The sequence below is a fragment of the Arthrobacter sp. NyZ413 genome, from assembly GCF_049390645.1.
Lineage (GTDB): Bacteria > Actinomycetota > Actinomycetes > Actinomycetales > Micrococcaceae > Arthrobacter.
Window position 1 is genome coordinate 168,987 of record NZ_CP155435.1, and the last position, 57,671, is coordinate 226,657.

Here is a 57,671-nt window from a genome sequence, read left to right on the forward strand (position 1 = left end):
CCGCGGATGCGCGGCGGAGACAAGCGCGTCGAGTGGGCCGACTTTGGAACGATCGACCACGGCGACCAGGACGGCGAACTGAAGGCGTTCACCTTCGACCTGCAGATGGACCGCGAGGCATTCAATCGTGAGTTCTGTGCGTGGATGCTTCAGAATCCCGATAAGCAGAGCGTCGAGTTCTTCGCGCAGATCTCCAGCCAAACGCCAGACCTCGTTGCAGTGCAACTGATCATGAGTCTCTTCTTCGTAGATAACACGGAAATTGCCGAAAAGCTTGACGGCAATGTCCCCGTGATGTATTACGTGCGGGAGGACTGGCGTGATGTCGCAATGACGTGGATACAGGAGCACGCGCCCCATGCCGTAGTGGAATCGCACGGACACCATGCGATGTTCTGGGAAGCGCCGGGCGTCTTTAACGCGGCACTCGACGCCTTTCTGGAGCGCGTCGGGACACACGAGGATTCCCGCCGCCTCGGCGCGGAAACCGGAAACCAAGCATGAAGGCCCCTGCTTTCGTGCTGAGACAAATCTATCGAACGTGCGATCTAAAAAGACTGCACTGGCTGGTCCGCCTCAACGGCATGATCACAATAGGAGAAAAGGAATGACCCGTTTGGATGAAACACGTGCAGAGTCGGCCACTCTGCGCGGGGGGGCATTAAGTCTGTCGGCTGCAACACTGGTCGGACTCGGCTACTGCGCGATTGCTGTGTCCGCCTATGCGATCCTCCCGTACGCTGTGGCTGAAGCGGGTGGCGGGGGCGCTTTCTGGGGAGTAATCCTGACAACACTGGCGCTGGTGCCGACCGCCGTATGCATCTACCTGATGTCATCTCGCCGACCGAGCGCGGGAGGCTCATTCACCTGGATCTCAGAAGGGTTGGGACGATGGACCGGCGGCACAGTCGGATTTGTGATCGTCGGGTTCGTGGGTCCACTCACGGCGCTACTACAGCCCGCTGTGGGAGGGCAAACGATTAACGCGCTACTGGACTTGCTGGGAATACATACGTCGTTTTGGACAGGTTTCATCGGCGCGGTCGTGACAGTCGTCATATGCCTGTTGCTCGTAGTCAACAACGTTACGTTGTCGACCAAGGCCGTCGCATGGCTTTTCGGCAGCGAGGCCGTATTCATGGTGCTCTTCTTCGCCTTCGTGATCATCAAACAGTCGATTGCCGGCGTGTGGCTGAACCCGTTCTCGCCATCCGCGTTCACCAGCGGCACGGGGTTCACGAGCGCGCTGGTCTTCGTCGTTTTTGCAGTCGCGGTTGTTGATGTTCCGGTGTCGATGGCTGAGGAAACCAATGAACCGCACAAAAACATTCCAAAGATGACGGCGCTGATTCTTGGTCTCGTCGGACTGATTTCCCTCTTCTCGACGTACGCACTCAGTGTGGCGGCATCACCCGAGGTCATGGAAAAAGACATTGCGAACGCCAACGAAGTCGGGCCGGTGTACTTGATCGCCGACCAATTCATCGGATGGGGCAAGATTGGGGTCATCATCACCACCTATACCTCCGTGATGGCGCTGTTCGTGGCTACGATTCTCTTTGCCGGTCGGTTCACGCATGCAATGGCTCGGGAGGGCATGGCGCCGCGGTGGCTTGGCAAAATCCACCCGAAGACGGGCACCCCGCGAAACGCCCAGGTAATCTTCACCGTGCTCGGCCCGGTAGTCGTGCTCCTGGTTGGAATCTGGCAAGGAAATAGTTTGGCCAACGCATACGCATGGGGCGGCGGTATCTTCTCCGGACTAGTCCTCTTCACCTACACGTTGATCAACATCGGCGCGATTGGCTTCTTCCTTCGTCGCCGTGCGCTGGGTGAGAAGTACAAGGTTTCGCTGCACCTTGTCGTGCCACTCATCGGCGCTGCGGTCTCTTTCTGGTTCCTTTGGAACTCCTTCATCGTGAATTACCTGAAGACCGGGAGCGATTTCGCGACCTCCGGAAGCATTGTGCTGGCAGTAGGCATCTGGCTCGCGATCGGTGCCGTCTACGCCGGCATGAACTTGGCCAAGCGGCCAAAGCCAGCGAGCCGTTCCTCTGACTCGAGTTCCCGAGCCTCCTGAGAATGCGGGTCCCGCGGAAACTCCGCGGGACCCGCACCTATTGTACGCCCAGTACGGGCATCCGCTTGGAGGTGAAAGTCCTCTGAAGGAGATGGTGGTTTAACTTCTAGCCAATGGCAACTGCGTCATCGTGAGGTGGGGTGGGAAGGAAGCCGGAGGCAAATCCCTGCACCGAGGGACACGAACCGCATAGAAGGCATGCCGGTCGGAGCAGGCCAGCCACGAATGGTGAAACCCGTCCCACCGAAACGGCCAGTGTGTAAATGCGGCGGCGGCAGGGGGAAAGCAAATGCTCTTATCTGGGGAGATCTGTCCCGGTGCGTCATCCGGTTTACCGGGTGGAGCGGTGCGGCTCTAAGGGCCGTTGCTGATGGGGCAGAAGTCAGCCGAGGCCGTAAAGTACCCGCGGGAAATCGTGTGGTTTGCCGGAAAGAGCTGAACGCTGGGTATTGATGGTTTGAAGCGGTGCTTCTCGTGTGTTCCACAGGAATCGCAGCCAACCCACGGGAGTGGTGGGACAGATAGTGAAGGAGCGAACGGTGAATCCGGGAGACCTGCTGTCTGTGCGTAGTGAGGACCCGGCGGGTATCGGGGAGAACATCAGGGATACATCGGATCTGTGGGAGGCAATCTTCTCCCGGCAGAATCTGATGATCGCGCTGAAGCGTGTTGAACGTAACCGGGGTGCTGCCGGTGCTGACGGGCTGCGCACGGAGGAACTCCGTGCGTGGTGTTTCGTAGTACTTTGTTAGGTTCTTCGGCCCAGGGTTTTAATTGCCGGTCTGAGCTGTTAATTTCGTTGTGTGGGCTGAACGAAATACTCCTCCATCATGGCAACTTCCTTTCTCATCAGAGAGATTGAAGTAACCACGATCGCCCCAGCCCGGCGTTATGTGCCATAAACGAAAAATACGCACCACCACAGCACGGCCAGCGCATCAGGCCACAGAAGACGGACACCGAGAAAACCGTCACCACCGCCCACGTCGCCGGGGTGCCGGTGCGGTACCAGCAGACCCTGGACTCGCCCGCCACTACGGGGTCAGCGTGCTGACCTGCCAGCCCGCGGACCCCGCCCCGAAAGGCGGCGTCGAAGCGTCCGTGAAGCTGGCCAAGGCCGATCTCGTGCCCACGGATACCAACCTGCGGCCCGAATACAGTTCTTTCGCCGAGCTCGAGGCCGCCTGCGGGGCCTTCATGGACGAGGTCAACAACCGGGAGCACCGGGCGATCCGGCGCAAACCGGCGGCCGTGCTGGCCGAGGAGCAGCTTCGGTTGCACCGGATCCCGGAGACCGCGCACACGGTCGCGTTCGGACTGGCCCGCACGGTCCCGGAGTACACGCCGATGGTCACCTTCGAAAACGCCAAGTACTCCGTGCCCGCACACCTGCTCGGGACCCGGGTATTCGTCCGCGCCCACGGCACCGGACCCGACGAACAAGTCATTATCGTCCACCACGGCCCGTCCGGTCCGGTCGAGGTCGCCCGCCATCACCGGGCCAGGCCCGGCAACCCCGCCATCATTGATGAGCACTTCCCCGGGGCCAGGACCAGGATCCCGGGCGACTACGCCGTGACGGCACGGAACGCCGGCGAGGCCGAGTTCCTGGCCATCGGCGCGGGCGCCAGGACCTGGCTCGTGGAAGCCGCGGGGACCGGGACAGCCAGGATGAACGTGAAGATGGCCGAGGCCGTGACCATGGCCAAAATCGCCGGCACCCAGGCGGTGCGTAACCGCGCTGGGTGAACCACGCCCGATAACCCCAATGCCGTTCGGTTAGTGGCCGGGGGCGGGTGTCAAGGCGGTGTGGCATCGGCGTGTCACCGGGGTGAGTGGGTGTGGCTCCTGTTTGAGTAGTTCGGTCCTCCAAGACTGATCTACCCCTACAGGAGCCACGATGTCCGATTCTGCTATTCATCATGCTCCGGGGGTATTCGCGCCAGGACACTTGGGCGAGCTGACCCGGGTGGTTCCGTTCGACATGGTTGACGCCGCTCTCGAGACGGCCAGCGGCAAGGAGCGCCGGCTCAGGCGGCTGCCCTCACGGGTGGTGGTCTACCTGTTGCTGGCCGGGGTCTTGTTCGCCGATCAGGGATGGAAGCAGGTCTTCTCGCGCCTGGTGACGGGCCTGCCGGTACCGGTGAAGAGTCCCTCGGCCTCGGCGTTGAGCGAAGCGATGCGCCGCGTAGGAACGGCCCCGTTGCGCGAGTTGTTCTCCCTGGTGAAGGGGCCGGCGGTGACCGGGGCGCGGCAGATGAACCGGTTTGCCGGCCGTTTGGTCGTTGCGATCGATGGGACGCAGCTTGCCGTGGCCGACACCGAGGTGAACCGGGTGAGGTTTCCCAAGCCGCGTGGGGGTCCCAACGGGGAAGCCGGGTATCCGATGCTCAGATTGGTCGCGATCCTCACGGCCGGAACCCGTTCGGTCATAGAGGTGGCCTTCGACACCGATGCGGTGGGCGGGCTGACCTACGCCCGCCAAGTCATTTCCTGCCTGCAACCGGGCATGGTGCTGCTCGGGGACCGGAACTTCGCCACCTGCCGCTTCTGCCGTAAGGTGGCCCAAACGGGCGCGGATTTCCTCTTCCGCGCCAAGACCAGCGCCAACGCGATGAAACTGCCGGTCCTTCAGGTTCTTCCCGATGGTTCCTATCTCTCCAACACCGCGGGCCAACGCGTCAGGGTCATTGATGCGGCACTGACCACCACGACCGAGGCCAAGATCCTGACCACCGAATACCGGCGGGTCACCACGCTGCTGGACCCCTCCAAGCTCCCGCGCTGGGACTGGTGAGTCTCTACCATGAGGGATGGGAGATCGAAACGGCGTACTGCGAACTGAAGTCACGGATCCTGGGCGGCCGGGTGCTGCGCGGGCGGCACCCGGCCGCGGTCATCCAGGAGGTCTGGGGAAAAACGCCGAGCAACTCCGGGGAAAATCCCTGAGCGCCATCAACAGGATGCCGTCGCCCTCGTCGACGCACCGTACGGGAGCCGTCAAGGGGGACTCAGCTGGCCCCCCAGTTCGGCGCTGCAGACCTCGTCCGAGACACCGCCCGTACACGGGTCAAATCGTGTCGATCATCGTTTCGGAACATGACAGCCAGGCTCCGGTTCTCGGGACTGATGAGCAGGTGATGGCCTGGAAGATGTTGGCCGTAGCGCTACGGATTTCATCAAACAAACGCCCGCCGCAGATCACTGCGAACAGAGCGTCGTCGCGGTGTGGGGCGGGCGATGACGGCGTGGTTCTGTCGTTTGCCCGGGGCTCGGGTGGTACCGGCCGAAGCGCCGGGTTAAATTTTCAAACCGGTCCGCTTCCTCAGACGGCTGGGGTCGACTCCGGCATGCCCATTTTTCTCGGGTCAAGGGCAAACGCTGAGATCCATTGCTAGATAGGGGCCTCAGCGCGTTCTACCGCCCAGTCCTGATTGAGAGCACCACGAGATCGAACCTTCACGCCTTCGATGAAGATCTGACGGTAGAACGCCGAAACCTCATCCAACTTGAGGCGGCCGCCGGGTTTGAACCAGGTCGCGACGTCGGTGAGTGAGACAAGCATGGCTCGCACCGCGATTCGAATGTCGACAGGGGCGAAGTCGCCGGTCGCTTGCCCTGCTCGCAGGATGGAGGCGAAGATTTCTTCGTATTCGTCGCGAACCTCGATGACGGATTTGAGCTTGTCCGGCTCGAGATAGCGCAGTTCTGTTTCGGCGACGTGGGCTTCTTTTGGCTGGCGCGCGTGAAACTCGATGTGGGCTGTAACGGCGCTCTCCAACTGTGAAATCGGGTCGGTCTCCGTTGAGATCGACGCGCGCACCATGTCAGCGAGTGCGTTCGTCACGCGCGTCATGATGTAGTACAGGAGAGCCTGCTTGCTCTCGTAGTAGTAGTAGAGCGTTGACATTTGGATGCCGACCTCTTTGGCAACGTCTCGCATTGAGGTGCCATGGAAACCGCGGTCATGCATAAGCTCGACTGAGGCCTCATAGATCAGTTCGCCCGTTGCGCGACCGTTTTGTTCGGCTTTCTTCGGCCTTGGCATTGTCACACTCCCTTCTAGGTAGGCGCGGGATCCCGTTGATCCCGCGGAGGCACTACGCTGTTGTGTCGTGGAGCACGCCCTCCGTTGTATCTTAGCAAGAATCGCTCACCGAACGTTCGATTGAGGCGTGGTTCGTGAGCCTGTCGGAGCGCGGTAGTGGCGGGTCTTTCCGCGCTCCGACAGAAGCCGTGACAGGAGCTAGTTGGCGAGCTCCACCAGTGTGCGGCCCTCAGCGGATCCCGAGGCGATTCGCTGCAAGGCATCGTCGACGCCGTCCAGGTTGACGACTTCGCCGGCGAGCAGGTCATAGTGGCGCTCATCGAGGGTTGCGGCAATCCAGTCCCATGTGTCCTGTCGGACCGACATCGGGCACTGGACGGAGTCGATGCCAACCAGGCTCACCGCCCTTAGGATGAACGGGAAGACGGTCGTGTCCAGTTTCATCCCGCCGGTGTTCCCGCTGGCGGCGACGATGCCGCCGTACCGCACTCCGGCAAGTGCGGCGTGCAGTGTTGTCCCGCCCACGCTGTCGACCGCGGCCGCCCAAGTCTCTCGGCCAAGCGGTTTGGCATCGGAGGGAAGACGGTCAATGACCTCGCTGGCGCCGAGCTGGGTCAGCCAATCGGCGCGTTCCACGCGCCCGGTGCTGGCGACAACGGTGTAGCCGAGTTGGGAAAGCAGGGCGATGGCCACACTTCCGACTCCGCCGGTTGCACCCGTGACCAACACCGGACCTGCCGAGGGTTTGATGCCGGCATCGAGGATTGCCTGCACTGAAAGGCCTGCGGTGAAACCTGCCGTGCCGATCGTGACGGCTCGCCGAGCGGTCATGGTCTTGGGCAGCCGTACGAGCCACTCACTCGGCACGATTGCTTCTTCGGCGAACCCTCCGTCGCGGGAGACACCGATGTCGTAACCGTGCGCCAGGACGACGTCGCCGCTCGACCACTCGGAAGCCTTGCTTTGGATGATCTCGCCCGCAAAATCGATTCCGGGAATGATCGGGTCGATGCGTGCCACGCGGCCGTTCTCGGATGCTGCGAGGTGGTCCTTGTAGTTCACGTCCGAGTAGGCGACTCGAACCCGGACGCTCCCCTCTGGTAGGTCCGCCTGCGCGACCTCACGGACGCCGCGGACATATGCACCCTTGTCGGTTCCGGCGACAAACGCCCGGTAGTTATTCGACATGTAATCCTCCTTGTTTGCTTAGCTGCGTTGATGGGTGCGCGCCAATTTGCACGCATCAGAGCGGGCGCCGGGCCACGGCACACGGTCAGCGAACGGTGAATGAGCGCTATCGGACGCGCTCGTCGCGCCAGCGGCGGACTTTGTATTCGCTGCGGGCTACTGTCCCGACCTGAACCTGGAAGTTAATTCCGAGCTTGCCATGGATTGATTTGGCTGCCGAGGAGACCAGGGCCTCACGGCGGTCCTCGGGGACACCGTTCTTGAGCATGAGCGTAATCGTGGCGACGTCTGTTGCGTCCGTCTTGGAGGTCAATAGGACCTCGTACTCGTCGACCTCGGGAAGTGCGAGTACGACGTCATCAAGGGCCTGCGGGTAGACGTTCACTCCCTTGATCTTCTTGACGTCGTCGATGCGCGAGATGCTGCCTTGTTCGACGCCGGAGAAGGGCCGCCCACACGGGCAGTAGGCGCCCTCTCGATACAAGGCGCCGTCGCGAAGCCGGCATCGGATGAGCGGGGTCTCGGTGTTGTAAAGACTGGTCACGACCATCTCGCCGTATTCACCGTCCTCCACGTGCTCGCCGGTTTCCGGGTTGATGACCTCAAGCCACACATTCGGAGAGATGTTGTGCAAAAGACCGGGACGGTCGTCCGTTCCAACACCGTGTTCACAGTTGAACATGAAATCTGTTCGCATCTGTGCGCAGCCGAAACGGTCATAGGCCGTGGCGTTCCAGTCATCCTCCAGACGGTGGATGTAGGAGAGGCTTGCGCCTTCAAGTCCGGTCAGCAGCGTGCTTACACCGAGTGAACTCGGATCGTTATGCAAAGACGCGAGGTGCGCAAAGTAGCTTGTGGAACCCATCAGCGCCTTGGGGCGGAACTGTTCGATGACCGTCAGTTTGCGGTGTGCGTCGTAGTTGCCGATCGGGAGGACCGACAGTCCGTGCCCCTCGGCGCCCTGCATCTCACAGCGGCCGCCGGCAAACATGGTGATCGGGATGGTCAGAGCAACAGTGTCGCCGCGCGTCAAACCGCTCCAGGTCAGCCCGTATCGGTAGGAGTCGACCATGGAAGCGAGTTCGCTGCGCGTTTGCGCATGGATTTCTGTTCCCTGCCCGCTCGTGCCGCTTGTGGTGTAGAAGTCCAGTGGCTCCTTCTGACGCAAAGCAGGCTCGATGCGTTTGCCGAAGGGTGGTGCCTCCAGCTGGTCTCGAACGAAGTCCTTTTTCTCGATAAGTGGGATTGCCTTCTGGACATCGTCAAGCGAGTTCAGGGACTCCACATCAACGCCGGCCTCGGCCCACCGGGTGCGGAAGAATTCGTTGGTGGCCCACACGCGGCGGACCAGGTCGAGGACTTTCTTCTCCTGGTACTGGCGAATCGCCGCGGGATCGGCCTGCTCGAACTCAGGCCGATAGAAACGCTGTTCCGTCACGCGGTCGCCACGACGATCAATGGACATTTCATATTCCTTCTAGAGGGCTTCATTAAGATAGCTGCACGATTCAAATGGTGGCCGTCTGCGGGAAATCCCCATCAGGCGGTGTTCAAAACTAACTGCGCAGGACCCCACCCGGATGGAGATCCAATGGAGAACCGGATGGGGCTCTGCGGGACCTTAAAGCTTGGCGCCGTAGCGGGCGTCGCGCCATTTCAAGGCCGCTCCCAGGCCTTCTGCCTGCACGATGCGGAAGAACTCCGCGCCTTCCTCTGTGATGGCCTTGTTGAGGATCGCCGAAAGATCCAGGTTTGCCTGTACTCCCTGCCGCAGACCCATCGATTCATAGGCCCGCAAGAGGCCGAGCTTGGTGAATTTCAAGATGGGGAGCGGAGTTGGCTTTACCTTGTCGGCCAGCGCCTGCACGGAGGATTCCAGCGCGTCGTCGGGAACGACCCGATTCACCAGGCCGAGCTGCAGTGCCCGCTCAGCCGGGAAGCTGTCCCCGGTGAAGAAGATTTCGTTCGACAGCTTATGACCCAACATGTAGGGAAGAAGGAGCGTAACCGGCCCGGAACCGTAGCGGATCTCCGGCATGCCGAACTGGGCACGCTCTGTCGCCACGACCATGTCACACGCCAGGACGGTATCAAAACCTCCGGCAAGGCACCATCCGTCAACGGCGGCGATGGTTGGCTTGTTCAGAGCCCACAACTTCATGGTGAGCGCGGCCTCGGCGGATAGGAACCTATGCGCCTGAGCGCTGTCCTCGGAGGCTACGACCGAACTGTTGGCGATATCGTAGCCCGCCGAGAAGTTCTTTCCGGCCCCGGTGATGACGACGACCCGGACATCGTCGTCGGCCTCAACCCGGTCGAGCGCCTCGGACATCGCCGAGATCACGGCGCCGTTGATGGCGTTCAGCTTACGCGGCCGATTTATTGTGATGGTCGCGACTTGATCGTCGATCGTTGTCCGGACTGCTTCATCCGTAACTGGGAGGTCTGTTTCCACTGTAAATTCCCTTCAATCAGCTCTGACGACGGTACGGCGAGTAGTCGACTGTCCGCTTATCGCTGAAGGCCCGGACACCCTCAGTCGCCTCCTCGGTGTCCTGATAGAGCTCGAGCGCGGCGAAGGCGACCGCTCCCATACCACCGGCGCTGGCCGTGTCCGAGTTGAAGGAATGCTTGAGAAACCGGAGCGCCGTCGGGCTCTTTTCCAGAAGTTCTGTCGCCCATTCCCGAGCGACCGTCATGAGTTCGGCAGCCGGAACGACCTTGTTCACCAGGCCCATCTGGAATGCTTCCTCCGCGGTGTAGCGGCGCGTGAAGTACCAGATCTCCCGGGCCCGCTTTTCGCCAACGACACGGGCGAGGTAGATCGTTCCGTAGCCAGCGTCAAAACTTCCGACCTTAGGTCCGACTTGACCGAAGGTCGCGGTGTCTGCCGCCAAAGTGATGTCACAGATCACGTGGAGAACATGGCCACCGCCGATGGCGTAACCGTTGACTGCGGCGATGACCGGTTTGCCGGTGCCGCGGATGGCAGCGTGCAGATCCTGATCCCTTGCGAGCTCCCCTGTCTCAACGTCGCGCTCGTGTCCCGTGTGTGAGCGTTCCTTCTGGTCGCCGCCTGCGGAGAAAGCACGATCCCCTGCTCCCGTGAAGATGATCGCACCGACGGATGGGTCTGCGTCCGCGCGGCGGAAGGCCAGGATTAACTCATTGACGGTCTTAACCCGGAAGGCATTGAGCACTTCAGGACGGTTGATGGTAATGGTGGCGATTCCGTCCGTGACATCGTACAGAATGTCGTCGAAATTCCCTGACATCTTTCCTCCTTGCTCGTAGTGGAGCGGCACCTTTCGCCGCTTATCTCTCGATCGTTCGATATATAGCCTGAATCACAATGTGAGCCATGTCAACCGCAGAACGCCAGGCTCTTGCCCACGGTTAATAGAACAGCTCCTCCTGCGTGACGGAGCCGATCAGGGCACCCCCCGAATCGAAGATCCGCCCGTCGTAAAAGGTGCGGCCGCGGGCAGTCAGCACGTGCGTGAGGTCGACCAGGAGCCAGTCGTTGAGGTTGATGGGCCCGTGGAACCACACGGCGTGGTCAAGGCTCGCTCGAGGTGTCGATGTTCCGTCCGGCGCTGACGGTGAGCCAGGAGCGACGTCGGACACGTACAGCAGCCCGCTCGCATGTATGAGGGGGGCGTCGGACAGGGTGTCTGAGGCCCGGACCCAGAACCGTGCCGGACGCTCCATTCTCGGATTCGCCGGACCTGGAACCCGGCCCTCAAATGAGATGAGCTTGCCTAAGGTAGTTGGACCCATCGCTGTGGGCGATTCGACGGGCGGCGCTTCGACGGCCTGCTCGAACCAGGCTCGTCCGCGATCGGCGACAAAGCCGGCCGAGACCGTGCATAGGGGCCTTCCCCCTTGCGAGGCGGTGACGCGACGGGAAGAGAAGCTGTTTCCGTCGTGGTCCCGGAGGATATCAAAGCGGATCGGCAACGCGGGGTCGCCCGGCGATGTGAATCGGCAATGCACGGCGTGGGGGTGACGGCTCAAGGAGTCAACCGTGCGCCCGGCGGCGACCAAGCACTGTGCCGCGATCTGTCCGCCATAGATGGAGGGACGTTCAGAGCCCTCAGTCGGTCCACTGAGGGTGGACTCGAAAGCGTCGCTGCCAACCGACTTCAGTTGCATCAACTCGGTGAAGTTGGCCGCCGCGTCGAGACAGCGGGAATCGTTCATTTCGCTACCAGTTCAACTCTCATTTGTGTCGGTAGAAGCCAGGGGATTTGACCCCGTGATGTGGACACGCCCGAGAACCCAGGTTCAGCCCGAGGAAGGTCGTGCCAGCCACCCGGCGTGTCCACTTTCACGAGTCAAGCTGTCGCGCGGGACAGCTGGCGGCGGCGACGGCTTTTCTCAACCCACCATGGTGAGGCCGCCGGAGACGCTCACGACCTGCCCGGTCATGTAGCTCGCGGCGTCGCTGGCGAGGAACGCGACCACGCCGGCGGGGTCGGACGGATCTGCCACGCGTCGCATAGGGATCGCGCGCACCAGCTTCTCGATGAGCTTCGGCGACGACTCCATCTCGGCCTGCAAAAGCGGCGTCATCATGGGGCCGGGGCAAACGCAGTTCGTGGTAACGCCGGAGGGGGCGAGCTCGCGGGCGAGCGACTTCGTGAGGGCCATGACGCCACCCTTGGCAGCTGCATAGACGGTTTCACCCTTGCTGCCGACGCGGCCGGCATCGGAGGCGACATTCACGATCGTCCCGAAGCCCTGTTCCCTCAAGATCGGAACGGTTGCGCGGCACATGTAGAGAGTTCCCCACAGGTTGATCGCGACGATCTTTTCCCAGAAGTCGAGCGACTGCTCCCAGAAGGGGCTGGGTTCGTCCCATCCGGCAACGTTGCATACCGCATCGAGTCCACCAAGGGCCTCAACACTGGTGGCGACGGCGCTCTCGACGGACTCCCACTGGGTCAGGTCGGTCACCGCCGTGGTGACCTTCTCAGGGGGAAAGTTGTTTGCGGTCTCCTTTAGACCTGTCTCGTTGATGTCGAGCAGTGCCACAGAGGCCCCTTGCTCGACGGCCAGTTCAGCCAGGGCACGTCCCATACCTGAAGCAGCGCCTGTGATGATCACTCGCTTTCCGCGAAGAGTCGGCTCACGCATTAGATCCCAGATCCTTTCGTTGGGGGGATTGTGTGACCAGAGTAACCCATCTGTCGATCGTTCGCTAGATTATTCTGATGCGAACTGACTCCACCTGAGAAGCGGGTCATGCAGGCGCAGGGAGACGATCAGACCGGAGTGCGATACGGCTCCTGTCCCAGGGATCGCCCAGGCCGTGCAGTCATTTCGAACGGCCGCCATTTCCCGACGCGCCCTGCGTTTAATGCGCAGGACTCGCCGAAATAGCGCGAATCGAAGTCCGCGGCGAGGGTGGAGATACTGGGCGATCTGATCACACACGTCAGCGGAGGGCGGATGATATTCCTTTTAGGAACATGAGGAGAAGCCGGCGACGCCACGTAGATCAAGCGGTGAGGCTGGGCGCACCTAGCACTCATCAGGGTCGGCCTACCTCGCTGGTCGAGTCTGCGTGCCGGGCGGTGCACGGAATTAGGGCGCTACTTTGGGGACGACGCACGCCGCGCAGGTGATGATCAAGGGCTGCGCCTGGTCTGCTGACGTCGGCTGTTTATCCCACGGCGTTCGCACGAGGAATCCCGGTGTCTTCAAGTTGGCCGGTCACTCGATGTCATGACTGACCGCTTGCTTGCTTTGGGGGAAATTTTGCCTGCAGCGTTGCAACGACATCAGGCCTTCGCAGCCCCAGAACGTTCGCCTCAATCTCGAAGGCGACGGAGGCCGCGAGCGGCCCCTCTTCGGCCTGACGCAAGGCCTGCTTGGTGGAGGCGAGGGCGTGGCCTGCGAATTGCGATGCAGAACGAGCAAGCTGCAGCGCTGTTCCGAGGGCGTCCTCCTGAGCACTGAGCACGTCACACAGTCCGAGTTGGACCGAGGTGGCCCCATCAAGGACCGCGTTAGTGAACAGCATCCACGAGGCACGGCCGGGACCGATCAGCCGGGGCAGTCTCCAGGTCAGGCCACCTGAGGGTATGAGGCCGATCGCGATATCAGCGGCGCAGAGTTTTGCGTCGATATCGACGACCCGAAAGTCGGCGACGCAGGCCAGTTCGAGCCCACCTCCATAGACGGCGCCGTGCAGTGCGGCAATGACGGGGAACGGTGCCGCCGCGATCGCGTCGCCGACGCGGGCGTAGCACCGCAGGTAGTCCTCGCGTTCAGCATCGGTGGACATCGCCTGGATTGCCCGCACATCTCCCCCGGCACTGAAGGCTCGTCCGCAGCCATGCAGAACGATAGCTCGGGCACCCAGTTTGGTCAGCTCGTCGAGTGCGACAACGATCGACTCCAACAGGTCTTTGGTGAGGGCGTTAACTTTCGCGGGCCGGTTCAAGCCCACGGTCCACACGCTTCCCTCATGTGATTCGAGGACAAGGTCTGGGGCGGCAGAAATGCCTTCGATCATGTCACACCCGTTCGACTCCGTAGTCGCTCGCGAAGGAAAGCATCGTCTCCGTCAGCCGCTCGGCCAGGCTGGCGCTGGCACCGTCCGCAACGGCGCCGCTTAGGAGCATTTGTTTTACGATTCCGATCACGGATGGCTCGACGTGCTGGAGAACAACCGAGAGCAGGTCGCGGGCGACAGAGACAGTCGACCCATCCTCCGCGATAGCAGTCACCAGGCCAAGCGCGTGGGCAGTGCCAGCATCGAGACGGCGCCCGCCCAGGATTACGGCTCGCGCAGGGTTGAGGCCGATGGCACGAGAGAGTCTGTACGTCCCGCCCCAGGCTGGAACCATTCCCTTCGAGAGTTCGGGCAGGCCGAACGTGGCGGAGGATCCGGCAACGATGAGATCGCAGGCAAGCGCCAGCTCGAAGCCGCCGCCTAATGCGAAGCCCTCGACCGCGGCGACCGTGATCAACGAACTCGTTTCGATCGCGTCCATGAGCAGCTGCCCCATGCGGGTGTGCCGGGCTGCCTCGCTGCGGTTCAGGCCCGCTAGCGCCTTGAGGTCCGAGCCGGCGCAGAAGGCCCGGTCACCCGCACCTGTGATGATGAGGCCAGCGACGTCGCCACCGGCTTCGGCCTCCTTGATCGTGCCCATCAAGGAGTCGATTGTGTGGTCGTCGAGCGCATTTCGCCGCTCGGGGCGGCTGATCGTGACCGTCCAAACCTTGGAGTTCCGCGTGACACTAACCGCGTCGTTGCCTGCCATCTTCATACCAACCGATCGTTGTTGGGAACTCGTTCCTTTTATGTAACGAGCAATAATGTCTTGCTGAATCTGCGAGGTTCCGTCAAGGATTTGGAACGCCTTCGCGGGCCGCGACGGACCAGTGACGAGAACCCCCTGCACCCGAGCGCCATGTCCTTCACGTTGAGTCATGCCTCTCTGCATGGGGGGCCTCGTCACAACAGCATACCGAATCTTTCGATCGTTCGGTAGATAGTGTGTAGCCGGACCGACCACCACGTGGCCCGCCCAGGTTTGGGTCACGTGCTCATGAACATGGGCGCTGTCCTACACCTGCCCGCCCGGCACGCATCCCTCCCGGTGGGGTCTGCTCCGAAGATTCGAGGGGCATGCTCATCGTGGCCAAGGTGCAGCGGGTGCGCGAGGGCATTGCCCACCGCGGGCTAAGGCAACCGCGCTTCCACGGCCAGGCCGGGGCCTGGGCCGGATTAGCCTGGCTCCGGCGATGTCACGCCCCCCCGGGGATCCCACGGGGCCACTCGCTTCCAGGAGGATGCCTGTCCTGCTGAGGCCGGCATCAGGCTGCCGCGGACGAAGAACGTCGGGTCCTTCACTGCCGCATCGGGTTCGGCCGCCCACCAGCCTGTGGACGGGCAGTGTTCACCCGTCCTAGCGGACGTTTCGGCACGAGTCTTGACTTCCAGGGTGCGGGGGTACAGGTCTCGCCGCTTCATCTCTTCTCCTTGGGTTTGGGCATGCGTCGCTGAATGCCATCCTCAAGGTACGGCCGGCCGACCCCGATAACCCCATATACATATGTCAAGTGAAATTGCGGCGATAGGACGAATGTCTACTCTGTCTGCCGAACGATTCCTCGTACGGTGGGAAAACGCACTTCGTACCACCGGAAAAGAGAACCTTGTGACTGAAACCCAGGACCTGCCCGTCGTCCCCCACTGGATCGGCGGGAAGGAATACCCATCCGCAGGCGAGCGGACCGCCCCCGTATTCGACCCGGCCCTCGGCGTGGAGACGAAGCTGGTCTCCCTCGCCTCGGCCCAGGACATCGAGTCCGCAATCTCGTCGGCGCAGAAGGCCTTCCCGGCCTGGCGCGATCTGTCGATAACCAAACGCCAGCAGATCCTCTTCCGCGTCCGCGAACTGCTTAACGAGCGCAAGGGAGAGCTGGCAGAGATCATCACCTCCGAGCACGGCAAGGTCGTCTCCGACGCCGCCGGAGAGATTTCCCGGGGCCTCGAGGTCGTGGAGCTGGCCACCGGCTTCCCGCACCTGATCAAAGGCGAGCATTCAGAGAACGTCTCCACCGGCGTCGACGTCTACTCCACCAAGGCTCCCCTGGGCGTCGTCGGCATCATCAGCCCGTTCAACTTCCCTGCCATGGTCCCGCTGTGGTTCCTCCCGATCGCTATCGCCGCCGGCAACACCGTCGTCCTCAAACCCAGCGAAAAGGACCCTTCGGCGGCGAACTGGCTCGCCGCCCTCTTCACCGAAGCCGGCCTTCCCGACGGGGTCTTCAACGTCCTGCACGGCGACAAGGAAGCTGTCGACGGGCTCCTCGAGCATCCCGAGGTCAAGGCGATCTCCTTTGTCGGATCCACACCGATCGCCCGCTACATCTACGAAACCGCCGCCCGCAATGGCAAGCGCGTCCAGGCCCTCGGCGGCGCCAAGAACCACATGCTGGTCCTGCCCGACGCGGACCTGGACCTCACCGCCGACGCCGCGGTCAACGCCGGCTTCGGCTCCGCGGGCGAGCGGTGCATGGCCATCAGCGTGATCGTCGCCGTCGAACCCGTCGCCGACGCCCTGATCGGGAAGATTCAGGAGCGCGTCGCCACCCTGAAGATCGGTGACGGCCGCCGCAACTGCGACATGGGCCCGCTCGTTACCGCCCAGCACCGCGACAAAGTAGCCTCCTACATCGACACCGCCGAGGCCGACGGCGCCAGGGTCGTCATCGACGGCCGCAGCATCGTCGCCGATGGCGCAGCGGAGGGCTTCTGGCTCGGTCCAACGCTCATCGACGAGGTCCCGGTGACCTCGAAGGTGTACCAGGACGAGATTTTTGGTCCGGTCCTGTCGGTGGTGCGCGTGCGCAGCTACGAGGAGGGCCTGGAGCTGATCAACTCGAGCGCCTACGGCAACGGCACCGCGATCTTCACCAACGACGGCGGAGCGGCCCGCCGCTTCCAGACCGAGGTTGAGGTTGGCATGATCGGCGTCAACGTCCCAATCCCCGTCCCTGTCGCCTACCACTCCTTCGGCGGCTTCAAGGACTCCATCTTCGGCGACACTAAAGCCTACGGCGCCCAAGGCTTCCACTTCTATACCCGCGAGAAGGCCATCACTTCCCGCTGGCTCGACCCCAGCCATGGCGGCATCAACCTCGGCTTCCCGCAGAACTGACGGATTGCTGAAGGCCAGCATCCTGCCGGCCTACCGGCCTCCCCCACCCAACTGACGGGTCCCGGGCGCTCAGGCGTCCCGGGGCCCGTCCTGCGTCTCAGGAACTAGACGCCGGCCCCCAGCTCGAGGCGCGCTGCGCCGGATTCTGGCCGCTCGGCCAGGCCCTCCGCGTTGACCCGGTTCCGCGAGGGTGTGCCGCTGGGCCGCACCCTCGGTGTCCGCCCTCCCCCAGTCAGTAGTAGTACGGGAAGCCCGACCAGTCGGGGGCGCGTTTCTCCAAGAACGCATCACGGCCTTCGACTGCCTCGTCCGTCATGTATGCGAGGCGAGTGGCTTCGCCTGCGAAGACCTGCTGGCCTGCGAGGCCGTCGTCGGCGAGGTTGAATGCCAACTTGAGCATTCGGACGGCCTGGGGGGACTGGCGTGCGATGTCCTCTGCGTACTCGAGCGCAAGCTCCTCCAAGCGTGCATGAGTGACGGCCTCGTTGACCGCGCCCATTGCGACCATCTCCTCGGCAGAGTACTCGCGGGCCAGAAAGAAGATCCCCCGCGCGCTCTTCTGCCCGATCTGGCGGGCCAGGAGCGCCGAGCCGTATCCGGCGTCGAACGAGCCCACGGTCGCGTCCGTCTGCTTGAACCTACCGTGCTCGCGGGACGCGATCGTCAAGTCCGCGACCACGTGGAGCGAGTGCCCACCCCCCGCCGCCCAGCCGTTGACGACGGCGATGACCACCTTGGGCATGGTCCGGATGAGACGCTGGACCTCGAGAATGTGGAGCCGGCCGGCGCGGGCGGGATCGATCGTCTCGGCAGTGTCCCCGGATGCGTACTTGCAGCCCTCCCGTCCACGGATCCGCTGGTCGCCGCCCGAGCAGAATGCGTGACCGCTGTCCTTGGGGGACGGGCCGTTGCCAGTGAGCAGCACGGCCGCGACGTCAGGCGTCATGCGGGCGTGGTCCATAGCGCGGTAGAGCTCGTCCACGGTGCCAGGGCGGAATGCGTTGCGCACTTCAGGCCGGTTGAACGCGATCCGGACGGTGGGCAGGTCGCGCACGATCCTGCCGTCGGCTGCCCGGTCAACCTGCCGGTGGTAGGTGAGGTCAGCGAAGTCGAAGCCCTCTACGACGCGCCAGCGGGTGGGGTCGAAGACATCGGAAACTTTCGCGGGCAACGTGGGCAGGTCAGTGGGTGTCACGCCCGAAAACCTCGACGGTCGTTGGGCGTGGGGCCGAGCGCAGGGCAGATCGAGCCCCTCCAGTGGGTGTTGAGGCCGCCGGTTCATGATGGCAAGAGCGTGGGGGCGTGGGTGACTGTGGTCCGGGGGATCTTGCCCTCCCACTTCTCGACCTCAACAAGTGTGTGCTGGGCTGAGGCTGCCTGAGAGAGACTTGAAGCTGGCCTGTCTGCAGTCAGCACATTCGGATTGCCGTGGCGGCAGAATGATGCGTCGTCAGGCGAGGGGTCGTACCAGGCCCCCGTGGAGAGCTGTGCCACGCCGCGCCTGAGCGACGGCGACACGACTAGGCCGGCGAGGCAGCTCCCGCGGTCGTTGTAGACCCTTACCACGTCGCCCTCCGATAAATTGCGCGCTGCTGCGTCCTCGGGGTGCATGCGAAGCGGCTCCCGGCGCTTGATCTTTGAATTCTGGCTGGTTGTCCCGATGTCCAGCTGGCTGTGGAGGCGGGTCTTCGGCTGGTTGGCGATCAGCTGGAGCGGGTATGCCCCCGGGTTTCCCAGCCACTCCTCAGGCTCGATCCATACGGGGTGGCCTGGGCAATCCGAATAGCCGAAGCCGCGATGGTCGAGGAATAGATTTCGATCTTCCCACTTGGCGTTTTGAGTGGATTGATTTCGGGGTCTTGTCGGAATCTGAGAGAAGGGCCTGGTTCTGGTCGATGATCGGGATCTCCATCTTCTCGCTGTTCCAGAACGTGTCGAAGTCCACGATTTTGAATCCCTTGTCTCTGAGTCGCGCTTGCCATCCTTCGTAGAGGTAGCGGAGCCATTCCAGAGTGCTTCGACCTTCTGTGAACTCTTCCGCTTGGCCCAGGTACTCGGCCAACGCTGCGAAGATGGCGTAGTCGTCGCGGGCCTCTCCTGCAGGCCGGGTGAGCGCGTGCATCGGGAAGAAGGTTGGGTCGTTGCGGCCGGCCGCGTAGTCGTCGCGTTCGAAGGACATGGTTGCCGGCAGCACGACATCAGCGTGCCGTGCGCTGCTCGTCCAGAACTGCTCGTGGACGATGACGCTGGAGGGACGAGTAAATGCCCGACGCAGCCGGGCAAGATCCTGACGTGATGGAAAGGGTTTTCCCCGGCCCAGTAGACGAGGTCGATCTTGGGCAGGGTGATCCGACGTCCGTCGAAATCAATCTCGTTGCCCGGATGTAGGAGCATGTCGGAGATCCTCGCAACAGGAATGCCGCTCATTTCGAGGTTTCGTCCTTGGGGCAGCGAGGGCGGGCCTGCGACCCGGAGCGGCAGTCCCACATCGGCGGACGAGCCGTATCCGTGCTGGAACCCTCCTCCTGGCAGTCCGATCTGTCCGAGCATCGCGGCCAGTGTCACTCCGAGCCAGATGGGCTGTTCCCCGTGGTGCTGGCGCTGCATCGACGAGCTGAGGTTGATCAGCGTTCGGCTGCTGGCCATCTCCCGGGCGAGCCGGGCGATCCTCCCGGCCGGAACGGACGTGAGGCGCTCGGCCCAGCCGGGGCTCTTCGGCACTCCGTCCGCTTCGCCGCGGACATAGCTCAGGAATACCTCGGTTCCAACGCAGTAGCGGGAGAGGAAGTCGTGATCGGCGAGGCCTTCGGCGTCGAGCACGAAAGCGATCGCCAGCATCAAGGCAGAGTCACTTCCGGGGATCGGGGCCAGCCATTCCGCCTTCGCCTCCGCGTAAGTGTCGTCGGAGATCGGCGTGATGTCGATGAAGCGGCATCCGCGGGCTACGGCCTTCTCGATTGCAGCGCGTGCGACGTGCCTTCCGACGCCGCCGGGCCCTATGCCGCTGTTCTTCTCCGACAGACCCCCGAACGCGATGAAGAGGTCCGTCGTTTCGCTGAGCACTTCCCATGACGTTGCTTTCGCCATGACCTCGTCCGGGCTGGTCCCTATGACATGCGGCAGCAGGATGCCGGATGCACCGTAGCTGTAGTTGCTGACCCCGGCCACGTAGCCGCCCAATGTGTTGAGGAATCGGTGGACCTGGCTCTGGGCATGGTGGAACCTGCCTGCGCTGGCCCAGCCGTATGTGCCGCCGTAAACCGCCGACGGACCATGGTCCCTGTAGACGCGCCCGAGCTCATCGCCCACGAGTTGGATGGCTTTGTCCCAGGAAACCTCTACGAATGGCTCACTTCCGCGCGCTTCGCTCGCTCCGGGTCCGTTGTCCAGCCACCCTTTCCGGATTGCCGGGCGCAGGACCCTCGTCGGATGGTGCTGCGCCGAGGCCGTGTTTGCGTAAATATCCCGGGGGTCAGGATCGCCCGACCACGGCCTGACGGAGGACAGGGACCGCCCGTCGCTTTCGGCTTCGAAGGCTCCCCAGTGCGTCAGATGAGTTGGCATGTCTTCCCGCTCCTGGCCCGCGTTCCGACGCAAGATTTGCCGGACGACGCTGATAGGCGCTCGTGATGGGTGGTCGGATAATAGGCCGTAACGAGGCCACTGGAGATTGGAGAAGAGCCGAAGATCCGCGGATTCCCTGGGCTGAGTTCCAATGCCCTGGCCAGGAGGGAGACCGATCCTTATCAGAGCCGGTTGCTCGGCCATGCTCAGCAATGGCCCAATGGCGGAGGCTTCCCCAGCAGAAGAGCCTCCCGGGCACCTGCCACCCGGCTCTCCCGCACCGCGATCGTCGGCGAAGTTTGTTCCCTTCTTCGCCGACGATCGCGCACACTGCCACTACTGAGAATGGGCCCGACACCCACCTGGGCCACCTTCACCTGGAAGATTTGCGGGCAGAACGGCCTCGACGTGGTGATCAATCGCTGGACGACCCGACACTGAAGTCCCTATGGCGGCTCTCTTGTCAAAGTAGGCCCGCCTAGTGGACGACCCGAAGGTCCAGCTTAGGTGGGATCAGAAGATCGCGTAGACCTTGCGAATCGTCTCGTGGACCTCCCAGGCGCCGGACCATCCCTTCGGGAAGATCGCAACGTCACCGGCCGACATCTCGATCGGCTCGCCGCCGTCCTGAGTCACCGTCATGCGGCCGGCAACGATCGCAATGACCTCGTGGGCGGCCAGGACCCAGCGCGAAGGTCCTGCGGTGCACTCCCACACTCCGGCAGAGGCATCCCCGTCTCGCCACAAGCTGACGCCGGCGGTCTGCATCTCGTGGCCGGTCGCCTCTTCAAGCGGGCCCCAGTCCTCCAGAACCGCATCGGTCGCGCCTGCAAGATATGGGGTGAGAATGGATACGGACATCAGAGTCTCCTTATAAATGAGGTTGATTTGAACAGACGGGACGGTTCCGCCCCGAATAATCTATCGATCACTCGATTGATTTACAATGGTGTGTCGCACTAATTTCATCCGGGGGCCCGCCGAACGGGCGACCCCCGCTGGCAAACAGGACCACATTGCTGCGCCTGGATGCACTCCTGGCTAGGCATCGGAAAGGGCCTCACGAGGCCCGTTCGTGTTACCGGCTGACCTTCCCGAACAGCGACGCAACGGGGGCGATGACAAGTGGTCGGGCGGCGATCCAGCCTACGGCCATGATGACGATCGACCCGAAGAAGATCCAGAACCCGGTCCAGTTGACCGCATCTTGGCCGCCGTACATGTGGTTAAGGTTGCGCAGGGCTCCGGTGGACAGTACGAGGGCTACATGGATGAAAATAAACCCACAGAAGTAGAGCATCACCGGGAAGTGGATCGCGCGGGCCGCTTCGACAGGGTAGAGGCGGCTCAGACGTTTGGCGGACGCGGGCCACAGGCCGGACATCCGCACTCCGGTCACTACGGCGAGCGGGGCGGCGAGGAACACCGTGGAGAAGTAGGCGAGCTGCTGCAGGCTGTTGTAGTTGACCCAGCCATCCTCTGTCGGCCAGTCGAGCGAAAGGTACTGGAGGAGCGCTGACAGCGCGTTCGGGAAAACTTCCCAGCTCGTGGGCACGACCCGCATCCACTGCCCAGTGCCGAAAAGGAGTGCGATGAACACGAAACCGTTCACGATCCAAAGCAGGTCGAGCGCCTGGTGGAACCAGGCGGTAAGGCTGATTCTGTTTCCCGGGTTCCTTCTCGACGTCCAATAGGCCGCCGGACGCTTCTCAGTACGGATGGTCAGGCCGGTGCGGATGATCAGGATCATCAGGAATACGTTGAAGAAGTGTGCCCAGCTCAACCAGGCAGGGATGCCGACGGGGGCCGACTCGGGGAGCGGGTACTCGCCAGGGTGGTCATGGAGGAAGACCTGCAGCGGTGCGGTCTCGATCATCCAGCGCGCCCCGAACACGACCACCGCAGCCAGCACCAGAAGGGATATGAGGCCTCGCATTGCCGGACCGACCCACTCACTGACCGTGCGGCCGCGGAAGCGTCTCGGCTCAGAGGACTTCGCGCGCGCGGCTCCTCGGTTGACGCTGACTTCCTGTGATCGGGCAGGGCTCCGGTCATTCGGAGGCGCTTCCTGTAATTCGCCGATTGAACGCGCGGCCGGCTCAGCCGGCGCTTCGAGCGCACATGTTGGAATATCACGGTCTGCGGGCCACGGGTCTCCCCCTGGTACCCGCGGCAGTCCACGCCTCTGGCGGGCGCCGGCGGCGGTCGGGGCACTTAGCTTGACAGGTGACACCGGATCGCTGATCGTCGCGCCCGGCGAACCCGCCGGCGGGACCAGGGGATCGGTGCCTGTCACCTCGGACGGTGTCGGCGCTGCGGCCCGCGGTAGCGGAGCATCGCCCGGAGGCCATGCGGGGCCCCCTGCGATGCGTGGAAGCCCGCGACGGATCTGTTGGATGCTCATTGCTTCCGGGCCTCGATTGCATCGATGAGCTGCGGGATGACGCTGAACAGGTCGCCGACGATGCCGAAGTCTGCGATATCGAAGATGGGTGCGTCCGTATCCTTGTTGATCGCGACGATCGTCTTTGAGGTCTGCATGCCAGCTCGATGCTGGATGGCTCCCGAGATGCCGATTGCGAGGTACAGCTGAGGCGAAACCGAGACGCCGGTCTGCCCCACCTGGTGGGGATGGGGGATGAAGCCGGCGTCGACCGCGGCCCTCGAGGCCCCAACCGCAGCCCCCAGGACATCGGCGAGCTGCTCGACGAGCCCGAAGCTTTGTCGTGAACCGAACCCTCGGCCACCGGCGACCACTCGTGCGGCTCCCTTGAGCTCAGGTCGCGCCGAATCGCTTGCGAGAGGGACGAACTCTTCGACAGAGGCCGCGGGTTTTCCGGAGTTCTTGACCTCAAGCACCTCGGAGACGAGCGGACGCGCAGCCGCCCGTGCATCAATCGCGCCCTGCCGAAGGGTGACGATCAATGGCCCGAACGTGGCCGCGGAGGCGGCGTCATACGTGCCGCCGAAGACCGAGTGGCGGGCGACGACGCCCTCCTCGTCCCGGTCGACGCCGACGGCATCCGCTGCCAGCGGGAATCGGGTCCGCGCTGCAAGGCGCCCTGCGACGTCGCGTCCGTCGACCGAGTTGGGGATGAGGATCGCCGCCGGCCGGTACGCGGCAACCGCAGCCTCGAGGGCGTCGACCACGGGCACGCTGAGAGCGCGTTCGTCGATCGACGCGACGAGCACCCGCGAGGCACCGAGTGAGGCGGCCTGCTCGGCGAGTGCGGCGGAAGTCACGACCGCGATCGGCGTGCCGATCGAATCGGCTGCGCCAAGGAGGCCGGCGGCAGTTTTCGCGATCGAGCCGTCTGCTGCGGTTTCGATGAGCACCAGGATTGCGTCGCTCATGCCTGCACCAGCCCGTTCTCCACCAGGAAGTCGGCCAGCCGTTCGGCCGCGGTCCCGTCGTCGACGATCTTGACTCCAGCAGCCCTCGGGGGCCGTACGGCGACCGAGACCAGGATGGAACGGGGCACGTCAGGTGCGTCCGCGATGATGCCCAGCTCGTCGAGCGAGAGGGTTTCGAGCGGCTTCTTCTTCGCCGCCATAATGCCCTTGAAGTTCGGCAACCGGGCGTCGGGCAGCGCCTCGGTTACCGACACCACAGCGGGGAGTTGCGCCATCACGGTCACGGTGCCTTCGTCGGCGGCCCGGGAGCCTCGAACGACGGAGTCGGCCAGTTCGACTGAGGACAGGGCGGCGAGCTGTGGAACCTCGAGCAGCTCGGCGACCGCCGCGGCGATCACGCCGGCTGATCCGTCGGTGGACAGGTTTCCCGCAATCACGAGATCGAAGCCGATCCTCCGAAGCGCCGCGGCGATGACCTCCGCGGTCATGACGATATCGGCACCGTGCATTCCTTCATCCACGACGTGCACGGCCCGGTGGGCGCCTATCGCCAGCGCCTTGCGGAGGGAGTCCGCCGCGCTGTCGGGACCGACCGACAGCGCGACGATCTCGGTGTCCGGATTCGCCTCGACCAGGGTGAGGGCCAGCTCGAGTGAGCGTTCCCCGATTTCATCGAGTACTCGCTCGCTCCGGTCCCGGGCGGCCAGCCCGGTCTCAATATCGAGGTGGCGATCACCGTAGGTGTCGGGCACATCCTTTATGAGCACGACGATCTTCATCGATCAGCTCCTTGTCCTAGGTACGCATGCGTGCCGCCGCATAGAAGCGGCGAAAAGGGGCATTAGGGCCTGCCCGCGACCGGCGCGGACGCCCGGTTCGAGCGCAGAACCTCCAGTGGAAGCGGTTCACCAAATCGGTAAGCGGAGGGGTCCGCGAGCTGCCGTTCACGGATGTAGGGCAGCGGAACGTTGGGGTCCGGGCTGTCGAACTCACGGGCGAGCCGGTGACCCTGGAAGATGGCCTGGGCAATCATGCCCGGCGCGTAGGCGTCTCCGATGAGGTAAATACCCTTCACATCGGAGTCCTCTTTGTTCCACAGGCGGAGGGCTTCCTGATAGACGGAGTCATCGGAGAGCCGCTGCGTCACGGGCACGACCATGGAGGCCGTAATCCGCTCCTCCACGCCATTCCAGTTGTGCTTTGCGTTCACCGCGTCCTGCTCGAGGGAGACCAGCGTTGTCTGGGTCAGGATCCGAACGCCCAGCGCAACGAGCTGCTGATACATCCGCTGTTCTTCGAGCGTCTTGCGCATGTAAGGGGCCATCGTGTCTTGCGGCGTGATGTAGGTGACCCGGATACCTTGCTTCGCCAACGATTCAGCGACTGAGGCGCCCATGTAGTAGCCGTCGGTGTCGTAGACCACGGCGTCGGTTCCGACGGGCTGCATCTGGTCCTTAATCAGGTCCTCGGGTGTCATGATGTTCGCCTGGTCCCAACCAGGCAATGGAGCCTGCGTCTGACCGTTCAGGCCCTCACGCGACCAACTCGATCCAGTTGCGAACACCACGTAGTCGGCGCCGTAGTCCAGTGCCTCCTGTGCGGACATCATCCGGTTCGGGATGAACTCAACGTTGTCGAGCTTGTCGATCTGAATCTGCCGGTAGTCCGTGACACGCCCCCACTGGGCAAGTCCGGGGAGCTGAGAGACCCAGCTTAGGTGCCCTCCCAGACGTGGCGCCGCGTCCACGACGTGGACGCCTGCCATGCCGCGCTTGCCGAGAACGGTCGCGCATTCCATACCGGCCGGTCCGGCGCCGATAACCAGGACCAGGCTGTCGGCATTGCTGGCGATTTCGAATCGTTCCGGGTGCCAGCCGCGGCGGTATTCCTCGCCCGCGGTCGCGTTTTGCGTACACCAGATGGGCGCGGGGCCGATTTCCCAACGCGAGATGCAGACATTGCAGCCGATGCATTCACGGATCTCGTCAACACGACCCGCCTCAATCTTCGCCGGAATGAACGGATCGGCGATCGCAGGGCGGGCGCCACCGATGAAGTCGCACTGGCCGGAGGTGATCGCTGCAACCATCACGTTGGGGTCAGTGAGGCGACCGACATTGACGACCGGCTTCTTGGCGACAGTCTTCGCAATGCGGGTGTACTCAGCCTCGTAGTTCGTGTCCTTGAAGCGTGAAGAGGCAGCGTCCTCGCCCCAGTTCACGCTTCCAATGTTGATGTCCCAGTAGTCGACATCCGCATCCAGCGCCTCAATGACACGGATACCCTCATCGGCGGCGCGGATACCCTGGTCACCATACCCGTACGGGGCGTCGAGGGTGTCGATGGCAAAGCGCAAACCAACACCGCACTCGGGCACTGCCGCCTTGATGTCGTTGACGACCTCCCGCAGCAGTCGGATCCGGTTTTCAAACGATCCGCCGTACTCGTCAGTCCGCTTGTTGTAGAACGGGTATATGAAGTACGCGGGAAGCGACGCAACGCCGGCGTAAATGCTGATCAGATCGAAACCCGCGCGCTGGGCGCGCAGCGCGGCCGCCACAAAGTCGGCTCGAAGCTGCTGAATATCCTCGATCGACATCTCGTGCGGCACGGACATCGGGCGCAGGTCGTTCTGGATCTGACTCACGCCTCGCGCCGGCAAACGGGACTCGGCGTTCTGAGCAAGTGAACCACCGTGCTTGAGTTCGACACCTGCCAGTGCCGAGTACAGGTGAACGCGCTCCGTCATCAGACTGAGGTTACGTACGTCATCTTCGTCCCATAGGCGGGCAGTCACACCGGCCGGCTGCTGATCGGCGTCCGGTGTGATGGCACACGACTCCGTGAAGATGACGCCCCATCCGCCGTCAGCCTTCACTTCGCGGTGCGCCGCCTGCATTCCCGGCTTGTCCGATCCCGCGCCGTTGCACTGGGGGACCTGCCAAAAGCGGTTCTTCGCCACCTTGGGACCAACGGCAATGGGCTCAAAGAGCACATCATAACGAGGGTCGCGTGCCATGGGCTTCCTCCAACTCAAATCTCCACTGAAGCGTCATTCGAACGCTCGATAGATATCGTAAATCATGACCCAGATCACGTCAATAAGTTCCAGGCCGGTCCGCAGGGGCTGCTCAGTTGCCGAGCCAGGGCGAGTGGGACACTCCCGCACCAGCTGCGAATGCTCTGCCGCCCCAAGGGGCAGCGGCTCCCGGTGTATACATTAAGAACAGTTCTTGCTCTTTCTATGGTCCAATCAGCCATCTGTGTATACATTGGAATTATGCGAGCAAGCGAACGGGCTTACGCAGCGTTGCGTGAGGACATCATCGAATGGCGGTTGGCCCCTGGTACCGTCTTAGCGGAAGTAGAGCAATCGGAACGGTTGGGCGTCTCCCGCACTCCCGTCCGTGAAGCGCTGGGACGCCTCAGCGCCGAGGGACTCACAACCACTACAGGTGGGCGTGGAGTCGTCGTCACGGACATATCGCTTGATGACATCAACGAGCTTTTCGATCTCAGGGAGACATTGGAGTGTCGAGCGGCGGCTCTTGCAGCGCAACGCGGAAACCCAAGAATTTTTGAACACCTTCACGCCAGGTTTCTTACGGCTCCGGAGTTGCTCAGTCCTCAAGACTCCGCCCGCCACGCTTACTACGCGCTGGCAGGAGAGTTGGATGACGCAATTGACGCGGCCGTTTCGAATTCCTACCTGATCCACGCCATGCGCGGCCTGCGCGTCCATCTGGTCCGCATTCGGCGCCTGGCGGCCGACGATTCGGCCCGGCTCGAAGCCGCGGCCGCAGAGCATGCGGCCATTGCCGCAGCCATAGCAGCGGGGAACAGCCGTTTGGCAGCGGCTGCCACCACCGTTCACTTGCACCGCAGCCTCACCCATATCAGAGCGACCCACCGAGAAGAGCATCATGGTTAAGAACAATCACGTCCGCGTGTACAGGTCCGAAGAGAACCTGCCTCGTGAGGAGCAGTTGGCGCACAAGATCGCTGTGATCGCCGCCGATCCCGTGGAGGTCACAACAGAGGTGACGGACATGGTCATCAACAGGATCATTGACAATGCCTCCGTGGCGATTGCCTCGTTGAACCGGGCACCGATTATCGCGGCCCGGGCACAGGCCCTCACGCACAGCCCGTCCAGCGGCGGCAAAGGCGCCAAGGTCTTCGGCATCGAAGAGCGCGTCTCCCCGGAATGGGCGACTTGGGCAAATGGTGTGGCGGTCCGGGAACTGGACTACCACGACACCTTCCTGGCCGCCGAATATTCCCACCCCGGTGACAATATTCCGCCGATCCTGGCCGTTGCCCAGCACGTGGGCTCCAGCGGCGCGGACCTGATCCGGGGCATCGCCACCGGCTATGAAATCCAGGTAAACCTGGTGAAGGCGATCTGCCTGCACAAGCACAAGATCGACCACGTGGCCCATCTTGGCCCCTCCGCAGCTGCCGGCATCGGTACGCTTCTGGGGCTCGACGTCGAAACGATCTTCCAGTCCGTCGGCCAGGCCCTGCACACCACCACCGCCACGCGGCAGTCCCGCAAGGGCGAAATCTCCACCTGGAAAGCCCACGCCCCCGCCTTCGCCGGGAAAATGGCCGTGGAAGCAGTGGACCGCTCCATGCGCGGGCAGACTTCCCCCGTTCCGATCTACGAAGGCGAAGACGGCGTGATCGCCTGGCTGCTGGACGGCCCGGACGCCTCGTACCAGGTTCCGCTGCCCGAAGACGGTGAAGCCAAGCGGGCCATCCTTGACACTTACACCAAGGAACACTCCGCCGAGTACCAGGCCCAGGCCTGGATCGACCTCGCCCGCAAACTGCATAACGAGTATCCGGAGTTGAAGAACGCTGACAATGTCGTCTCAGTGGTTATTCGCACGAGCAATCACACCCACGTAGTGATTGGGTCCGGTGCGAATGACCCGCAGAAGTACGATCCGACGGCCAGCCGGGAAACCTTGGACCACTCCATCCCGTACATCTTCACCGTGGCGCTGCAAGACGGGGCCTGGCACCATGTGGATTCCTACTCCCCCGGGCGTGCCGCCCGCCCCGACACTGTGGAGCTGTGGCAGAAGGTGTCCACGGTGGAGGATCCCGAGTGGACCCGCCGCTACCATTCCCTGGACATCTCCGAGAAGGCTTTCGGCGGTTCCGTGGAGATCACGCTCACGGACGGCACCGTCATCGGGGACGAGATCGCCGTGGCGGACGCCCACCCGCTCGGCGCCCGGCCGTTCACCCGCGAGCAGTACGTGAACAAGTTCCGCACGCTGGCCAAGGGCCACGTGGAGGAGGCGGAGATCGAAAGGTTCCTCACCGCCGTCGAACGCCTCCCGGAACTGGCCGCCGGTGAACTGGACCAGCTCAACATCACCGCCGCACCCGGCGTCATCGACCTGCGCAACGCTCCCAAGGGACTCTTTTGATGCTGTACTCCAAAGTCACCTCCGAACAGAAACGCCGCAAGCTCCGTGAACTGCTGAATTCAGGAACGGTTCAGCAGTTCCCCGGCGCGTTCAACCCGCTCTCCGCGCGACTGATCGAGGAGAAGGGCTTCGCCGGGGTGTACATCTCCGGAGCCGTCCTGGCCAATGACCTTGGCTTGCCGGACATCGGCCTCACCACCCTCACCGAAGTCGCCACCAGGGCCGGGCAGATCGCGCGCATGACCGACCTGCCGGCACTCGTGGATGCCGATACCGGCTTTGGCGAACCCATGAACGTCGCCCGGACTGTCCAGGAACTCGAAAACGCCGGCCTCGCCGGCTGCCACATCGAAGACCAGTTCAACCCCAAGCGCTGCGGGCACCTCGACGGCAAAAACGTCGTGGACCTCGACACCGCCACCAAGCGGATCAGGGCAGCAGCGGACGCCCGCCGGGATGAGAACTTCCTGATCATGGCCCGCACCGACATCCGCGCAGTAGAAGGAGTTGCCGCAGCCAAGGACCGCGCCAAGGCCTTGGTGGATGCGGGGGCAGACGCGATCTTCCCCGAAGCCATGCGCGACCTTCACGAGTTCCGGGCCATCCGCGACGCCGTCGACGTGCCGATCCTGGCCAACATGACCGAGTTCGGCAAGAGCGACCTCTTCACCGTCGACCAGCTCCAGCGGGTCGGCGTGAATATGGTCATCTACCCCGTCACGCTGCTGCGCATGGCGATGGGCGCTGCTGAACAGGTCCTGGAAACTTTGGGGAGCCTGGGAAGCCAGGAGGTGCGCGTTCCGCAGATGCTGACCCGTTCACGCCTTTACGACCTGCTCGATTACGAGGCGTACAACAAATTCGACTCCGGCGTATTCAACTTCCAGATACCTGGTCTTCGCTAAATGAAATTCGTTTCCCTTCCTCAGACAAGGACGTGTAGTGAAATCTGCAACCACTGAAATCAACAAGGGCCTCGCCGGTGTAGTGGTCGATTACACCGCCGTTTCCAAGGTCAATCCGGACACCAACTCGCTCCTCTATCGCGGCTATCCGGTCCAGGAGTTGGCTGCCAAATGCAGCTTCGAGGAAGTCGCTTACCTTCTCTGGAACGGCGAACTTCCCGACGAATGGCAACTTACAGCATTCAGCGCCCGAGAACGGGCTGGGCGAGCACTTAGCCCAGTTGTGAAGGCGGCCATCGACATGCTTCCGCTGACGGCTCACCCAATGGATGTTTGTCGGACGGCCACATCTATTATGGGTGCCTGCCACCCCTTGGCAGACGACTCCTCAGCGGAAGCGAATCTGGCCAAGTCGATGGATCTCTTCGCTGCCTTGCCGGCTGTGGTGGCGTACGACCAACGGCGCCGCCGCGGCCAGGGGGTCGTGGAACCACGTGACGATCTCGGTTACGCCGCAAACTTTTTGTGGATGACCTTCGGCGAAGAGCCTGCAGAGGACGTGGCCGAGGCATTCAACGTCTCGATGATCCTCTACGCCGAGCACTCCTTCAACGCTTCGACCTTTACGGCCCGCGTGGTCACCTCCACGCTGTCCGATCTGCACTCCGCCGTAACCGCTGCGATCGGCGCGTTGAAGGGGCCGTTGCACGGCGGCGCGAACGAAGCCGTCATGCACACCTTCGACGAAATCGGCATCCGTCCCGAGGAATCCCTGGAGGAAGCAGCGGTCCGGGCCAAAACATGGATGGAAGACGCACTGGCCCAGAAGAAGAAAGTCATGGGCTTCGGACACCGCGTCTACAAGCACGGCGACTCCCGCGTCCCCACCATGAAGGCCGCTCTGGACAGGATGATCGCGCATTACGGACGTCCTGAACTCCTGGGACTCTACAACGGGCTCGAACAAGCCATGGATGAGGCCAAAGCCATCAAGCCCAACCTCGACTATCCGACCGGCCCCGCCTACCACCTCATGGGCTTTGACACACCGACGTTTACGCCAATCTTCGTTGCCAGCCGGATCACCGGCTGGACTGCACACATCATGGAACAACTGGCCTCCAACTCACTCATCCGACCGCTGAGTGCTTATAACGGTGTAGACGAACGCTCCGTCTGAAATCCACCGTTCATCCCCTGAACTGGTGGCGGGGGCGCCGGATGGTCACCCGGATCATCACTTATCGCAACGCTTCGGCGCCCCGCCACCTCTCTTTGAGCAGCCAGCCTCTAAAGAAAGGAAAGCACCAATTGGACCTGCACCTGCAACCCGACTGGGAACGACTCGTGGGCCAGCACGTAGAGATCCGGCAGTGTGGCCGGCTAGTGCGCCGCGGCGTCGTGGAGGCTGTCATGCCCGACAATTCCATTCTCTGGCTATCGGCCGAATGGCCTTGGCCGCGGGAAATGGTTGAAAGATCACGGGGCCAGGAAGTTTTTGCCCGCTATGAGTGGGACCTGCCGAAACCACGTCAGATTGACCGCCCGTCAAGTACAAAGGATCGAACATGAGATTGTTGATTGTTGGCGCACCCGGATCGGGAAAAGGCACACAGGCCGCACGCGTATCGGAGCAGCTTGGCATCCCGGCCATCTCAACCGGCGATATATTCCGCGACAATGTCAAGAACCTGACCCCGTTGGGACAGGAAGCGAAGGCCTACATGGACAACGGTGACTTTGTCCCTGACGCCATCACGAACGAGATGGTCCGGGCACGCCTGCTGGCAGATGATGTCGAATCAGGATTCCTCCTGGACGGGTACCCTCGGACAAAGGCTCAGGTCAGTTATCTTGATGGCATTCTCAGCCCCATGGGGCAGCAAATTGATGCTGCCTTGCTGTTGGTAGTTCCCGATCACGAGCTCATTGCCCGACTTCTGTCCCGGGCGGCAGAATCCGGCCGAACCGACGACACCGCCACCGTCATAAAACACCGGCTCGACCTCTACCACCAACAAACCAAACTCATGCTGTCCGAATATGCAGAACGTACACGTTTGGTGGAAGTGGATGGCACCGGCACCATCGATGAGGTCACCCTTCGCGTCCTCGAAGGCATCGAAACGGCCCGGTCAGGCCTTCCTTTGAGGGCCTGATCCTTCACCGTCCGTCCCGCTTACACATAAGGGCCGGAACCCGCTTTGACGGGTTTCGGCCCTTATTGCGATGCCCGCGTTCCGGAACCTTCCTGCCGGACGAGGAACGAGAGCACGAGGATTATGCCGAGTACCTAATCCAGATTGGCCAGGAGCTTAACGGAGGCCTCACCCTGGAGCGCCGGGGATACCAGCCCCGACCCGAGGACCAAGGCACTGTTGAACGGCCGTGGAGGTGGAAGATCTGGAATGTCCTTGAACACTCGTGTGGCTTGCCAGCCGAGTCGGCGATGACAATCTAGTTGGTGAGCCGGGAATCGTGACCCAAACAGCACCTGCCAGGGCCTTGCCGGTCTGCGCGGCGGGTGTGGGCGACACTGCCCCCTGCACGCGCCCGTCTAGGCAGATAAGAGGGATTCCCGCGTAGCCAAGGGAGTTGGCCAAAACTGGAAGCTCTGCTCCGCATCAGCAGGGCACTTCCTGGAGCCAGCTGCTGCACAAATCTTCTTCTACTGGAGCGGCAGTAGGACTGTCCCCGCCACCGCAGCTGACAATGAATGGGGCGCCAAGCGTTGTCGCGTTAGGGTCTGCAATTTGAGGGGTGCTTTCTGCAGTAAGCTGTGGCTCTCTTTCAGCGTTTGCCGACTTTGTAAGTGCCGGCGTGCCATATTCCGAACTTCCGTTCTCCCTTGCAGAGAAAACCATCGGTTGGGCTCCTATAGGTAGCTGTCTCAGCTGATTGGCAGGTACTGCCCGTCCAGCGCGTTTGTTTGGTGGCCGCACACAAGAGTGGATACGGCGTATTGGGCGGAGTACATACGAACGCTCCGCGTCCCGCTTGCCAAAGCGGGACGCGGAGCGAAACTCCGACCTCGTTGCCAGAGTCGCGGTCAGCCCATATTGTCGGCTTCGGAGAGTCTCTCCTGGTGCGACGTATGGTTACGGTCTGACCGACGCTCTCCTAAGCCATTGACAGTTCCTCCACCGTTGCCCTTTCCCGGGTCTCCGTGAGGTATCGGGCATAGGCGGGAAGGGTGAGGAAGGAAGGGAAGTCTTGGCTCAGGGTGACTTCTTCGAAGATGTCGCGGGCGTCTTCGAAGCGGTCCCCGTCGAAGCGTTCGTGCTGGGCAAACTCCTCGTCCAGCATTTTCCTCCCACCCATTCCCGGCTGATGATCCCGCCGTGGTCGGTGATGGCCCGGGAGTAGATCCACTGCCAGAGTTGCGAGCGGGAGATCTCCGCGGTGGCGGCGTCCTCCATCAGGTTGTGGATGGCCACCGCAACGTTGCCGCGGAGCCAGGACTCGATGTAGCGGATGCCTACTTTCGATGTTGTTCCGGGTGCCCTGCTCGGTGATGGTGCCCTGCGTCGCGGCGACGTTGATCAGCGCGCGGTCGTCCCGGGTGACGTCTTCCCGCAGCCGGTCCAGCTGGTTCGGCTTATCACCCAGGACAGAATCGAACACTTCGCGGCAGACCGGCACCAGGTCCGGGTGCGCCACCCAGGAGCCGTCGAAGCCATCGTTCGCTTCGCGGGTCTTGTCGGCACGGACCTTCTCGAAGGCGTTGGCGTTGGCAGCCTCATCCTTACGGTTGGGAACCGCGGCAGCCATGCCCCCAACAGCCATGGCGCCACGCTTGTGGCACGCGCGCACCAGCTGTTCGGTGTAGGCCCGCATGAACGGGGCCGTCATGGTGACCTGGGCCCGATCCGGCAGGACGAACCGCGGGCCGCGGGTGCGGAAGTTCTTGATGAGCGAGAAGATATAGTCCCAGCGGCCGGCGTCCTGACGGACCTGCGCCACAACCGCGTGATCGCGAAACGCTGGGGCCCAACCTCAGGCCTCTCTTCGCCTAGTAGACGACGGGCGCGTGTCGGGTTGCGGCTCGGTGGCCGAAATTCGAACTAGGCGTTTACGCGGGCATGATGAATCTTGCGTCTCTCGCCTGTCATTGCCTTCATACAGTCGGTGGCTGGCCAAGGTCTCTAAGGAGGCTGCCAGAGAAAAGGCCTGCATCCTCTTGCGGTCAAACCCGCCCAGTGTCGGTGCGTCTCTTGACGTGGTTCTGGCGGCTGGATGGCTAGGGACGTGAAGCGTGCAGCCTTTAGTGGTGAAGCTGCATGCGTTGGAGAACGGTGGCGGAGATTTCTTCGACGGACATGGTGGCGGAATTGACGTAGGGGATGTTGTTGGCCCGGTACATGTCCTCGGCGTTTCGCAGTTCGTAGGCGCATTGGGCCAGGGAGGCGTAGCTGCTGTCGGGGCGGCGTTCCTGGCGGATCTGGCTGAGCCTGACGGGCTGAGACGTGAGGCCGAAGCACTTGCTTGCAAACGGCCGCAGGGGTGTGGGCAGGGCCAGGGTGGTGAAGTCTTCTTCGATGAGGGGGAAGTTGGCGGCGAGGACGCCGTGCTGGAGGGCCAGGTACATGGTGGTCGGTGTTTTGCCGCAGCGTGACGGGGCGATGAGGATCAGTTCGGCCCGTTCCAACGCTCGGAGGGATTGGCCGTCGTCGTGCTCTATCGCGTATTCAACGGCCGCCATCCTTGACTGGTAGCGCACTTGGTCTCCGAGGCCGTGGGCCTGGCCGGGGATGCCGTTGGCCGCGGTTCCAAGGGCGTGTTCGAGCTGTCCAAGGTGGGCACCGAACAGGTCGAAGAAATGCCCGGCGCTTCGGGCCAGCACGGCACGCACGTCCGGGCTGACGGTGGTGGAGAAAATGACCGGCCGCGGCCCGGCCGCGGCAACTTGGTCAATGAGGGCAACAACGGATTGTGCGTGCTCGACCGTGGTGATGAACGGGATGGTCCGCCGTTCCAGCCGGTGGGCCGGGAACTGGGTCAGCAGGGTGTTGCCGAGGGTTTCGGCGGTGATGCCGGTGCTGTCGGAGAGGAAGAACACCACGGGGGCGGACACACCGCCCGCCCCCGTCGTGCTCGGGTGGGGGTCCGTCACTAGACCGCGGTGCCGGTGCGGGCCAGGCGCAGCCAGGTCTCGGTCACGGCGTCCGGGTTCAGCGAGATCGAACTGATGCCCTTCGCCAGGAGCCATTCGGCGAAGTCCGGGTGGTCGCTGGGGCCTTGGCCGCAGATGCCCACGTACCGGCCCTTGGCCCGGCACGCGTCGATCGCCATCTCCAGCAACCGGGTGACCGCGGGGTTGCGTTCATCGAACCCGCCGGCGACCAGGGCCGAGTCGCGGTCCAGGCCGAGGGTGAGCTGGGTCAGGTCGTTGGAGCCGATGGAGAACCCGTCGAAGTACTCCAGGAACTCCTCGGCGAGCAGCGCGTTGGCGGGCAGTTCGCACATCATCACGATCTCCAGCCCGTCCTGACCACGGCGCAGCCCGTTCGCGGCCAGCAACTCTGTGACACCGCGGGCTTCGTCCAGGGTGCGCACGAACGGGACCATGAGCTTGATGTTGGACAGGCCCATCTCGTTGCGCACGTACTTGATGGCCTCGCATTCCAGTTCGAACGCCTGCCGGAAGGATGCCGAAAGGTACCGGGACGCGCCCCGGTACCCGATCATCGGGTTCTCCTCGGCCGGTTCGAACGCCGGGCCGCCGAGCAGGTTGGCGTACTCGTTGGACTTGAAGTCCGAGAGCCGGATGATCACCGGTTCCGGGGCGAACGCCGCCGCGATCGTGGCGATGCCCTCGGCCAGGCGCCGCACGTAGTAGTCCCGCGGCCCGTCGTAGGCTGCGGTCTTGTCCCGGATCAGCCGCAGCGTGTGGTCATCCAGGGCCGCCGGCCGGTCGATCTCCCCGGCCGCGGCCAGCACCGCGTTGGGGTGGATGCCGATCTGGCGGTTGATGATGAACTCCAAACGGGCCAGCCCGACGCCGTGGTGGGGCAGGCGGGCGAAACTGAACGCCTGTTCCGGGGTGCCGACGTTCATCATGATCTTCACCGGCGCCGCGGGCATGGTCTCCAGGCTGGTCTCCTGCAGCGTGTACTCCAGCAACCCTTCATACACCAGCCCGGCCTCGCCCTCGGCGCAGGACACCGTGACCGGGGCCCCGTCCGTCAGGATCTGGGACGCGTACCCGGTCCCGACGACGGCCGGGATGCCCAGTTCCCGGGCGATGATGGCCGCGTGGCAGGTCCGCCCGCCCCGGTCGGTCACGATCGCGGCGGCCTTCTTCATGATCGGCTCCCAGTCCGGGTCCGTCATGTTCGCCACCAGCACATCCCCCTCCTGGAAGGACGCCATCTGGTCAATCGAGGACAACACGCGTACCTGCCCGGCGCCGATCCGCTGCCCGATCGCCCGGCCCTCCACCAGGACATTCGAGCGTTCCGTCAGGGTGTACCGGGAGGTGGTGCCGGCGGCCTTGCGGGACTCGACCGTCTCCGGGCGGGCCTGCAGGATGTACAGTTCCCCGTCCACGCCGTCCTTGCCCCATTCAATATCCATGGGACGGCCGTAGTGTGCTTCGATGGCCAGGGCGTGCCGGGCGAGCTGCTCGACCTCGGCATCCGTCAGGCTGAACCGGGCCCGCAGCTCGGCCGGGACGGGCACGAAGTCCACGGTCCTGCCGACCTCGCCGGAGTCGGTGTAGACCATTTGCACGGCCTTCTCCCCCAGCCCCCGTTTCAGGACTGCGGGCCGGCCGGCGGACAGCGCGGGTTTGTGGACGTAAAACTCGTCCGGGTTCACAGCACCCTGGACCACTGCTTCGCCGAGCCCGTACGAGGAGGTGATGAAGACGGCGTCGTTGAATCCGGTCTCGGTGTCCATGGTGAACATGACGCCGGACGCGCCGACGTCGGAGCGGACCATGCGCTGGACACCAGCCGACAGCGCGACCTCGGAATGCGTGAAGCCATGGTGGACGCGGTAGGCGATGGCCCGGTCGTTGTAGAGCGAGGCAAAGACATCCTTGATCGCCAGGAGGATGTTGTCGATGCCCCGGATGTTCAGGAACGTCTCCTGCTGCCCGGCGAAGGAAGCGTCCGGCAAGTCCTCTGCCGTGGCGCTCGAACGCACGGCCCACGACACATCACCGCCATGTTCTTCCGTCAGGCGGGAGTACGCGGCACGGATTTCCTCCTCGAAACCGGCCGGGAACGCTGTGCCGCGAATCAAATCCCGGATCTGCCGGCCGACCCGGGCCAAAGCGGCCACATCGCCGCTGTCCAGGCCATCCAAAATATTTTCGATCCGGGCATCCAGCCCCGTCTCGGTGAGGAACCGCCGATAGGCATCGGCCGTCGTCGCGAAACCGTCCGGAACTTTCACCCCAGCCGAGGCGAGACTACGAACCATCTCACCAAGAGAAGCATTTTTACCGCCAACCTGGTCAAGGTCGGTCAGGCCAAGGTCCGAAAACCAGAGAACGTCGGTCATAAATGGTGTCCTTCGTTGGGCACGCGCTGACGAGCGCTAAGAAAAGAGGTGATGCAAGGATGAGGGCAGAGACTGGCTGGGAGCAGAAAGATGCGGCCGGCGAGGTACATAGCGTGTAACGAAAGGACGCGAGGGTCTCCAGCCGCCCTCGCACTGACTCCCTCCAACGTTCGAGTCGGATTCGTCGATACCGAAGTTCTCATGCCCCCCCTGTCAGCACTGTGCAAGCGGCGCCACTAACCAGAATCGCTCCGTCGCGGCTCGCAACCGGGTCTCTTCCGGTTGCAAGCCGCTTTTCCTGTCATCCGTATAGGGTGCTTCATCTTACTAAAATCGAAGGCTGTGTTACCCGCGCTCTTCCCCCGCCGGGCTAATACCGGTGTTTCCGACCCCTTACGGAGGAAGGAACCGTCTAGGCCAATGGCACCCTGCAGCCCGGCTTACAAAAGGCACGGGTCAATTAGCGCGGGACGGCGGTGAGTGCCTGGTCGTAGATGGCCAGTGCCTGAACTACCTCGTCGGGTGTGACGATGGCGGGCGGGACGACGTGGAGGCGGTTGTCCGCGATGAAGGGCAGCAGGCCCAGGCGCAGGAGTTCGCCTTTGAGCCGGCCCATGTAGTCGGTGGTGACGGGGGTCCGGGTGGCCTGGTCCTGGACGAGTTCGAGTGCCCAGAAGACGCCGCGGCCGCGAACTTCGCCGATGACGTTGTGCTTTTCGGCGAGGGCGCGGAGGCCGGACCCAAGGTGGTCGCGTCCGATCCGGGCGGCGTTGCCCACGATGTCCTCTTCCTCGAAGGCCTCGATGGACGCGACGACGGAGGCTGCGGCGAGGGGGTGGCCGGAGTAGGTAAGGCCGCCGGGGAAGACGCGCTCGTCGAAGGTGGCGGCGATGTCGCCGGAGATGATGACGCCGCCCACGGGGACGTAGCCGGAGTTCACGCCCTTGGCGAAGGTGATGAGGTCCGGGGTGACGTTGAAGGCGTCGAAGGCGAACCAGTCGCCGGTGCGTCCGAAGCCGGCCATGACCTCGTCTAGGATCATCACGATGCCGTATTCGTCGCACAGTGCGCGGACGCCTTCGAGGTAGCCCGGGGTGGGAAGCAGGATGCCAGCGGTGCCGGGGACGGTTTCGAGCAGGACCGCGGCGATGGACTGGGGGCCTTCGGCCTGAATGACACGGCGCAGGTGGTGCAGGGCGCGCTCGGTTTCCTGTTCCGGCGTTTCGGCCCAGAACTCGGAGCGGTAGAGGTAGGGGCCGAAGACGTGGACGTGGCCGCGGGCGTATTCGTTGGGGATGCGGCGCCAGTCCCCGGTGGCGACGATCGCTGCGCCGGTGTTGCCGTGGTAGGAGCGGTAGCGGGAGATGATCTTGTCGCGGCCGGTGTGCAGCCTGGCCATGCGGATGGCGTTCTCGTTCGCGTCCGCGCCGCCGTTGGTGAAGAAGACCTTCTCCATGTTGGCAGGTGCGTGGGACAGGATCTTGGCGGCCGCCGTGGCGCGGACGTGGTTGGCGTGGGCCGGTGCGACGGTGGCGAGGGTGGTGGCCTGCCGGGCGATCGCCGCGATGACCTTGGGGTGCTGGTGGCCGATGTTGGTGTTTACCAGCTGGCTGGAGAAGTCCAGATAGGTGTTGCCGTCATGGTCCCAGACGGTGCTGCCGGATCCGCCGGCGATCGCCATCGGGTTTAGGGACTTCTGCGCGGACCAGGAGTGGAAAACGTTCGCGCGGTCCAGGGCGACGACGTCGGCATTGCTGGGTGTTCCGTTCGCGGCTGTGGCGCTGGTGTCTGCTGCGGGCAGGGTTGCCGGAATGGCGACCATGGCGGGTTCCTTTCGGGAAGTTGTGAAGTCGGCTTCCCCTCATCATCCGTTCACCTTGCCTGCGAAGGCAGTGTACGTTTGTACGAAATCTTCGAATCTGTTCGACATTTCAACATCAGCAAGGAAGCCGCTATGCCGCCAAGCCTCAATGTCCTGCTTCGAAGCCGCTCCCTCAGGCTGCGGCTGATCACCCCAGACCTCGGAGCGCCGCAGCTCGACGAGCCAATCAGCTGGGTCCACAGTTCCGATCTGGAGGACCCCACGCCGTTCCTGGACGCCGGACAGCTGCTGCTCACCGACGGCACTCAGTTCCCGGCCGAGGGAGAGTTCCGCAAGTATGACGAATACGTGGGCCGTCTAAGGGGGCACGGCATTGCGGGCCTCGGCTTCGCCACGCAGGTGATCCACGGGACGCTGCCCCCGGCGCTGGAGGACGCCTGCCGGAACCACGGGCTGCCGCTGTTGGAGGTCCCGGACAGGACACCCTTCATCGCGATCATCCGCATGGTCGCCGACTATTTGGCCAGGGAGGAGCATTCGCGCGCGGAATGGTCGCTGCAGGCACAGCGCGCCATCTCCCGCGCCGCCCTCCGCCCCGACGGGCTGACCTCGATCCTCGGCGAGCTCGAGCGGCAGCTCCACAGCTGGGTAGCGCTCTACGACGCTGCCGGAAACTACGTCCGAATGCCCAGGAACCGCCCGGTCCCCTCGAACATCGCCGCCGAAGTCACAGCGAAGGTTCGCGCTGCACTGGACCAGGGAACACGGTCCGCCTCGCACCTGAATATCGGGGGCCAGCCGGTGACGCTGCAGACCCTCGGCCGGAAAGGCAGCCTGCGCGGCGTCCTGGTTCTGGGCGCAATCGAACCGCTCGACCCGGCCAGGACGGACATCGTCAACAGCGTGATCGGCCTGGCCAGCCTGGCGCTCGAGCAGGCCCGCACCCTGGACACTGCCCGCAGGCATCTCCGCGCGGGCGTCTTCGAGCAGCTGGTGGCCGGCAGTACCGAAGTCGCCGCCAGAACAGCCCGGCAGGTCTGGGGACAGTTACCCCGCGAGCCACTGTTCGTGACTGCCTCACGTCAGGAGAACCCGGCGCCGAACCTGCTCGAAGCACTGGAGCTACTGGCCGATGACTACCGCGGCGCCGTGTTCTATGCCCTCCGCAGCGACCTTTTGGTAGTCCTGGCCGGGCGGCAGCACCAGGACAAGGTCCTCGAACTTCTGCAGCGGCACGGCCCCTGCGGCATCTCCTCCCAAACCACCATGGAAGCGCTGCCCGGTGCCCTCGAAGAAGCCAGCCGCGCGCTGCGGCGCGCAACAGAACTCGGCAGGGCAGCCGTCGAGTTTTCCGAACTGTCCAACAGCGGGATGCTGGGTCTGCTGCGCGAGGAAAAGGCCGGGCCGGTGGCCCGCGGACTGCTGCAGCCGCTCATCGCCCATGATGCGGCGGAGCGTACGGAGCTGCTGGCCACCGTGCGGGAATGGTTCGCGAACGACTGCGTGTGGGACAAGACCGCCCGGCGCCTCGGCGTCCACCGCCACACCCTGCGGAACCGCGTGGGCGCAGCCGGTCGCATCCTGGGCCTGAACCTGGACGGAATGCGCGACCGGCTCGAACTGTTCGCCGCGGTGCAGTTCCTCGAGGAAACCCAGCCGCGGCAGGGGCTAGAACAGTAGGGCAGGGCCGCCGGTGCTGGACGCGGCAGGGACTTTACGGACAAGGTCGAGCTGGCCCCAGCGGGGTGCGGGAGTGGTTCCGAGGCCCGTTCTTGCCCGCGCTTAGGGCATCAGCCGGGAGACGGTACCAATACCTACCGCTCGCGACCCTTCCGTAAGAGCCGCGAGTGCCGCCTAGTACTTTGTTAGGTTGGGGCTCGTGGACGGCAGGACGGGCAGTAGCCGGGCCATGCGGCGATCACTCGTTGGAGTTCCTTGAGGATGCCGTAGAGGCTCAGGCTGCCCCGGCTGCTTTTGGGTTCGTGAGCCGCAGCCGGGTAATGAAGAGGTGGGCGGCGGTGACGAGGGTGACGTGGCGGTGCCAGCCGTTGAAGGAGCGTCCTTCGAAGTGGGAGAGGCCGAATCCGGTTTTCAGTTCGCCGTAGTCACGTTCGATCCGCCAGCGCATTTTGGCGAGCCTGACGAGTGTTTTCAGCGGCGTGTCGGCGGGCATGTCGGAAATCCAGTAGTCGGTGGGTTCCGGTGCGTTGACTGGCCATTCGGCCAGCATCCAGGGATGCACCCCGAGGCAGCAAGCGCTTGACGAACTGTTGGAAGAAACTGGTCTTCACTCGACGAGTCTGGTTGAGCTCCGAACCGGGCCCGACCTGCTGATCGCCTGATGACGAATCAAGGTCCTGGCTCGTGCACACATTTACCGCTGTCACTGTCCAACGTCAGTTGGACCTTTACTGGGAGCATGATTCGTTGGACGGCACCGTATAAGGTCAGACGCTTTGCCAACCGAGTCTCCTGATTCTCGTCGAGGGCCTCACGTTCCGGGGCGGTATCACATCCCTCGAGGCGTACGAATCGCTCGCCCATGGTGCACTCCAGCGACTCTCCCCGCCGATCCAGCATTACCCAACGAAAGAAGGACCCGAATGGAACACGTCCGAAGGGGACAACTGATTTTCCATGACCCTCTTGCCGCCTCCGAAGTTGCCGACTTTATTGAGGCCAGACTCCGCAACGAGACAGATAGGCTTCCGGTCCCGTGTCGACACGGTCCCGAAAGCACCACGTAAAGCGAAGAAGCCGTGGATGTCACGGTGGCGGATGGAAGCCATGGAACAGGTCTCGATTGCCCTCAAGGCGCTGGCCAGAGAGTGGGAAGGCTAACGCGCATTGCTGGCCGATGACGCATCGTCGGTGTCGGAAAAGATCAGGTCAGGTGCCGCTCCCTTCATGCGTGCGCCGGAAACACCATCGGACCCAAGAAGTTTTTGCACGGCGTCGCTGACCAGAGCGCGGTCGCAGTCTGAGGACGCGTTGGGCCATCCAGCCGAGGCTGCTTGAAGGCGGATATGACGTCCAGCTGGCGTACACCCCAAGCTGACGTCTGGAAGTGTCTGAAAAGCTGTCAGAATAGGGTGCCATCTTCTGTTTTCTTACATGCATTCGCGAAACTCTTAGCTTCCAACCTGACATCCCGGGTTGGACATACCCGCCAAGTCAGGCGGCGCTTTTCGGCGGTTATCGCTTTGGAGTGCATCTGGTCTTGGATGTCAGGGTGCCCAGTCCGCTGGCGGGGTGTCGGTCATCAGTCGTGGGGTGTAGACGTTGGATTTTTCAAAGAAGCGGTGTCCGTAGCGGCAGGTTTCGAAGGGGCCGGTGGGGCTGAAGAGGGTGCGTGTGTGGGCGTCCCAGTGGTACACGAACCAGCCGCTGAGCGCGTTGTCTTCTTCGGCTTTGATGTATTCCTGGTGCAGTGCCCGGAGCCGGGTGACGGCTTCGGGGTGGGCCCACCATTGCGGGCACCAGTACCGGGTTTCGCTGTCGTCGGGGACGGATTCGACGTCGTGGATGATGGCTTGGACCCAGGCGGTGAATTCGGCGATCAGTTCCTCTTCGCTTGGTTCCTCCGGGGTCTCGTCGGGGGTGTCGGGTCCGGGGGTGCTCATGCGGCGTTCTCCTTCTCCTGCTCTTTCGTGTGCACCACCGGCGTGTTCACCGGGATCGGTATGGCGGTGGGGTTGGTGCCGTTGATGATGGCCCGGGCGGCGGGCAGGCCGTGCTCGACGGTGCGTTTCATGGCCGGTGTGTTGTCCCAGCGGCGGAGTTTGATGATCGCCGCGGGGGTGATGGAGGTGCTGAGCAGGGCGGTGAATTTGGGAATGTTGCTCAGGTCCTCGACGCTGGCCTTGGGCATGGTTTTGGCAGGTTTGCCTTCCCCGGTGGGTTTTTCCCAGGTGCCCAGGCGCTGGGAGATTCCCTGGGTGAAGGTGTCTTCTTCGCTGGCGCCCAGCAGGCGGATGCCGGCGGTCTGCCAGAGGGTTTTCATGCCGTTCTCGCCCCATTCGCTCACGCCCTGGGAGTAGGCCTGCAGATAAACCGTGAAGCACAGGCCGCGTGAGCCGAAGTAGCTGAAGTCCTTGGGCAGGGACGGCCAGGCGGCGATGTTCGCTATTTCGTCCAGTTCCCCGACGAGGGGCACCTTCAGGCGGGCTTCGCCGGGGGTTTCGCGGATCGCGGTGCGGGTGATCGCGTTGACCAGGGCGGTGATGATGGCCCCGGCGCTGCCGGGCCCGCGTTCTGAGAGCATGATCAGGGTCTGCCGGCCCTGCAGGAATCCGGCCGGGTCGAACTCGCGGATCCCCGGGGTGGGGGTGGTCCAGGGGAGGATGGCCTCGTGCACGAGGTCACGGCACATGCGCTGGACCGTGGCCACGAGCGATCCGCGGGTTTTGTCGGGCCATTTGTCGTAACCGGCCACTTCCGCGGCCGGGCGGGTGTACCCGAGGTCGTCCAGGAGGTTGCTGACCAAAAGCAGCGCACCCTTGGAGGCCCAGTCGTGGACGTGGGCGAGGGTCTTGCCGGTTTTCGCGGCCGCGAGGAGCATCCAGGCCAGGCATGACTCGCCGGCGGGGCCGAAATGGGCGTCGTCTTTGGCTTCGGTTTCGGTGCGGGGGTTGTTTTTCGCCGAGGCGGTGATCAGCCAGGAGGCCAGGCGCATGGCGTCCTCGGTGCCCCGGACCTGTGCCAGGGGGTTGAAGATGAAGTCCGGAGTGTCCGGCTGCCGGAAGATCTTCCCCAGATCCCAGACCCAGACCGGGCCGAGGTGGTGGCGGCCGGCGATGACCTGGGCGACGCCGTCGACTTTGTTTCCGGTCATCAGCGCGCTGCCGGGGGCGTTGAGGATGCGCGGGACGACGCAGCAGGAGGTTTTGCCGGTGCCCGGGCCCATGATGCACACGCCCAGGTCACGCCACCCCTGGTACAACACCGCCGCCCGTCCGGCGGCCGGGACGCCGAGGACCTGGCCGGGGGCGATGCCTTGGGCGTGCGGGTGGAGGTTGGTCGCGTCTTTGCGCATGGCCTTTCCCATCAGGGGTGCCAGCTGCTGACCGGTGGCCAGCCGCCCCGCTACCCCGTTCCCGGAGACCGCGGAGGCGGCTGAACCGCCGGGGGTGGCGAAAGACAGCGCGACGAGCCCGCCGACGAGTGCGAGGAGGAAGACCGTCCCGAGCCAGGTGGCGGCGTCCGGCCAGACCACGGTGCCCTTGGCCAGCCGGATCCCCAGCTCCAGCGGGTTCCACCCCGGCTGGTAGACGCCTGCGCTGGTGGGGGTGAGCGCCTCTCCGGCGTTCACGGCCACCGGGAACAGAGCCACGGCGGCGACGACGAACACCTGGACGGAGAAGCGCTGCAGCATCGTCAGCAGCCTGGTCAGGGTGGTCATGGGTGGGTTCCTTTGCCTTAGGCGGTGAGGGTGAGGGTGCCGGTGGCGAGCATGGCTTTGTCGGTGTTGGTGATGTCGGTTTCGTAGTCGGAGCGCAGGTGGGTGACCAGGTTGGCGTCCTTGGAGCCGATTTTCACCAGGCAGACGCCCTGGTCCAGGCCCATGAGCACGTCTTCGGTGCCGGCCGGGAGGTTGAACATGACGGTGGTGGCCGTGGCCTCGTCGTGGTTGTCCTGCCCGTAGAAGTATTTCGAGCCGGCTTCCTTCATCATGGCCGCGGCCGGGGACCCGGCGGGGATGTCCGAGACGTGGTGGAACGCGAAGTCACAGGACAGCGACAGGGCGCGGGAGAGTTTGGTGAGGCGCTGGATGACCAGGGCGAAGGCGCCGCGGACAAGGTGCCAGGCTTCCTCGACCACCAGGTGGGTCGGGACCACGGACCCGTGGACGCGTTTTTGGGTGTAGAGGGTGTTGAACAGCCAGGTGGAGATGATGAGCATGACGATGCCCAGGGCCGGGCCGTCCTCCGGCAGCGCGGAAACGTCGAAGACGGTCAGCCCGTTGCCGAGTTTCACGTTCTCGCTGGTTTCGCCGTCGACGATCCCGGTCAGGTCGTCATCGAGCAGGCGTTCGAGGGCGAACGCGGGGTCCAGGCCCCATTCGCGCAGTTCCTCCACGCCCAGGTGAGCGGCCTCCGCCGCCCCCGGATCGGGCACTTGCAACGCTTTGACGACGTCTCGGACGACCGCGACCCTGCCCTCGGCCGTCGCGGTGGTGAGGGCGGCGTGGTGGGCCATGGCCAGGGCCTTGCCTTCCCGGGCGGTCAGGTCCCGGCCGAGGGCTTCGGTGGCGACGGCGCGCAGCAGCGCGGCCTGCCCGACCGGCTTCCGCCCGTCCGCCCGCCCGCCGGGGTGTTCGTCGACGCCGATGGCGGGGTCGAGGAGGTTGACGGTGACGCCGGTGCCGTCCAGGGCGAAGCGGATCGGCTCGACCCCGAGGGAGCGGGCTTTTTGGGCGTATTCGCCCTCCCCTGTTTCGGCGTCGAGTTTCTTGTCGATCACCACGGAACGGCGGCCGAACAGCAGCGGGCGGGTGATGGAGCCGGTGGTCATGCCCGAGGATTTGCCTTTGCCCAGGTCCCCGATGCGGATCACGTTCGGGGAGGAGAGTTCCTTGTCTTCATAGGCCACGAACGGGTCCGTGTAGAAGGGCCAGTCGGAGAACGCGTCCACCCCGAAAATGAAGCCCCGGGAGGACGTCGGGGCGGACGCGACGGCCAGGTAGGTGGCTTCGCACTGGCGCGTGGTGGACTTGATCCCCGCCGGCGAGGGCGAGTAGAACCCCAGCCTCTCCGCCCACGTCCACCGCTTCCCCGAGGTCCACGCCGTCCGAACCTCCTCCTGGACATGCCCGGCCTCCGGGACAGTCAGTCCCGGGGCCGGTGCGCTTCCGAGCTCGGGTGGCTGCTGACCGGTTGTGCGTTCGCGCTGCGGCCGTGCCCGCCCGGCCCCGCGTGACTCGGGGACGGCAGGATCCGGGGCCGGGATGGTGTCCGGATCCGTGTCCGGATCGGTGTCGGTGGTGGTGGTGGTGGTCATTGTTTGACTCCTCGTGCCAGGGGAAGGGTGGTGATCATGGCCAGGTCCTGGCGTTCGTCCATCCAGGACAGCTCGCTGATCCCGGCGGCGTTGGCCATGGCTTCCATGGCGGACACGGCGTCCTCGAGCCCGGCTTCGGTGCGGGCCTTGACCGTGATGTACAGGGCCAGGTTCACGCCGTGGTACGGGGATCCGACTTTCAGGTCGTTCAGCCGTGCGGTGGACCCTGACAGGGACGCGGCCGCGGACCCGTCATCGATCCTGCCCTTGCCCGCGCCGGCATTGGTCTCCCCGGTGTCGACGGTGACGTCTTCCTGCGCGGTACCCCGCGCACGGGCGGCCGGGACAAGTTTATGGACGGCGGAGATGGTGCGGATGAAGGAATCCTCCCCGCCGGACACCAGCCGGGAGAGGGCCTGGACCGGCAGCGCCTCCGTGCTGATCTTGCGCCCCTGCACGGTGGCGGTGCGGGTCAGCCACGTCCCGTTGACCACGACGCGTTCGGGGTGGGTGCCGTCACTGGCCTGCCAACAGGTCGCCAGGGTGACGCCGTCGCTCTGGTCGATGTCGAAGCCGGGGTCCTGCAGGGCACGGATCAGGGCCGCGGCACGGGCTTCGTCCAACACCCGCACCCCGCCGAACGGGCCCCGGAGTTTCTTCACGGCCTTCTGGACTTCCTTGAAGACCGCGATCCCGATCCCGGTGTCGCCCCCGCCGTACCGGGAGGCGGTCTTCCACAACCGGTCGGTGGACGGCAGGCCCAGGGCGAGGTAGGTGCGGTGCTGTTCGGAGCGGGTATTCAATTGCCCGGCCAGATCGGCGTAGGAGCGCTGCAACACCTCCGGTGTGCCTTCCGGGATCCGGGACCCGATGAAGACCAGGTGGTCTTCGATGTCCGCCGGCACCACATGGGCGATTTCCTGCACGACCGTGATCGCGGACCGCTCCGTGGCCTGGGAGGTCAGGAACTCACCCCACCCCACATAGGGACGTTCGTCGTCGCGTTCGGCCCTCACGGCGCCGATGCTCCCGGTCACTTCCAGCACCACCGAGAAATAGTCCGTATCCGGCATCGCATGCCGGAACACCACCATCGATCCCCCGCCCCGGAACTCCACATCGAACCAGCGCACCTCCCCCACCGCCAAAGGGGCGTTGCGCTCCCCCGCCGTGGCCGGCAACCACCACGGCGTCATGGCCCCTTCCCCGTCGGGGTGGTAGGAGGACAGCCCGGTGGCGTTGCGCCAACGGTGGTACCAGGTCCGGGCCGTGGCGGCCGCCCAGGATTGGTGGGCGTCCCCGCGCGGGGTGAACATCCACCACCCCGCCGCGGCGAGCAGGATCCCGGCGCCGATCGCGACCGGATGCCTGAACACCACGACCAGGCCCAGGGCGAGGGCCATGAACCCGGCAAGTCCCGCCCATTCGAGGACGTGCCGGTCGCCGCGGAACAGGGCACGAGAGCGGACCTCACCGCCCAGATACACCATGCGGGACATCAGCTCTCACCCCTGACATCGTGCACGGCCGTGTTCGCGTGTTCGGCGGCTTTGGACTTCGCCGCCTTGGCCGCGGCCATCGCGGCCTGCATGACCGCCAGCGGCGCCATCCCGGCCATGCCGCTCTTCCCCGCCCCCGCAGCCGTAGCGGCCGGGGTGTTCTTCGCTGCCGCGGTCTGGCCGGCCCGGTTCGCCGCGGGCTGCTGCCCGCCCGGACCCTGCCCGCCGGTGTCTTGTCCGCTGGTGTGCCTCCCGGGCCCACTGGTGGTGCCGGCGGGGCCCGCGGGTTCCGGACCGTTGCCGGTGCCGGTGTGGGTGTGGTTGCGTTTGGCGTGGTTGTTGGCTTTTTGCATCATCATCGTGGTCATGAACGATGCCCCGGTGCCGGCGGCCGCGCCCGCGGCGGCACTGCCGACGCCGCCCTCGATCTTCCCGCCGGACGTGGTTTTGAGCAGCGGGACGTATTTGAGCAGGGACCAGGGGGCGAAGGTCAGGATGAGCATGGCCAGGGCCAGCATCAGGATGGTGGTGAAGGTTTTGGCGTTCGCGTCCGGGTCCCCGCTGAGGAACTGGATGGCCCCGCCCATGGAGAACACGATCCCGATCACCAGGAACAGGGCCGGTTTGGTCAGCAGGATCCCGGCGAACAAGGCGGCGACTTTCGCCAGGCGCCGCCGCCACAGGGGGTGGATCAGGATCCCGACCATGACCGAGAGCATGATCCCGACCATGTTCGCGCCCAGCATCTGCACGATGAGGTTCCCGTAGGTGCCCAGGGCCCCGAAGCACATGGCAGCGAACAACACCAGGCCCACGAAAGAGCCCATGGTGTCCCCGGCGGTGACGCCGGCGATGTCTTTCACGAGCCGGGCGAAGTTGTCGATCGGTGTGCCGGCCCAGGAGCCGATGCCTTCGGAAAGCAGATCGATGACACCGGACACGACCACGCCGAGGGCGGGGCCGAAGACCAGGACGAACACAGCGAACGGGGCGTAGTCCGTGATGCCTTTCCGGGCTTCTTCCAGGCTGTATTTGCCGGAGTTCGCCCCGGTCATGGTCAGCAGCACCGAAACGGCCATGATGATGAACCCGACACCGGACGTGGCCGCCCAAGTGGCCAGGAACCATTCGGCGCCCGGATTGAAACTGGTGACCCGGGTCAGCAGGCCCAGGATGTTCCCGGTCATGCCCACCGCGTCCGCCTTGGCCGCGTTCGCGGCATCATCCATGGCCCCGGCCGGGTTCTCGATGAACTTCGTGGCCTTCACCACCGCCACCGCCGCACCGGCGATCCCCCTCAGGAAATCCAGCTGCGACTGCTGCACCGCCTCAGCAACTTTCCCCAAACCAACGGCGGCGCCTGTGCAGGTGTCTTTCAGGATCGGCGCGGGTTGGGTGACGGCGAGGCAGATGACCTCCGGGGTCAGCGTTTTTCCGGCGTCGGGCCCGGTGACCAGGCCTTTCACCGCGCCCGAGCACAGGCCCTCCGCATGGAAGAGGTGCACGGTCTTGCCGAAGTCACTGTCATCGCAGACCGCCGCGGAGGCAACGTCTTTGAGCTTGGCGGTCAGCTCCTGTTTCTGCTCGTCCGTCAGCTGGGAGATATCCCCGGGGTTCCCGACTTGGGCGATCGCCACCGGGGCACCGGCGAGCAGCAGGCACACGGCCATCGCCAGCACCTGTAAGACCCGCCGCAGCCGGCGGCCCTCGCCTGACGTGGCCGATCCCTTATTTGCGGGTGACGTTGGCATAGTCGGCCCACCCTTCCAACGGGGCACCCTCAAGGTTGACCAGCATCCTGGCCAGCAGCGACGCGGACACCGGGTACTCCGATTCCTGCGTCGGGGACACGCTGAGCGCCTTCAACGACGGCAGCTGTTTTGCTCCGGAGATCCCCTCCTGCTCGAAGTTCCCCAGGCCGGAGACCTTCCAGTCCCTGGCATCCCCGTCACCGGCCCAGGCCAGCGACCAGAACACGTCGGAGCAGCCGTAGCTGTCGGGGATGGTGTTGCCCTGGTAGGGCTGCTCGAAGTGGGTTTTGCTGCATTGAAGCACGGCGATGGAGGCTTTCTTCCCGGGTTCGCAGCCGAAAATCTTGTAGGCACCGCCCCATTCCGGATGTGCCTGGATGTAGTCCCCGGAACGGCCTTTCGTGGCCGGGTTGGCGATCTTGTCGTGGATCCTTTGGGCTTCCTTGATCCGGTCGGCCGAATCCGGCAGGAAGATCTGGTTGATCAGGGCCAGATGCTTCTCATCCGGGACGTTCCCGTAGCCGAGTTCACCGGCCGTGTAGTTGGTGGCTGCCTGCTCCGCGCCCTCACACGTGGGTTCGTAACCGACCCGGGTCACCCCGTCAGCACCGAGGGTGTTGCCGCCGGACCCGGCGGCCACACCCGCGGCCGCGGTGCCCGGGACCGAGGTTGCCGGGGAGGGCGCCGGGGCCGGGGCGTAGTTCGTGGTGGTGAGGAAGTATCCCGCGGTGCCGACGACGGCCACCGCGGCGGCCCCGGCGAACAGCAGGCCCCTCCCCCGCGGCTTCTTGACCGTGTCTCTCATGGTGACCGGGTCTTTCATGTTGTCTGTGTCTTCCATGCTCTCCTGCTTCCGTCGGAAGGGGTTCAGGCTTTGGCGATGGTGTTGCCGATGGCTACCAGGGCGCCGACGATCACCGGGACGATCACGACCCCGACCAGGATCGAGCCGGACTTGATCACGTGTTCCTTGCCTTTGGTGACGCCCTCGGAGTCGTGGTGGGACTTGGCGGCGTTGAATTTGTTCAGGCTTGTCAGGACTTTCCCGCCGGAGTACACGATGGAGATCGCCCAGATCACGCCCAGGGCGATGAGGATGCCCTTGTTGGCTTTCACCCCGAAAACGTCGAAGTTCGGCTCCACCCCGTCGAACGGGTTTTTCACATCGGCAGGGATCCGGCCCTGGAGCTTGGCCTGCAGTTGCAGTCCGGCATGGGTGAGGGATTCAGTGACAGAGAACATGGCAGGTGGCCTTTCAGTACTGGGTGGTGGTGGGTTCGGCGACGGCGTCCTGCAGCTGCACGATCAGGGCGGCCGCGATGCGCACCAGCGCGGCCCGGGTGGCCGGTGCCAGCTTCCCGATCGTGATGGCGCCGCGCTCGGCCAAGTGGCCGTCATAGGGGACGGTGAACATCCGCTCCGCCCCGATGCCGGCCTGGTGCATGAAGTCCTTCACCAGCCGCTCGACCTTGTACTCGGGCCGGCCATCCGAAACCCGCACCACGATGGCCCGACGGGCAAGGTCACGGAAGTGCGGATCCTGGTGGGATTCCAGGAAATGGAACAGCTCCACGGCCTCGCCCATCGAATCGGAGGCGTTCATCATCGGCACGAGCAGCGCGTCCGAGGTGGACATCGCCCCGGCGAAAGCGCTGGAGGTGTAGACGTTGCCCGAATCCATGGCCCGGATCGTGTAGAACCGGTCGATCAGCGCAGCCACCGTTTCGATGGATTCCTTGTCCAGGGGCGCGCGCCTCGCAGGGCTGGAGCCGAAGGTGTGGGCGAAGGAGGTCTGCGGGACGGCGTAGCCTTCCAGCTGCGCCTTCGTGCCCACCGTCGCGGCGTTCAGGACCAGTTCCCCGATGCCGCTGCGCTGCTCTCCCTCGGACCGGCCGGCCAGCTGCCCGGGATCATCGGAGACTTCCATCATCGCCAGGGACCCGCCGCGGATGGAGGCAATGATCCCGCCGATGCCCACGGTCAACGGGGTCTTGGAGGAATTGCCCTTCTTGTTCGCCGCCGTGTAGGCCACGGACCCGCGCTGCCAGGTGGCCTGGCGGATGATCTGCTCGCAGCACAGCAGCTCGGCCCGTTCCCGGCGCGCAGCCGCTTCCCCCCGGCCCGGGCCCAGCTTCACGGACCCGCCCGTGAGCCTGTTCAGCCACCCGTTGAACCCGTGCATGGCGGGGCCGTTGTGCAGGAAGTCATCGAGCTCGTAGCCGCGCCCGAGCACATGGAAGAGGGCAGGGTCACGCCCGGCCTCCCCCGCCGAGGTCGTGACGTCACCGGCGGTCCTGCCTCCCTCCAGCGGCAGGGCCACGGCCGGCGCACCTGGGCCTGCAGGAGCCGGCGCGTACGCGGTCTCTTCGCTGGAGGCGGCCTTGAGGGTTTCGGGTGCTGGGTCGGTCATGGTTGCTCCTTCCGGGACGATGGAAAACGGGCGGGCCAGGTCAACGGGCTGGCTCTGCCCCTTGGCGGATCCTTGCCAGTAACTGCTCACGGTGTGTGCCTTTCGTTCAAAAGAGCCGGGTCCGGTGTGCGTGGCCGGTGTCCGGGCCGGTCGCTGGTTCTGCTAGTCGTTGTTTTGGGGGGAAATGTCGGTCACCAGCCAGGGGGCGTCTTGTGCGGTGCGGTGCAATGCGACCTGCCAGGGGCCGTTGTCGGTGGCGAACGTCGCGGTGACCGTCAGCGGATCACCGGTATCCCGGGACAGGGCAGGGCCTTCCAGGACCTTGCTCACCGGGACCCGGGCGGGGTCGATGTAGCGGGCGGACCCGGCATAATCGGCCGCAAGATGCGGCTCCAGCGCCGTGAACCACGGCCCTTCCGGCACGGTCGGGCGGGCAAAAAGGGCCATGACCTCCGCCGCGGTGTCCCTCGCCGCCTTCTCACTGGCAGCATCCCAGCTCACCGCGGGCACGCCCTCGTCATGCTCATCACTGGCCGGTGCCGTGGCGGCGGAGGTGTCCGAAAACTGTCCGGCCGGCGCAGCGCAGCCGGACGCCAGCAGTGCCGCGGTCAGGACGAGGGCGCCGGCGGCGCCGGGACGGGGAAGACCGGTCATGGGAGGGCTCCTTTACTGCGGAGGATCGGTTCGGGGTTGACGGTCGGGTTGACCGGCACCGTCGGGTTCGCCGGGGTGCCGGTGAAAAACTCCAGGTGCAGGTGCCGGCCGGACACGTTCCCGCTCTCCCCCTCGGTCCCCAAAGGGGTCCCGGCCGCCACGACGTCGCCGGCCTTCACCCGCAGGCTCCCGGGGGCCATGTGGTAGAAACCCACGGTGAACCTGCCATCCATCGAGGTCCCGTCCACCCTGGTGCCGAACATGCCATCCAGGTCCCTGGCGATCGTGATCTTCAGATCCGTCACGGCCAGGACCGTGCCCGGATGCCCCGGGGTGGAGAAATCGATCCCGTAGTGGAAACCCGCCAGGACCCCGCCGGCGGTTCCCGCCGGTGCCTGCCGGGGCCCGTAACCGCTGGTCAGGACCGCTCCGGGCAGCGGGTTCACCCACTTTCCGGCCAGCTCACCGGTCACGGCCCCGCCCGGGCCGGTGCACGCCCGCGCGCCCGGATCGGCCCCGGACAGGCCCTGCACGATCTGCACCGCCTGGCCCCGGAACCGGGTGTAATGGCCGGGGTCCGCGTTGCGCTGCACCCGGTGAATGGCCTCCGACGGTTCCAACGCCTCCCAGCCCGGAACCTTCTGCAGAGCCTTGAAGAAGTTCGTCGCGGAAACCGTCGGATCCATCCGGTCCGCGTACGAGCCCCACGCACCATTGGCCCGCTGCTGGAACAAACCACGCGAATCAGGACCGGCCCCGTCGCCGTAATCGATCACGCGCAGACTCGATTCACCAATGGCCGCCTGGACCCCAAGCACCTGCGCCGCCACCGGCAGCTTCAGGGCCTTCGCGGCCCCCATGACCGCGGCAGCGTTCTTCAACTGCACACCCCCGAAACCCGCAACCCCGTCAGACACCTTCGCCACCGAAGCATCCACCCCCGCAGCAGGGGACGAGCACGACACCGCTACGGCCGCCGGGGCACCGCTGCCGCCCAGAAACGCCACCAACACCACCGGCGCCAACAACAACCCGACCACAGGAACAACCAACCCGGCCTTAGCCATTGCCGGCCCGCTCTTGTGCCCGGACGCGAGACGGCCGGACGGCGCCAGCGTTGCGTTTGCGCCAGGCATCAGGGATCCAAAGCTGCCCCGCCGACGCGACGGTAAGGACCACACCTGGGCGGCGGCGCCGGAACACGATACGAGGGCGTTTGTCTTCGAAGACTTCCGCAGTAGGGTGCAGACTCAGGTACCCGGCGGCCTCCAGCTTGGTGAGGATCCCGTCCACCAGGTCGAGGTCGCCGGCTCGGCGGGCAACCCCGCCAGCAACGAGTATTGCCGGTACCGCTGCGGTTCCCAGATTTCTCATGCCGTCGTGCCCCGTTCTCCAGGAGCGGTTCTGTCTGCTCGGGTTTAGGGACTTGCTATCAGCAAGAGCAGAAGAACTCGCTAAATGCCTTCATTGATGGTTAGAATCTAACAGAAGGAAGGCATTAAATGAACTCAAGACTGCTTTAAGAGTTCTCATGAGGAAAACGTTGGCGCTGATGGAGGCAGGCAGATGTGAAAAGGATGTTGTTTCGGGGCAAAATGGGGAGCGTGCCTAAATACGCCCTTCCCGAGGAAAACTGGTCCGAGGATCTCCTCGTCGCTCAGAGGGTCATTAGCACGCCCGCCAGGCTCGCCATCGTGGGATATCTCTACACAAAAGGGCCGACATTGCGGGCGACACTCATCAAGGATCTGTCGTTGGACAGCAGCCTTGTGGGCAGGAATCTAGATCAGCTTGAAGACCTCGGCGTCTTGGTCGGCGATCCGCCTCGAGGTGAACGTGTCGGACGGTCGACCCGCTGGGAAGTCGATGTAGACAAATACAATCGCATGGCGAAAGCGTTGTATGACTTCCTCGGAATCGACTTACGGGAGGCAAGGTACACGAAGGATGCGCGGGAGGATTAGTAGCCCAGCCCCTCGCCGCCGGTCACCGGAATGAGCGCCCCTGTGAGGTACGTTAGGGTGCTTACTTTGTAGATGGCGTCAGCGATTTCGCTCGGCTCGGCGACACGCCTAAGCGGGGAGCTATTGATGAGTTTGGCCATCTCCGATTCATCAACTTTGGCCAACATGTCCGTCTTCGTGGGACCAGGGGCGACGACGTTGACACGGATCCCGCGTGGACCACCTTCCCACATCGCTGAGCGTGCCAAGCCATCCAAGGCAGCTTTGGACGACGTGTAGTGAGCGGAGCCGGGTATGCCGGTTCGGGATGACTCGGAGGAGATGAGAACAATGGACCCAGAGCGTGCCCGACCCATGTATTTGAGGGCTTCCTGGACGCTGGCAAAAGCACCGAAGAGATTCGTTTCCATAACGGAACGCAAGTCCTCCGCACGCATCCGAATGAGAAGATCTTGACGGACCACGCCGGCGTTGTAGACCACAGTGTCGAGCCGTCCGTAGGTGTCGGATATTTCTTTGAACGCCGCCTTCAAGCCGCCGGTGTCGGTCACATCGCATTTGATCCCATGAACACCATGGGTGACTCCGCTGCCTCGGTGGGTGCCAGCGACGACGTAGCCTTCCTTGAGGAATCGTTGTGCGGTCGCCTCCCCGATCCCTCTCGATGCTCCGATAACGAATGCGACTGGCGACTCAGCGATAAATTTGCCCACCCCAGCACTGTACAGGTAGGGTCCAAAGTGGCTCGGCTAAAAGCTGGACCGACAACTTCCATACCTCAAGTGTGCTGCTGGACAGTGGTGTGCTGGCTTCCAACCCTCAACTTGTTAGGGCCCAGAGTCATGCACTCCGACGCACTTAATGCCGTATGTACCGCCGCTTCCACCCCCTCCCTGCGGATTCTTCGAGCGTTGAACCTCCTAAAGGTTCCCCAGAAGCCGGCAGAGATTGCGGAAGGCCTTGAGCTCTGCCTTTCCGTAGTCAACCGTGAACTTTGCCGGCTCGAAACAGCGGGCATCGTGAAGACCGTTGACGATCACATTCATCTGGCGGTCGACCTCAACTCCTTCTTCGGTGAGCCGCTGATCTGTGCGCCCCGACAGCCCCATGTCTTGCTACAAGGAAAGAGTGCCAGTGCCTAAGCCAAAACAGATCGACGCAATTGGCCGCTGGGTCATCCTTGACTCAACTCAAGACGGAGCATCTTTGCTTGCTGTCGGCGACGAGAACCATCCGGGTATCAGCCCCAGGAATTGGCTAGACGGCCGGACGCGAACCGTGCTAATCGACAGGCTGAGGACGGCTCTCGCCACCGGTGACCCATTCGAGGGCGCCGTGCGCTACGGCTCCACCGAATTTGTGGTGATCGCCAATCCGGTGGTGTCTCCAGACGGCAAGCAGGTCGTCGGTGCCTACGGAGTCTTTGACCACCCTGGACGTACCATGCCGAAGGCGCCGCTCTTGGGCACATGGCAATGGCGAGTGAGCAAGCAGACAGGGAAAAACGTCGGAGAAGACTCCTCATTGTGGGATGCAAATCTCTTTGAAATTTACGGTATTGATACGTCGACGGTTGAGAGCAGACGCGGCCCTGCAGGGGAATGGCTCGCGAAATTGGTGTCCACGAAAGACAGGGACACCATCAAACTGGTGATCGACAGCGGCATTTCAGTGAACAACCGCAACCGGCATCTTCTGTCCTACGAAGTCATTCACCGGTATGGCAGCGCTAACCCTGGCAAGAAGCAGATCGTAAATTCAGCTCGTGCTTATGACGACCCCGATTTTCCTGATGCCATCATGTTGCGGGGCTTCAGCCGCGAAGTAGCTTCACCGATGGAGCTCATTACCCCTGGGCTCTCCCCCGTCTCGAGCGGACTGCTCACGGATGCACTATTCAGCCTTGCGGCCGACAGGGCATTCGCCGCCATCGACATGAAACAAGAAGTGACTTTCCGAACGTCCAGCAAATGGGTGGATTTCGGACTTCTCCAAGATTTTGAAGGCAATCTTGCCGCACTCGCCCACCCCGACGACAAGTTCGGCTTTGAACAGCATCTCGCATCAGCGGCAGCAGGAAGAACCGGGCCTGAGACGTCAACAATCGTGCGGCTCCGTACAACCTCCGAGACATGGAAGGCATTTACCGTAGCCGTGGCCCCGATTGAGTCCATCGACGGGCAGAGCCGTTACCTCATGACCAGCCTGGCGCCACTTACCGAAGGAGCATAAATGGGAATCCTTGACGGAAAGACGATACTCGTCACAGGTATCTTCACGGAGCGCAGCATCGCGTATGCCGCAGCTGAACTCGCCCAGCGAGAAGGCGCAAGTCTGATCTTCACTGGATTCGGTCGCCGATCGAAGATCACTCAAAAGATCGTTCAGCGGCTTCCCTTCCCCGGACCCGTTCTGGAACTCGATGCCACTAGTCAAGAGGACCTCGACTCCCTAGAGAATAGGGTCAAGGAGCACACGGACCGCTTGGACGGAATAATCCATTGCATTTCAGCCAGCAAACCAGAGGCCGTAGGCCCTGGCTTCATGACAGCCGACTGGGATGTCCTTTCCACGAGCCTCCGAGTCTCTGGCGCATCTTTGCAAGCTGTGACAAAGGCTTGTCTCCCGGTTCTTAACGACGGCGCCAGCATCGTGGGTGTCACATTGGACGGTACCCCTGTTTGGCCGATCTACGGTTGGGCTGGAGTCGCCAAAGCGACATACGAGTCAACAAACCGTTACCTTGCCTATCATCTCGGTGCGCGCAAGATCCGTTCTAATCTCGTCGCCTGCGGGCCGC

The 57,671-nt window shown here is 63.8% G+C and carries 45 protein-coding genes and 4 pseudogenes (2 of these 49 cut by a window edge); 16 read left to right on the top strand and 33 right to left on the bottom strand.

Annotated elements, in window-relative coordinates; all coding sequences use genetic code 11:
• The 5 genes and pseudogenes from ABCW42_RS21620 to ABCW42_RS21640 form a co-directional block, all read left to right on the top strand.
• Positions 1-504: the 3' portion of an alpha/beta fold hydrolase gene (locus tag ABCW42_RS21620; RefSeq protein ID WP_423185010.1), read on the top strand. Its footprint begins 423 nt before the window's first position; the window shows 504 of its 927 coding nt (coding positions 424-927); its start codon lies beyond the left edge, outside the window; the stop codon is at positions 502-504.
• A gap of 103 nt (positions 505-607) precedes the next feature.
• Complete coding sequence (locus ABCW42_RS21625; protein WP_423185011.1) at positions 608-2,080, top strand: APC family permease; 1,473 nt, start codon at positions 608-610, stop codon at positions 2,078-2,080.
• Between the two features lie 952 nt (positions 2,081-3,032).
• A pseudogene (locus ABCW42_RS21630) lies at positions 3,033-3,826 on the top strand (IS21 family transposase); the annotation flags it as partial.
• Between the two features lie 154 nt (positions 3,827-3,980).
• Complete coding sequence (locus ABCW42_RS21635) at positions 3,981-4,877, top strand: transposase domain-containing protein (RefSeq protein WP_423185012.1); 897 nt, start codon at positions 3,981-3,983, stop codon at positions 4,875-4,877.
• Positions 4,874-5,029: a hypothetical protein gene (locus tag ABCW42_RS21640; RefSeq protein WP_423185013.1), complete on the top strand. Its 156-nt coding sequence runs from the start codon at positions 4,874-4,876 to the stop codon at positions 5,027-5,029. Before ABCW42_RS21635 ends, ABCW42_RS21640 begins: the two co-directional genes overlap by 4 nt.
• 445 nt (positions 5,030-5,474) lie before the next feature.
• Here ABCW42_RS21640 and ABCW42_RS21645 read toward each other — a convergent pair whose 3' ends face one another.
• The 9 genes from ABCW42_RS21645 to ABCW42_RS21685 all read right to left on the bottom strand — a co-directional run bounded on the left by ABCW42_RS21645 (position 5,475) and on the right by ABCW42_RS21685 (position 14,596).
• Complete coding sequence (locus ABCW42_RS21645; protein WP_423185014.1) at positions 5,475-6,128, bottom strand: TetR/AcrR family transcriptional regulator; 654 nt, start codon at positions 6,126-6,128, stop codon at positions 5,475-5,477.
• Positions 6,129-6,326: 198 nt separating this feature from the next.
• Complete coding sequence (locus ABCW42_RS21650; RefSeq protein ID WP_423185015.1) at positions 6,327-7,316, bottom strand: acryloyl-CoA reductase; 990 nt, start codon at positions 7,314-7,316, stop codon at positions 6,327-6,329.
• Between the two features lie 106 nt (positions 7,317-7,422).
• Positions 7,423-8,781, bottom strand: a complete 1,359-nt coding sequence (locus ABCW42_RS21655) for a phenylacetate--CoA ligase family protein (RefSeq protein ID WP_423185016.1) — start codon at positions 8,779-8,781, stop codon at positions 7,423-7,425.
• A gap of 156 nt (positions 8,782-8,937) precedes the next feature.
• Entirely contained in the window at positions 8,938-9,771 is an 834-nt protein-coding gene (locus tag ABCW42_RS21660; RefSeq protein WP_423185017.1) for an enoyl-CoA hydratase/isomerase family protein, read from the bottom strand.
• A 16-nt stretch (positions 9,772-9,787) separates the two neighbouring features.
• Positions 9,788-10,591 (bottom strand): enoyl-CoA hydratase-related protein, encoded by an 804-nt coding sequence (locus ABCW42_RS21665; RefSeq protein WP_423185018.1) that lies wholly within the window; start codon positions 10,589-10,591, stop codon positions 9,788-9,790.
• A 121-nt stretch (positions 10,592-10,712) separates the two neighbouring features.
• The gene (locus ABCW42_RS21670; RefSeq protein ID WP_423185019.1) at positions 10,713-11,519 is read right to left on the bottom strand and encodes an acyl-CoA thioesterase; all 807 of its coding nucleotides are present in this window, start codon (positions 11,517-11,519) and stop codon (positions 10,713-10,715) included.
• A 177-nt stretch (positions 11,520-11,696) separates the two neighbouring features.
• Complete coding sequence (locus ABCW42_RS21675) at positions 11,697-12,455, bottom strand: SDR family NAD(P)-dependent oxidoreductase (RefSeq protein ID WP_423185020.1); 759 nt, start codon at positions 12,453-12,455, stop codon at positions 11,697-11,699.
• A gap of 589 nt (positions 12,456-13,044) precedes the next feature.
• Positions 13,045-13,839, bottom strand: coding sequence for an enoyl-CoA hydratase/isomerase family protein (locus ABCW42_RS21680; protein WP_423185021.1), 795 nt, complete (start codon positions 13,837-13,839; stop codon positions 13,045-13,047).
• Position 13,840: 1 nt separating this feature from the next.
• Positions 13,841-14,596, bottom strand: a complete 756-nt coding sequence (locus ABCW42_RS21685; RefSeq protein ID WP_423185022.1) for an enoyl-CoA hydratase/isomerase family protein — start codon at positions 14,594-14,596, stop codon at positions 13,841-13,843.
• 894 nt (positions 14,597-15,490) lie between these two features.
• Here ABCW42_RS21685 and ABCW42_RS21690 point away from each other — a divergent pair.
• On the top strand, positions 15,491-16,996 hold the full coding sequence (locus ABCW42_RS21690) for a CoA-acylating methylmalonate-semialdehyde dehydrogenase (protein ID WP_423185023.1): 1,506 nt from the start codon (positions 15,491-15,493) through the stop codon (positions 16,994-16,996).
• Positions 16,997-17,228: 232 nt separating this feature from the next.
• On the opposite strand, the gene ABCW42_RS21695 is transcribed toward ABCW42_RS21690, so the two are convergent.
• The 7 genes and pseudogenes from ABCW42_RS21695 to ABCW42_RS21725 all read right to left on the bottom strand — a co-directional run bounded on the left by ABCW42_RS21695 (position 17,229) and on the right by ABCW42_RS21725 (position 26,933).
• Positions 17,229-18,191: a 1,4-dihydroxy-2-naphthoyl-CoA synthase gene (locus ABCW42_RS21695; protein ID WP_423185024.1), complete on the bottom strand. Its 963-nt coding sequence runs from the start codon at positions 18,189-18,191 to the stop codon at positions 17,229-17,231.
• 83 nt (positions 18,192-18,274) lie between these two features.
• Positions 18,275-20,560 (bottom strand): annotated as a pseudogene (locus ABCW42_RS21700) (molybdopterin-dependent oxidoreductase).
• Between the two features lie 513 nt (positions 20,561-21,073).
• Positions 21,074-21,421, bottom strand: a complete 348-nt coding sequence (locus ABCW42_RS21705; protein ID WP_423185025.1) for a cupin domain-containing protein — start codon at positions 21,419-21,421, stop codon at positions 21,074-21,076.
• A 217-nt stretch (positions 21,422-21,638) separates the two neighbouring features.
• A complete protein-coding gene (locus ABCW42_RS21710) occupies positions 21,639-22,496 on the bottom strand; it encodes a cytochrome b/b6 domain-containing protein (RefSeq protein WP_423185026.1) in 858 nt (285 codons plus the stop codon).
• A 464-nt stretch (positions 22,497-22,960) separates the two neighbouring features.
• A complete protein-coding gene (locus ABCW42_RS21715) occupies positions 22,961-23,914 on the bottom strand; it encodes an electron transfer flavoprotein subunit alpha/FixB family protein (RefSeq protein WP_423185027.1) in 954 nt (317 codons plus the stop codon).
• Complete coding sequence (locus ABCW42_RS21720) at positions 23,911-24,693, bottom strand: electron transfer flavoprotein subunit beta/FixA family protein (RefSeq protein ID WP_423185028.1); 783 nt, start codon at positions 24,691-24,693, stop codon at positions 23,911-23,913. The genes ABCW42_RS21715 and ABCW42_RS21720 overlap by 4 nt, the downstream gene beginning before the upstream one ends.
• A 62-nt stretch (positions 24,694-24,755) precedes the next feature.
• Complete coding sequence (locus tag ABCW42_RS21725) at positions 24,756-26,933, bottom strand: FAD-dependent oxidoreductase (RefSeq protein WP_423185029.1); 2,178 nt, start codon at positions 26,931-26,933, stop codon at positions 24,756-24,758.
• A 261-nt stretch (positions 26,934-27,194) separates the two neighbouring features.
• Between ABCW42_RS21725 and ABCW42_RS21730 the strand changes: the two genes are divergently transcribed.
• From ABCW42_RS21730 to ABCW42_RS21750, 5 genes are all read left to right on the top strand, one after another.
• On the top strand, positions 27,195-27,845 hold the full coding sequence (locus tag ABCW42_RS21730) for a GntR family transcriptional regulator (protein WP_423185030.1): 651 nt from the start codon (positions 27,195-27,197) through the stop codon (positions 27,843-27,845).
• A complete protein-coding gene (locus ABCW42_RS21735; protein ID WP_423185031.1) occupies positions 27,838-29,358 on the top strand; it encodes an MmgE/PrpD family protein in 1,521 nt (506 codons plus the stop codon). Before ABCW42_RS21730 ends, ABCW42_RS21735 begins: the two co-directional genes overlap by 8 nt.
• On the top strand, positions 29,358-30,263 hold the full coding sequence (gene prpB / locus ABCW42_RS21740; RefSeq protein ID WP_423185032.1) for a methylisocitrate lyase: 906 nt from the start codon (positions 29,358-29,360) through the stop codon (positions 30,261-30,263). Before ABCW42_RS21735 ends, prpB begins: the two co-directional genes overlap by 1 nt.
• A gap of 37 nt (positions 30,264-30,300) precedes the next feature.
• Positions 30,301-31,443 carry a bifunctional 2-methylcitrate synthase/citrate synthase gene (locus tag ABCW42_RS21745; RefSeq protein WP_423185033.1) on the top strand — a complete coding sequence of 381 codons (1,143 nt, stop codon included), beginning with the start codon at positions 30,301-30,303 and terminating at the stop codon, positions 31,441-31,443.
• A 394-nt stretch (positions 31,444-31,837) separates the two neighbouring features.
• Positions 31,838-32,422, top strand: a complete 585-nt coding sequence (locus tag ABCW42_RS21750; protein ID WP_423185169.1) for an adenylate kinase — start codon at positions 31,838-31,840, stop codon at positions 32,420-32,422.
• A gap of 961 nt (positions 32,423-33,383) precedes the next feature.
• Here the strand turns inward: ABCW42_RS21750 and ABCW42_RS21755 are convergent.
• The 4 genes and pseudogenes from ABCW42_RS21755 to ABCW42_RS21770 form a co-directional block, all read right to left on the bottom strand.
• Positions 33,384-34,241, bottom strand: a pseudogene (locus ABCW42_RS21755) (malate synthase A); the annotation flags it as partial.
• Between the two features lie 286 nt (positions 34,242-34,527).
• Complete coding sequence (locus ABCW42_RS21760) at positions 34,528-35,376, bottom strand: pyruvate, water dikinase regulatory protein (protein WP_423185034.1); 849 nt, start codon at positions 35,374-35,376, stop codon at positions 34,528-34,530.
• Positions 35,376-37,772 (bottom strand): phosphoenolpyruvate synthase, encoded by a 2,397-nt coding sequence (gene ppsA / locus ABCW42_RS21765; RefSeq protein WP_423185035.1) that lies wholly within the window; start codon positions 37,770-37,772, stop codon positions 35,376-35,378. The genes ABCW42_RS21760 and ppsA overlap by 1 nt, the downstream gene beginning before the upstream one ends.
• A 460-nt stretch (positions 37,773-38,232) precedes the next feature.
• The gene (locus ABCW42_RS21770; protein ID WP_423185036.1) at positions 38,233-39,594 is read right to left on the bottom strand and encodes an aspartate aminotransferase family protein; all 1,362 of its coding nucleotides are present in this window, start codon (positions 39,592-39,594) and stop codon (positions 38,233-38,235) included.
• A gap of 132 nt (positions 39,595-39,726) precedes the next feature.
• Between ABCW42_RS21770 and ABCW42_RS21775 the strand changes: the two genes are divergently transcribed.
• Positions 39,727-41,274, top strand: a complete 1,548-nt coding sequence (locus ABCW42_RS21775; RefSeq protein ID WP_423185037.1) for a PucR family transcriptional regulator — start codon at positions 39,727-39,729, stop codon at positions 41,272-41,274.
• A gap of 274 nt (positions 41,275-41,548) precedes the next feature.
• On the opposite strand, the pseudogene ABCW42_RS21780 reads toward ABCW42_RS21775, so the two are convergent.
• From ABCW42_RS21780 to ABCW42_RS21835, 12 genes and pseudogenes are all read right to left on the bottom strand, one after another.
• Positions 41,549-41,827, bottom strand: a pseudogene (locus tag ABCW42_RS21780) (transposase); the annotation flags it as partial.
• A 994-nt stretch (positions 41,828-42,821) separates the two neighbouring features.
• A complete protein-coding gene (locus ABCW42_RS21785; RefSeq protein ID WP_423185038.1) occupies positions 42,822-43,217 on the bottom strand; it encodes a DUF4913 domain-containing protein in 396 nt (131 codons plus the stop codon).
• Positions 43,214-44,995: a type IV secretory system conjugative DNA transfer family protein gene (locus ABCW42_RS21790; protein ID WP_423185039.1), complete on the bottom strand. Its 1,782-nt coding sequence runs from the start codon at positions 44,993-44,995 to the stop codon at positions 43,214-43,216. Before ABCW42_RS21790 ends, ABCW42_RS21785 begins: the two co-directional genes overlap by 4 nt.
• A gap of 17 nt (positions 44,996-45,012) precedes the next feature.
• Positions 45,013-46,593, bottom strand: coding sequence for an ATP/GTP-binding protein (locus ABCW42_RS21795; RefSeq protein WP_423185040.1), 1,581 nt, complete (start codon positions 46,591-46,593; stop codon positions 45,013-45,015).
• The gene (locus ABCW42_RS21800; protein ID WP_423185041.1) at positions 46,590-48,092 is read right to left on the bottom strand and encodes a hypothetical protein; all 1,503 of its coding nucleotides are present in this window, start codon (positions 48,090-48,092) and stop codon (positions 46,590-46,592) included. Before ABCW42_RS21800 ends, ABCW42_RS21795 begins: the two co-directional genes overlap by 4 nt.
• Positions 48,092-49,762 (bottom strand): hypothetical protein, encoded by a 1,671-nt coding sequence (locus ABCW42_RS21805; protein WP_423185042.1) that lies wholly within the window; start codon positions 49,760-49,762, stop codon positions 48,092-48,094. The genes ABCW42_RS21800 and ABCW42_RS21805 overlap by 1 nt, the downstream gene beginning before the upstream one ends.
• A 58-nt stretch (positions 49,763-49,820) precedes the next feature.
• Entirely contained in the window at positions 49,821-50,684 is an 864-nt protein-coding gene (locus ABCW42_RS21810) for a hypothetical protein (protein ID WP_423185043.1), read from the bottom strand.
• 26 nt (positions 50,685-50,710) lie between these two features.
• Positions 50,711-51,085, bottom strand: a complete 375-nt coding sequence (locus tag ABCW42_RS21815; RefSeq protein WP_423185044.1) for a hypothetical protein — start codon at positions 51,083-51,085, stop codon at positions 50,711-50,713.
• 13 nt (positions 51,086-51,098) lie between these two features.
• A complete protein-coding gene (locus ABCW42_RS21820) occupies positions 51,099-52,253 on the bottom strand; it encodes a MinD/ParA family ATP-binding protein (protein ID WP_423185045.1) in 1,155 nt (384 codons plus the stop codon).
• 162 nt (positions 52,254-52,415) lie between these two features.
• A complete protein-coding gene (locus ABCW42_RS21825; protein ID WP_423185046.1) occupies positions 52,416-52,907 on the bottom strand; it encodes a hypothetical protein in 492 nt (163 codons plus the stop codon).
• The gene (locus tag ABCW42_RS21830; RefSeq protein WP_423185047.1) at positions 52,904-53,974 is read right to left on the bottom strand and encodes a M23 family metallopeptidase; all 1,071 of its coding nucleotides are present in this window, start codon (positions 53,972-53,974) and stop codon (positions 52,904-52,906) included. Before ABCW42_RS21830 ends, ABCW42_RS21825 begins: the two co-directional genes overlap by 4 nt.
• Positions 53,967-54,281 carry a hypothetical protein gene (locus ABCW42_RS21835; protein ID WP_423185048.1) on the bottom strand — a complete coding sequence of 105 codons (315 nt, stop codon included), beginning with the start codon at positions 54,279-54,281 and terminating at the stop codon, positions 53,967-53,969. The genes ABCW42_RS21830 and ABCW42_RS21835 overlap by 8 nt, the downstream gene beginning before the upstream one ends.
• 221 nt (positions 54,282-54,502) lie before the next feature.
• On the opposite strand from ABCW42_RS21835, the gene ABCW42_RS21840 reads away from it, so the two are divergent.
• Positions 54,503-54,871 carry an ArsR family transcriptional regulator gene (locus ABCW42_RS21840; RefSeq protein ID WP_423185170.1) on the top strand — a complete coding sequence of 123 codons (369 nt, stop codon included), beginning with the start codon at positions 54,503-54,505 and terminating at the stop codon, positions 54,869-54,871.
• On the opposite strand, the gene ABCW42_RS21845 is transcribed toward ABCW42_RS21840, so the two are convergent.
• Complete coding sequence (locus tag ABCW42_RS21845) at positions 54,868-55,584, bottom strand: SDR family NAD(P)-dependent oxidoreductase (RefSeq protein ID WP_423185049.1); 717 nt, start codon at positions 55,582-55,584, stop codon at positions 54,868-54,870. The genes ABCW42_RS21840 and ABCW42_RS21845 overlap by 4 nt on opposite strands.
• Positions 55,585-55,713: 129 nt before the next feature.
• Between ABCW42_RS21845 and ABCW42_RS21850 the strand changes: the two genes are divergently transcribed.
• The 3 genes in view from ABCW42_RS21850 to fabI are tightly spaced (each overlapping or abutting the next) and all read left to right on the top strand, a layout consistent with a single transcriptional unit that may run on beyond the window.
• Complete coding sequence (locus ABCW42_RS21850) at positions 55,714-56,013, top strand: hypothetical protein (RefSeq protein WP_423185050.1); 300 nt, start codon at positions 55,714-55,716, stop codon at positions 56,011-56,013.
• Positions 56,006-57,103: a hypothetical protein gene (locus ABCW42_RS21855; protein ID WP_423185051.1), complete on the top strand. Its 1,098-nt coding sequence runs from the start codon at positions 56,006-56,008 to the stop codon at positions 57,101-57,103. Before ABCW42_RS21850 ends, ABCW42_RS21855 begins: the two co-directional genes overlap by 8 nt.
• Positions 57,104-57,671, top strand: the 5' portion of a protein-coding gene (fabI, locus tag ABCW42_RS21860; RefSeq protein WP_423185052.1) for an enoyl-ACP reductase FabI. 200 nt of this gene lie beyond the right edge of the window; the window shows 568 of its 768 coding nt (coding positions 1-568); it begins with the start codon at positions 57,104-57,106; the stop codon falls past the right edge of the window. It begins immediately after the preceding gene.

What these genes read in the sequence shown, in the direction of transcription:
- ABCW42_RS21625 (WP_423185011.1), top strand. Translation starts at nt 608, where the DNA reads ATGACCCGTTTGGATGAAACACGTGCAGAGTCGGCCACTCTGCGCGGG.
- ABCW42_RS21635 (WP_423185012.1), top strand. Translation starts at nt 3,981, where the DNA reads ATGTCCGATTCTGCTATTCATCATGCTCCGGGGGTATTCGCGCCAGGA.
- ABCW42_RS21645 (WP_423185014.1), bottom strand. Translation starts at nt 6,128, where the DNA reads ATGCCAAGGCCGAAGAAAGCCGAACAAAACGGTCGCGCAACGGGCGAA.
- ABCW42_RS21650 (WP_423185015.1), bottom strand. Translation starts at nt 7,316, where the DNA reads ATGTCGAATAACTACCGGGCGTTTGTCGCCGGAACCGACAAGGGTGCA.
- ABCW42_RS21655 (WP_423185016.1), bottom strand. Translation starts at nt 8,781, where the DNA reads ATGTCCATTGATCGTCGTGGCGACCGCGTGACGGAACAGCGTTTCTAT.
- ABCW42_RS21665 (WP_423185018.1), bottom strand. Translation starts at nt 10,591, where the DNA reads ATGTCAGGGAATTTCGACGACATTCTGTACGATGTCACGGACGGAATC.
- ABCW42_RS21670 (WP_423185019.1), bottom strand. Translation starts at nt 11,519, where the DNA reads ATGAACGATTCCCGCTGTCTCGACGCGGCGGCCAACTTCACCGAGTTG.
- ABCW42_RS21675 (WP_423185020.1), bottom strand. Translation starts at nt 12,455, where the DNA reads ATGCGTGAGCCGACTCTTCGCGGAAAGCGAGTGATCATCACAGGCGCT.
- ABCW42_RS21680 (WP_423185021.1), bottom strand. Translation starts at nt 13,839, where the DNA reads ATGATCGAAGGCATTTCTGCCGCCCCAGACCTTGTCCTCGAATCACAT.
- ABCW42_RS21685 (WP_423185022.1), bottom strand. Translation starts at nt 14,596, where the DNA reads ATGAAGATGGCAGGCAACGACGCGGTTAGTGTCACGCGGAACTCCAAG.
- ABCW42_RS21705 (WP_423185025.1), bottom strand. Translation starts at nt 21,421, where the DNA reads ATGTCCGTATCCATTCTCACCCCATATCTTGCAGGCGCGACCGATGCG.
- ABCW42_RS21710 (WP_423185026.1), bottom strand. Translation starts at nt 22,496, where the DNA reads ATGCGAGGCCTCATATCCCTTCTGGTGCTGGCTGCGGTGGTCGTGTTC.
- ABCW42_RS21715 (WP_423185027.1), bottom strand. Translation starts at nt 23,914, where the DNA reads ATGAGCGACGCAATCCTGGTGCTCATCGAAACCGCAGCAGACGGCTCG.
- ABCW42_RS21720 (WP_423185028.1), bottom strand. Translation starts at nt 24,693, where the DNA reads ATGAAGATCGTCGTGCTCATAAAGGATGTGCCCGACACCTACGGTGAT.
- ABCW42_RS21725 (WP_423185029.1), bottom strand. Translation starts at nt 26,933, where the DNA reads ATGGCACGCGACCCTCGTTATGATGTGCTCTTTGAGCCCATTGCCGTT.
- ABCW42_RS21730 (WP_423185030.1), top strand. Translation starts at nt 27,195, where the DNA reads ATGCGAGCAAGCGAACGGGCTTACGCAGCGTTGCGTGAGGACATCATC.
- ABCW42_RS21735 (WP_423185031.1), top strand. Translation starts at nt 27,838, where the DNA reads ATGGTTAAGAACAATCACGTCCGCGTGTACAGGTCCGAAGAGAACCTG.
- prpB (WP_423185032.1), top strand. Translation starts at nt 29,358, where the DNA reads ATGCTGTACTCCAAAGTCACCTCCGAACAGAAACGCCGCAAGCTCCGT.
- ppsA (WP_423185035.1), bottom strand. Translation starts at nt 37,772, where the DNA reads ATGACCGACGTTCTCTGGTTTTCGGACCTTGGCCTGACCGACCTTGAC.
- ABCW42_RS21770 (WP_423185036.1), bottom strand. Translation starts at nt 39,594, where the DNA reads ATGGTCGCCATTCCGGCAACCCTGCCCGCAGCAGACACCAGCGCCACA.
- ABCW42_RS21775 (WP_423185037.1), top strand. Translation starts at nt 39,727, where the DNA reads ATGCCGCCAAGCCTCAATGTCCTGCTTCGAAGCCGCTCCCTCAGGCTG.
- ABCW42_RS21785 (WP_423185038.1), bottom strand. Translation starts at nt 43,217, where the DNA reads ATGAGCACCCCCGGACCCGACACCCCCGACGAGACCCCGGAGGAACCA.
- ABCW42_RS21790 (WP_423185039.1), bottom strand. Translation starts at nt 44,995, where the DNA reads ATGACCACCCTGACCAGGCTGCTGACGATGCTGCAGCGCTTCTCCGTC.
- ABCW42_RS21795 (WP_423185040.1), bottom strand. Translation starts at nt 46,593, where the DNA reads ATGACCACCACCACCACCACCGACACCGATCCGGACACGGATCCGGAC.
- ABCW42_RS21800 (WP_423185041.1), bottom strand. Translation starts at nt 48,092, where the DNA reads ATGTCCCGCATGGTGTATCTGGGCGGTGAGGTCCGCTCTCGTGCCCTG.
- ABCW42_RS21805 (WP_423185042.1), bottom strand. Translation starts at nt 49,762, where the DNA reads ATGGCCGTGTGCCTGCTGCTCGCCGGTGCCCCGGTGGCGATCGCCCAA.
- ABCW42_RS21810 (WP_423185043.1), bottom strand. Translation starts at nt 50,684, where the DNA reads ATGGAAGACACAGACAACATGAAAGACCCGGTCACCATGAGAGACACG.
- ABCW42_RS21815 (WP_423185044.1), bottom strand. Translation starts at nt 51,085, where the DNA reads ATGTTCTCTGTCACTGAATCCCTCACCCATGCCGGACTGCAACTGCAG.
- ABCW42_RS21820 (WP_423185045.1), bottom strand. Translation starts at nt 52,253, where the DNA reads ATGACCGACCCAGCACCCGAAACCCTCAAGGCCGCCTCCAGCGAAGAG.
- ABCW42_RS21825 (WP_423185046.1), bottom strand. Translation starts at nt 52,907, where the DNA reads ATGACCGGTCTTCCCCGTCCCGGCGCCGCCGGCGCCCTCGTCCTGACC.
- ABCW42_RS21830 (WP_423185047.1), bottom strand. Translation starts at nt 53,974, where the DNA reads ATGGCTAAGGCCGGGTTGGTTGTTCCTGTGGTCGGGTTGTTGTTGGCG.
- ABCW42_RS21835 (WP_423185048.1), bottom strand. Translation starts at nt 54,281, where the DNA reads ATGAGAAATCTGGGAACCGCAGCGGTACCGGCAATACTCGTTGCTGGC.
- ABCW42_RS21840 (WP_423185170.1), top strand. Translation starts at nt 54,503, where the DNA reads ATGGGGAGCGTGCCTAAATACGCCCTTCCCGAGGAAAACTGGTCCGAG.
- ABCW42_RS21850 (WP_423185050.1), top strand. Translation starts at nt 55,714, where the DNA reads ATGCACTCCGACGCACTTAATGCCGTATGTACCGCCGCTTCCACCCCC.